General features: G+C 69.8%; 53 protein-coding genes (2 of these 53 only partly in view). 24 read left to right on the forward strand and 29 right to left on the reverse strand.

Translation table 11 applies throughout. The annotated features are described in order from the left end of the window. Positions 1-757, forward strand: the 3' portion of a protein-coding gene (locus C8E87_RS30660; RefSeq protein WP_275409090.1) for a DNA polymerase IV. It extends 683 nt beyond the left edge of the window; the window shows 757 of its 1,440 coding nt (coding positions 684-1,440); its start codon lies off the left edge, out of view; it ends in the stop codon at positions 755-757. Positions 758-959: 202 nt separating this feature from the next. Here the strand turns inward: C8E87_RS30660 and C8E87_RS30665 are convergent, their stop codons facing one another. Then, the gene (locus tag C8E87_RS30665) at positions 960-1,679 is read right to left on the reverse strand and encodes a PP2C family protein-serine/threonine phosphatase (RefSeq protein WP_133876297.1); all 720 of its coding nucleotides are present in this window, start codon (positions 1,677-1,679) and stop codon (positions 960-962) included. 175 nt (positions 1,680-1,854) lie between these two features. Here C8E87_RS30665 and C8E87_RS30670 point away from each other — a divergent pair, with 175 nt between their 5' ends. After that, positions 1,855-4,194 (forward strand): Tex family protein, encoded by a 2,340-nt coding sequence (locus C8E87_RS30670; protein ID WP_239080314.1) that lies wholly within the window; start codon positions 1,855-1,857, stop codon positions 4,192-4,194. Between the two features lie 78 nt (positions 4,195-4,272). Here the strand turns inward: C8E87_RS30670 and C8E87_RS30675 are convergent, their stop codons facing one another. Continuing rightward, entirely contained in the window at positions 4,273-6,009 is a 1,737-nt protein-coding gene (locus C8E87_RS30675) for a serine/threonine protein kinase (protein ID WP_133876299.1), read from the reverse strand. Between the two features lie 117 nt (positions 6,010-6,126). Here C8E87_RS30675 and C8E87_RS30680 point away from each other — a divergent pair, with 117 nt between their 5' ends. The 3 genes from C8E87_RS30680 to C8E87_RS30690 are packed head-to-tail and all read left to right on the forward strand — an operon-like array spanning position 6,127 to position 7,665. Next, the gene (locus C8E87_RS30680) at positions 6,127-6,663 is read left to right on the forward strand and encodes a GNAT family N-acetyltransferase (RefSeq protein ID WP_133876300.1); all 537 of its coding nucleotides are present in this window, start codon (positions 6,127-6,129) and stop codon (positions 6,661-6,663) included. A gap of 35 nt (positions 6,664-6,698) precedes the next feature. Next, positions 6,699-7,271: a DUF4240 domain-containing protein gene (locus C8E87_RS30685; RefSeq protein WP_133876301.1), complete on the forward strand. Its 573-nt coding sequence runs from the start codon at positions 6,699-6,701 to the stop codon at positions 7,269-7,271. Positions 7,272-7,281: 10 nt separating this feature from the next. Next, a complete protein-coding gene (locus C8E87_RS30690; RefSeq protein ID WP_133876302.1) occupies positions 7,282-7,665 on the forward strand; it encodes a VOC family protein in 384 nt (127 codons plus the stop codon). A 68-nt stretch (positions 7,666-7,733) separates the two neighbouring features. Here the strand turns inward: C8E87_RS30690 and C8E87_RS30695 are convergent, their stop codons facing one another. Beyond that, the gene (locus tag C8E87_RS30695) at positions 7,734-8,231 is read right to left on the reverse strand and encodes an FBP domain-containing protein (protein ID WP_133876303.1); all 498 of its coding nucleotides are present in this window, start codon (positions 8,229-8,231) and stop codon (positions 7,734-7,736) included. A 10-nt stretch (positions 8,232-8,241) separates the two neighbouring features. Then, the gene (locus C8E87_RS30700) at positions 8,242-8,778 is read right to left on the reverse strand and encodes a GNAT family N-acetyltransferase (RefSeq protein ID WP_133876304.1); all 537 of its coding nucleotides are present in this window, start codon (positions 8,776-8,778) and stop codon (positions 8,242-8,244) included. Positions 8,779-9,131: 353 nt separating this feature from the next. Between C8E87_RS30700 and C8E87_RS30705 the strand changes: the two genes are divergently transcribed. The 3 genes from C8E87_RS30705 to C8E87_RS46835 are packed head-to-tail and all read left to right on the forward strand — an operon-like array spanning position 9,132 to position 10,815. Beyond that, positions 9,132-9,611, forward strand: coding sequence for a hypothetical protein (locus C8E87_RS30705; protein WP_133876305.1), 480 nt, complete (start codon positions 9,132-9,134; stop codon positions 9,609-9,611). A gap of 18 nt (positions 9,612-9,629) precedes the next feature. Beyond that, positions 9,630-10,526 carry a hypothetical protein gene (locus tag C8E87_RS30710; RefSeq protein WP_133876306.1) on the forward strand — a complete coding sequence of 299 codons (897 nt, stop codon included), beginning with the start codon at positions 9,630-9,632 and terminating at the stop codon, positions 10,524-10,526. Continuing rightward, positions 10,438-10,815: a DUF397 domain-containing protein gene (locus tag C8E87_RS46835; RefSeq protein WP_133876307.1), complete on the forward strand. Its 378-nt coding sequence runs from the start codon at positions 10,438-10,440 to the stop codon at positions 10,813-10,815. Before C8E87_RS30710 ends, C8E87_RS46835 begins: the two co-directional genes overlap by 89 nt. Here C8E87_RS46835 and C8E87_RS30720 read toward each other — a convergent pair. From C8E87_RS30720 to C8E87_RS43905, 6 genes are all read right to left on the reverse strand, one after another. Next, on the reverse strand, positions 10,761-11,507 hold the full coding sequence (locus C8E87_RS30720) for a DUF6082 family protein (protein ID WP_133876308.1): 747 nt from the start codon (positions 11,505-11,507) through the stop codon (positions 10,761-10,763). The genes C8E87_RS46835 and C8E87_RS30720 overlap by 55 nt on opposite strands. Positions 11,508-11,633: 126 nt before the next feature. Further along, positions 11,634-12,287, reverse strand: a complete 654-nt coding sequence (locus tag C8E87_RS30725) for a tetratricopeptide repeat protein (protein WP_133876309.1) — start codon at positions 12,285-12,287, stop codon at positions 11,634-11,636. A gap of 13 nt (positions 12,288-12,300) precedes the next feature. Next, on the reverse strand, positions 12,301-13,545 hold the full coding sequence (locus C8E87_RS30730; RefSeq protein ID WP_166661292.1) for an MFS transporter: 1,245 nt from the start codon (positions 13,543-13,545) through the stop codon (positions 12,301-12,303). Further along, positions 13,530-15,299 (reverse strand): HEXXH motif domain-containing protein, encoded by a 1,770-nt coding sequence (locus C8E87_RS30735; protein ID WP_166661293.1) that lies wholly within the window; start codon positions 15,297-15,299, stop codon positions 13,530-13,532. Before C8E87_RS30735 ends, C8E87_RS30730 begins: the two co-directional genes overlap by 16 nt. Then, positions 15,289-16,503: an FxsB family cyclophane-forming radical SAM/SPASM peptide maturase gene (locus C8E87_RS30740; protein ID WP_133876312.1), complete on the reverse strand. Its 1,215-nt coding sequence runs from the start codon at positions 16,501-16,503 to the stop codon at positions 15,289-15,291. The genes C8E87_RS30735 and C8E87_RS30740 overlap by 11 nt, the downstream gene beginning before the upstream one ends. A gap of 36 nt (positions 16,504-16,539) precedes the next feature. Next, a complete protein-coding gene (locus C8E87_RS43905; RefSeq protein ID WP_166661294.1) occupies positions 16,540-16,710 on the reverse strand; it encodes a hypothetical protein in 171 nt (56 codons plus the stop codon). 1,210 nt (positions 16,711-17,920) lie between these two features. Between C8E87_RS43905 and C8E87_RS30750 the strand changes: the two genes are divergently transcribed. Then, positions 17,921-18,244, forward strand: a complete 324-nt coding sequence (locus C8E87_RS30750; RefSeq protein ID WP_133876314.1) for a hypothetical protein — start codon at positions 17,921-17,923, stop codon at positions 18,242-18,244. A gap of 126 nt (positions 18,245-18,370) precedes the next feature. Here the strand turns inward: C8E87_RS30750 and C8E87_RS30755 are convergent, their stop codons facing one another. From C8E87_RS30755 to C8E87_RS30780, 6 genes are all read right to left on the reverse strand, one after another. Further along, positions 18,371-18,571 (reverse strand): hypothetical protein, encoded by a 201-nt coding sequence (locus C8E87_RS30755; protein WP_133876315.1) that lies wholly within the window; start codon positions 18,569-18,571, stop codon positions 18,371-18,373. Between the two features lie 168 nt (positions 18,572-18,739). After that, complete coding sequence (locus C8E87_RS30760) at positions 18,740-18,967, reverse strand: hypothetical protein (RefSeq protein ID WP_133876316.1); 228 nt, start codon at positions 18,965-18,967, stop codon at positions 18,740-18,742. A 133-nt stretch (positions 18,968-19,100) separates the two neighbouring features. Continuing rightward, positions 19,101-21,215, reverse strand: a complete 2,115-nt coding sequence (gene glgB / locus C8E87_RS30765) for a 1,4-alpha-glucan branching protein GlgB (RefSeq protein WP_133877180.1) — start codon at positions 21,213-21,215, stop codon at positions 19,101-19,103. A gap of 78 nt (positions 21,216-21,293) precedes the next feature. After that, positions 21,294-22,604, reverse strand: a complete 1,311-nt coding sequence (locus C8E87_RS30770; protein WP_133876317.1) for a maltokinase N-terminal cap-like domain-containing protein — start codon at positions 22,602-22,604, stop codon at positions 21,294-21,296. After that, positions 22,601-24,379: a maltose alpha-D-glucosyltransferase gene (gene treS, locus C8E87_RS30775; RefSeq protein WP_133876318.1), complete on the reverse strand. Its 1,779-nt coding sequence runs from the start codon at positions 24,377-24,379 to the stop codon at positions 22,601-22,603. Before treS ends, C8E87_RS30770 begins: the two co-directional genes overlap by 4 nt. A 38-nt stretch (positions 24,380-24,417) precedes the next feature. Next, positions 24,418-26,382: an alpha-1,4-glucan--maltose-1-phosphate maltosyltransferase gene (locus tag C8E87_RS30780; RefSeq protein WP_133876319.1), complete on the reverse strand. Its 1,965-nt coding sequence runs from the start codon at positions 26,380-26,382 to the stop codon at positions 24,418-24,420. 412 nt (positions 26,383-26,794) lie between these two features. Between C8E87_RS30780 and C8E87_RS30785 the strand changes: the two genes are divergently transcribed. The 3 genes from C8E87_RS30785 to C8E87_RS30795 all read left to right on the forward strand — a co-directional run bounded on the left by C8E87_RS30785 (position 26,795) and on the right by C8E87_RS30795 (position 29,198). Beyond that, positions 26,795-27,421 carry a hypothetical protein gene (locus C8E87_RS30785; RefSeq protein WP_133876320.1) on the forward strand — a complete coding sequence of 209 codons (627 nt, stop codon included), beginning with the start codon at positions 26,795-26,797 and terminating at the stop codon, positions 27,419-27,421. 378 nt (positions 27,422-27,799) lie between these two features. After that, positions 27,800-28,309 (forward strand): SigE family RNA polymerase sigma factor, encoded by a 510-nt coding sequence (locus C8E87_RS30790; protein WP_133876321.1) that lies wholly within the window; start codon positions 27,800-27,802, stop codon positions 28,307-28,309. Then, on the forward strand, positions 28,296-29,198 hold the full coding sequence (locus C8E87_RS30795) for a hypothetical protein (protein ID WP_133876322.1): 903 nt from the start codon (positions 28,296-28,298) through the stop codon (positions 29,196-29,198). The genes C8E87_RS30790 and C8E87_RS30795 overlap by 14 nt, the downstream gene beginning before the upstream one ends. 1 nt (position 29,199) lies before the next feature. Here C8E87_RS30795 and C8E87_RS30800 read toward each other — a convergent pair whose 3' ends face one another. Together C8E87_RS30800 and ppgK are read right to left on the reverse strand one after the other, a co-directional pair. Continuing rightward, positions 29,200-29,667 (reverse strand): PPOX class F420-dependent oxidoreductase, encoded by a 468-nt coding sequence (locus C8E87_RS30800; RefSeq protein WP_133876323.1) that lies wholly within the window; start codon positions 29,665-29,667, stop codon positions 29,200-29,202. Then, the gene (gene ppgK / locus C8E87_RS30805; RefSeq protein WP_133876324.1) at positions 29,667-30,464 is read right to left on the reverse strand and encodes a polyphosphate--glucose phosphotransferase; all 798 of its coding nucleotides are present in this window, start codon (positions 30,462-30,464) and stop codon (positions 29,667-29,669) included. Before ppgK ends, C8E87_RS30800 begins: the two co-directional genes overlap by 1 nt. Positions 30,465-30,665: 201 nt before the next feature. Between ppgK and C8E87_RS30810 the strand changes: the two genes are divergently transcribed. Then, positions 30,666-31,466, forward strand: a complete 801-nt coding sequence (locus C8E87_RS30810) for an RNA polymerase sigma factor SigF (protein ID WP_133876325.1) — start codon at positions 30,666-30,668, stop codon at positions 31,464-31,466. A gap of 148 nt (positions 31,467-31,614) precedes the next feature. On the opposite strand, the gene C8E87_RS30815 is transcribed toward C8E87_RS30810, so the two are convergent. Together C8E87_RS30815 and C8E87_RS30820 are read right to left on the reverse strand one after the other, a co-directional pair. Continuing rightward, on the reverse strand, positions 31,615-32,178 hold the full coding sequence (locus C8E87_RS30815; RefSeq protein ID WP_133876326.1) for a YflT domain-containing protein: 564 nt from the start codon (positions 32,176-32,178) through the stop codon (positions 31,615-31,617). Further along, positions 32,175-33,182 carry a phosphatase PAP2 family protein gene (locus C8E87_RS30820; RefSeq protein ID WP_133876327.1) on the reverse strand — a complete coding sequence of 336 codons (1,008 nt, stop codon included), beginning with the start codon at positions 33,180-33,182 and terminating at the stop codon, positions 32,175-32,177. Before C8E87_RS30820 ends, C8E87_RS30815 begins: the two co-directional genes overlap by 4 nt. Before the next feature lie 203 nt (positions 33,183-33,385). Here C8E87_RS30820 and gsmA point away from each other — a divergent pair, with 203 nt between their 5' ends. The 7 genes from gsmA to C8E87_RS30855 all read left to right on the forward strand — a co-directional run bounded on the left by gsmA (position 33,386) and on the right by C8E87_RS30855 (position 43,656). Continuing rightward, positions 33,386-34,558, forward strand: a complete 1,173-nt coding sequence (gene gsmA / locus C8E87_RS30825) for a sporangiospore maturation cell wall hydrolase GsmA (RefSeq protein ID WP_133876328.1) — start codon at positions 33,386-33,388, stop codon at positions 34,556-34,558. Positions 34,559-34,627: 69 nt separating this feature from the next. Next, the gene (locus C8E87_RS30830) at positions 34,628-37,027 is read left to right on the forward strand and encodes an ATP-binding protein (RefSeq protein WP_239080315.1); all 2,400 of its coding nucleotides are present in this window, start codon (positions 34,628-34,630) and stop codon (positions 37,025-37,027) included. Between the two features lie 22 nt (positions 37,028-37,049). Next, entirely contained in the window at positions 37,050-37,829 is a 780-nt protein-coding gene (locus C8E87_RS30835; protein WP_239080316.1) for an aldo/keto reductase, read from the forward strand. 79 nt (positions 37,830-37,908) lie between these two features. After that, on the forward strand, positions 37,909-41,802 hold the full coding sequence (hrpA, locus tag C8E87_RS30840; protein WP_133876330.1) for an ATP-dependent RNA helicase HrpA: 3,894 nt from the start codon (positions 37,909-37,911) through the stop codon (positions 41,800-41,802). Positions 41,803-41,877: 75 nt separating this feature from the next. Further along, complete coding sequence (locus C8E87_RS30845) at positions 41,878-42,258, forward strand: DUF6401 family natural product biosynthesis protein (protein WP_133876331.1); 381 nt, start codon at positions 41,878-41,880, stop codon at positions 42,256-42,258. A gap of 167 nt (positions 42,259-42,425) precedes the next feature. Further along, positions 42,426-43,187, forward strand: a complete 762-nt coding sequence (locus C8E87_RS30850; RefSeq protein WP_133876332.1) for a LamG-like jellyroll fold domain-containing protein — start codon at positions 42,426-42,428, stop codon at positions 43,185-43,187. Positions 43,188-43,269: 82 nt separating this feature from the next. Next, complete coding sequence (locus C8E87_RS30855) at positions 43,270-43,656, forward strand: RidA family protein (protein WP_133876333.1); 387 nt, start codon at positions 43,270-43,272, stop codon at positions 43,654-43,656. Here the strand turns inward: C8E87_RS30855 and C8E87_RS30860 are convergent. Next, positions 43,653-44,042: a winged helix-turn-helix transcriptional regulator gene (locus tag C8E87_RS30860; RefSeq protein ID WP_133876334.1), complete on the reverse strand. Its 390-nt coding sequence runs from the start codon at positions 44,040-44,042 to the stop codon at positions 43,653-43,655. The genes C8E87_RS30855 and C8E87_RS30860 overlap by 4 nt on opposite strands. A 169-nt stretch (positions 44,043-44,211) precedes the next feature. Between C8E87_RS30860 and C8E87_RS46495 the strand changes: the two genes are divergently transcribed. After that, positions 44,212-44,997 carry a collagen-like domain-containing protein gene (locus tag C8E87_RS46495; protein ID WP_275409092.1) on the forward strand — a complete coding sequence of 262 codons (786 nt, stop codon included), beginning with the start codon at positions 44,212-44,214 and terminating at the stop codon, positions 44,995-44,997. A gap of 271 nt (positions 44,998-45,268) precedes the next feature. On the opposite strand, the gene C8E87_RS30870 is transcribed toward C8E87_RS46495, so the two are convergent. The 5 genes from C8E87_RS30870 to C8E87_RS30890 form a co-directional block, all read right to left on the reverse strand. After that, complete coding sequence (locus tag C8E87_RS30870) at positions 45,269-45,487, reverse strand: hypothetical protein (RefSeq protein ID WP_133876336.1); 219 nt, start codon at positions 45,485-45,487, stop codon at positions 45,269-45,271. Positions 45,488-45,677: 190 nt separating this feature from the next. Next, positions 45,678-46,721, reverse strand: coding sequence for a cobalamin B12-binding domain-containing protein (locus C8E87_RS30875; RefSeq protein WP_239080317.1), 1,044 nt, complete (start codon positions 46,719-46,721; stop codon positions 45,678-45,680). After that, positions 46,718-48,418, reverse strand: coding sequence for a PP2C family protein-serine/threonine phosphatase (locus C8E87_RS30880; protein ID WP_133876337.1), 1,701 nt, complete (start codon positions 48,416-48,418; stop codon positions 46,718-46,720). Before C8E87_RS30880 ends, C8E87_RS30875 begins: the two co-directional genes overlap by 4 nt. Positions 48,419-48,511: 93 nt before the next feature. Next, positions 48,512-49,285, reverse strand: a complete 774-nt coding sequence (locus C8E87_RS30885; RefSeq protein WP_133876338.1) for an exodeoxyribonuclease III — start codon at positions 49,283-49,285, stop codon at positions 48,512-48,514. A 335-nt stretch (positions 49,286-49,620) separates the two neighbouring features. Continuing rightward, positions 49,621-50,496 carry a universal stress protein gene (locus tag C8E87_RS30890; RefSeq protein WP_133876339.1) on the reverse strand — a complete coding sequence of 292 codons (876 nt, stop codon included), beginning with the start codon at positions 50,494-50,496 and terminating at the stop codon, positions 49,621-49,623. Between the two features lie 163 nt (positions 50,497-50,659). Here C8E87_RS30890 and C8E87_RS30895 point away from each other — a divergent pair, with 163 nt between their 5' ends. Further along, positions 50,660-51,943: a citrate synthase gene (locus C8E87_RS30895; RefSeq protein WP_133876340.1), complete on the forward strand. Its 1,284-nt coding sequence runs from the start codon at positions 50,660-50,662 to the stop codon at positions 51,941-51,943. 95 nt (positions 51,944-52,038) lie between these two features. Beyond that, the gene (gene htpG, locus C8E87_RS30900) at positions 52,039-53,868 is read left to right on the forward strand and encodes a molecular chaperone HtpG (protein ID WP_133876341.1); all 1,830 of its coding nucleotides are present in this window, start codon (positions 52,039-52,041) and stop codon (positions 53,866-53,868) included. Here the strand turns inward: htpG and C8E87_RS30905 are convergent. The 3 genes from C8E87_RS30905 to C8E87_RS30910 all read right to left on the reverse strand — a co-directional run bounded on the left by C8E87_RS30905 (position 53,865) and on the right by C8E87_RS30910 (position 55,748). Then, a complete protein-coding gene (locus tag C8E87_RS30905) occupies positions 53,865-54,662 on the reverse strand; it encodes a PfkB family carbohydrate kinase (protein WP_133876342.1) in 798 nt (265 codons plus the stop codon). The two genes, htpG and C8E87_RS30905, sit on opposite strands and share 4 nt — an antisense overlap. Before the next feature lie 12 nt (positions 54,663-54,674). Continuing rightward, complete coding sequence (locus C8E87_RS43910) at positions 54,675-54,830, reverse strand: hypothetical protein (RefSeq protein WP_166661295.1); 156 nt, start codon at positions 54,828-54,830, stop codon at positions 54,675-54,677. 75 nt (positions 54,831-54,905) lie between these two features. Next, complete coding sequence (locus tag C8E87_RS30910) at positions 54,906-55,748, reverse strand: amidohydrolase family protein (protein ID WP_239080318.1); 843 nt, start codon at positions 55,746-55,748, stop codon at positions 54,906-54,908. A 53-nt stretch (positions 55,749-55,801) separates the two neighbouring features. Here C8E87_RS30910 and C8E87_RS30915 point away from each other — a divergent pair, with 53 nt between their 5' ends. After that, on the forward strand, positions 55,802-55,835 hold the start of the coding sequence (locus C8E87_RS30915; protein ID WP_133876343.1) for an MFS transporter. The gene runs 1,478 nt beyond the window's last position; only the first 34 of its 1,512 coding nucleotides appear in the window; it begins with the start codon at positions 55,802-55,804; its stop codon lies beyond the right edge, outside the window.

A 55,835-nucleotide genomic window follows, 5' to 3' on the forward strand; every position in this document is an offset into this window, starting at 1 on the left:
GGCCCACGGTACAGGGCTCTATCGGCTGGCCCGCGCGGACGACGACCGGCCGATCGTGGGGGAGCGGGAGGCCAAGTCGGTGTCGGCGGAGGAGACGTTCGACGTGGACCTCACCGACCGGGCCCGCCTCGGCGCCGAGATCGATCTGCTCGCGGCTCGGGTGGGCGGGCGGCTGCGCAACGGTGGTCTGTCGGGCCGCACGATCACGATCAAGGTGCGGCACCACGACTTCACAACGATCACCCGCTCGGTGACCCGGCCTCAGCCCACCGACGACCCGCGTCTGGTCGCCCAGGTCGCCCGGCGTCTGCTGGCCGAGGTCGACACGTCCGCGGGGATCCGGTTGATCGGGGTGGGGGTCAGCACGCTGAGCGATTTCGTCCAGGATGACCTGTTCGGCGAGGATGCCGGTGATCTGTTCGGTTCACTGGCATCGACGGGATCCGGCTCCGAGGACGGCCACGAGGCGACCGACCCGCCTCAGGTGCTCCCCGCCGAGCAGGGGGAGGCGGCGAACCGGGACGGGACGACGCGGGCCGATTGGCGGCCGGGCCAGGACGTACGCCACGACGAGCACGGGGCCGGGTGGGTGTGGGGGAGTGGCCGGGGCCGGGTCACGGTTCGGTTCGAGGGCCCGAACACGCCGCCGGGGCCGGTACGGGACTTCGCCGCCGACGACCCGGAGTTGCACCCGTCCGACCCGCCCGACTGGCGACTCGACCAGCCCCCGAAACAAGACGACGCCCGGCGGTTGTGAGGCGAGCGGCGCTCGGTGGTCGGCCATGTTCATGAGCCGGCGGCTCGGGACGGCCGTGAGGGACGCCTGGCCGGCCGCTGCCGAGACTCCGGTTCGGGGTGGTGCGGTTGCCGGGGATGACGAGGCGTACGGAATGAGGATGCCCGGCCATGTTCATGAGCCGGCGGCGGGGACGGCCGTGACGAGACGGGGTGAGATGCCGCTATTCGGGGGTTATGTCGGCGACGATGACTGTGACGTTGTCGGGGGCGCCGTTCTCGAGGGTTCGGTGGACGAGTTCGGCGGCGGCTGTCTTACGGTCGGCGTTGGTGAGCAGGGTTTCGGCGATGACCGCGTCTTCTACGTAATCGGACAGGCCGTCGCTGCAGAGGAGGAAACGGTCACCCTCCTGGATGCTGATCATGCGGCCCGCGGGGCGGTAAGGGCCGCCCTGGACGGCCTGCGTCACCAGGGCGCGCTGGGGGTGGCGGCGGGCGTCGGCGGGGGTGAGCACGCCCTGGTCGACCAGGGCCTGCACGTACGTGTCGTCGCGGGTCAGCTGGGTCATCTCGCCGTCGCGGACCAGATAGCAGCGGGAATCGCCGACGTTGAGCGCGGCCACGCGGTCGCCCGAGAGCAGGATCGCGGTGACCGTGGTGCCCATGCCGTCGCGGGCGTCGTCGTCGGCAACGGCGGCCTCGATGCGACCGTTGGCCGTCTCGAGCGCGGCGATCAGATCCTGCAGCGGCTCACCGGTGTCGGGGCTCGTGTCGACGACGCTGAGCGCCTGCACGAGGATGTCGCTGGCCAGCTCGCCGGCGGGCAGGCCGCCCATGCCGTCCGCGACCACGAGCAGCCGGTTCCCGACGAAAACCGAGTCCTCGTTGTTGGACCGCACCAGGCCCTGATCGGTGGCGGCGACCGCCCGGACAACAAGCGTCATGTGACAAGACTGCCAAAGCCCCGATCAGATGTCTCTAGTACCTCCTACGTAGTGGGGGGACGAGTTTGTGTTAAGGGCGATGAACTGGTCGTTCCCGGCAGCTCAACCACACCGGAGAGCTACCTCGCGCGGGGCGGCGGGACAACGGGTGCGGCCGTGGTTGACAATCGTCGTCGTGACGACACCCATCCATCAGCGCATTGCCACCGAACTCGGCGTCCGGGAGGGCCAGGTCACCGCGGCGGTCGATCTGCTCGACGGCGGGGCCACGGTGCCGTTCATCGCCCGGTATCGCAAGGAGGTGACCGGCGCCCTCGACGACACCCAGCTCCGTACGCTCGAGGAACGGCTGGGCTACCTGCGGGAACTGGAGGACCGGCGCGCCGCGGTGCTGGAGTCGATCCGTTCGCAGGGCAAGCTCGACGACGCGCTGGAACAGGCGATCCTGGCCGCCGAGTCGAAGGCCCGGCTCGAGGACATCTACCTGCCGTACAAGCCGAAGCGGCGTACGCGGGCCCAGATCGCTCGCGAGGCGGGGCTGGAACCGCTGGCCGACAAGCTGCTGGCCGACCCGAACCTCGACCCGCGGGCCGAGGCCGCCGCGTTCACCAACGAGCAGGTCGCCGACGAGCAGGCCGCCCTCGACGGGGCACGGGCCATCCTGATCGAGCGGTTCGCCGAGGACGCCGACCTGATCGGTGAGCTGCGGGAACGCATGTGGACGCGAGGCCGGCTGGTCGCCAAGGTGCGCGACGGCAAGCAGACCGAGGGCGCCAAGTTCGCCGACTACTTCGACTTCGCCGAGCCGTACGCGAAACTCCCGTCGCACCGCATCCTGGCCATGTTCCGCGGCGAGAAGGAGGACGTCCTCGACCTCACCATGGAACCGGAACCCGAGGACGAGTCGACGTTCGAGCCGCGCATCGCCGCCAGGTTCGGCGTCTCCGACCAGGGCCGCCCGGGCGACAAGTGGCTTTCCGACACCGTACGGTGGGCGTGGCGCACCCGGATCCTCATCCACCTCGGCGCCGACCTGCGGGTACGGCTCTGGCAGGCCGCCGAGGACGAGGCCGTACGCGTGTTCGCCGCCAACCTGCGGGACCTGCTGCTCGCCGCGCCGGCCGGGACGCGCGCCACCATGGGGCTCGACCCGGGATTCCGTACGGGTGTGAAGGTGGCCGTGGTCGACCCGACGGGCAAGGTCGTGGCCACCGACGTGATCTACCCGCACGTGCCGCAGAACCGCTGGGACGAGTCGATCCACCGGCTCGCCGCGCTGGCCGGCAAGCACAACGTCGACCTGATCGCGATCGGCAACGGCACCGCCTCCCGCGAGACCGACAAGCTCGCCGGGGAGCTGATCAAGCGACACCCCGAGGCCAAGCTCACCAAGGTCATGGTCAGCGAGGCCGGGGCGTCGGTCTACTCCGCTTCCGCGTACGCCGCCCAGGAGCTCCCTGGCATGGACGTGTCGCTGCGCGGGGCGGTGTCGATCGCCCGCCGTCTGCAGGACCCTCTCGCCGAACTGGTGAAGATCGACCCGCGTTCGATCGGCGTCGGGCAGTACCAGCACGACCTGTCCGAGTCCAAGCTGTCCAAGTCGCTCGACGCGGTGGTCGAGGACTGTGTGAACGCGGTCGGCGTCGACATCAACACGGCCTCGGCGCCGCTGCTCTCGCGGGTCTCGGGCATCACGGCCGGTCTGGCCGAGAACATCGTGCTGCACCGCGACTCGAACGGCCCGTTCAAGAACCGCAACGAGATCAAGAAGGTGGCCCGGCTCGGCCCCAAGGCGTTCGAGCAGTGCGCCGGCTTCCTGCGCATCCCGGACGGCGACGACCCGCTCGACTCGTCGGCGGTGCACCCCGAGTCGTACCCGGTGGTCCGCACGATCCTGGCCTCGGCGAAAACCGACATCAAGTCGCTGATCGGCAACAGCCCGCTGCTGCGCGCGCTGCGGCCCGAGCAGTTCGTCACCGACACCGTGGGCGTGCTGACCGTCACCGACATCCTGCGGGAGCTGGACAAACCGGGCCGGGACCCGCGGCCCGGGTTCACGACGGCCACGTTCGCCGAGGGCGTCGAAAAGATCGCCGACCTGAAGCCGGGCATGGTGCTCGAGGGCGTCGTGACCAACGTGGCGGCCTTCGGGGCGTTCGTCGACATCGGCGTTCACCAGGACGGGCTGGTGCATGTGTCGGCGCTGTCAAACACGTTCGTGAAGGACCCGCGCGAGGTCGTGAAGTCGGGCGACGTCGTGAAGGTGCGGGTCGTCGAGGTCGACGAGCAGCGCAAGCGGATCTCGCTGACGATGCGGTTGCAGGACGAGCCCGTACGCAAGCCGCGCGAGCCCCGTGAGTCCCGTGACGACCGGCCGCGTCAGGGCGGCCAGCGACAGGGCGGCCAGCGGCAGGCTGGTCAGCGGCAAGGCGGTCAGCGGCAGCAGCCTCAGACCAGCTTCAACGGCGGTGCGATGGCCGACGCTTTGCGCCGCGCCGGCCTGACCAAGGACTGACGTGTCCCCCGGGGCCGGGCGTGTCGCTCAGTGCTCGGCCCCGGGCGTGTCGGCGTTCTCGAACCCGTGCCTCTTCGATCAGCGCGCGCTCGGTCCCCGCAGCTCGATCCGGTCGAACGCGACCTCGGCCGCCTCCGCCTCGGGCATGTCCCGGTCGAGAATGACGCCCAGCAGCACCCGGTTCCCGCTGATCTCGGCCTTGCCCAGCGGCGCGTTCCCGATTTCGACGCCGTCCCGGGTCACCGTCACCGTCTCGCCGGCGACGTGCAGCCCGATCCGCGTCGCCGGGCCGCCCACCACGATCGGCTGGTCGAGCGGCAGGGTGCGGGACACGGTGACATCGGTGCCCTGGTGCGCCCCGACGAAGACGTTGCCCTGACAGACCCGTACGAGGTGACCACCCCGCGGAAGCTTGAAGTGGAACCAGATCGCCGCGCAGGCGTTGCCGGTCAGCAGGCGCACGCCGACGTCGATGCTGAGGTCGTCGGGCAGTGCGTCCTGCGGGCCGCGGCACTTGTAGAGCGACTTGGTGTCGATGCGGACGCGTAGCTCGCCCTCGACGAAGACGCACGACGACTTGCCGTCGGGTTCGGTCTTGGCCAGCCACAGCCGCTCGCGGTCGAGCTCGTCGGCGAGCAGCAGCGGGCCGGGCGGGACGGCCGGGGCTGACGATGCCGGCGGCTCGGTCTGGGGTGTCGCGGGGGCAGCCGCCGACTCGATCATGGGGCGGAAGACCAGCATCATCGCGCCGGTGATCACCGTCAGCACAAGCAGGGCGACCGCAGCGGGCAGAAACCAGCGACGCTTCCGCTCACCGGTGTCGGCACGTTCCTCTTCAGGCACTTCTGAAATGTCGTAAAGGAGAGGGGGTGGCGGCACGGCAACGGTCGGCTCCTCGCGCGGCGGGTTCGGCATCAGACCGGTCACGGACTGCGCCTGGTTGGCGGCGGCGCGCAGGACGGGTTGGCCCTCGAGGGCCGAGGCGGCCGGCCGGGACGGGCTCGAGACCAGCAGGTCGAGCAGTTCCCGGGCGGAGGGCCGCTCGGCCGGATCCTTGCGCAGCGCCAAGGCCACGAGCTCGCGCAGGGGGCCGCTCAAGCCGGACAGGTCGGGTTCGCGGGTGAGGATGCGGCCCGCGGTGGCCGGTGGGGACTCGCCGCCGAACGGGGTGCGGCCGGTGCCCGCGTACGTCACCACGCCACCCCACGCGAAGACGTCGGCCGCGGCGGTCAGCGGCACGTCGTCGTCGCCGAAGCGTTCGGGCGCCATGTACGCCACCGTGCCCATCATGAACTCGGGGGACGTGTTCGCCGTGTGCGCGCCGTCGATGTCGCGGGCGATCCCGAAGTCGATCACCTTGGGGGTGCCCGGGGCGAGCAGCACGTTGCGCGGCTTGAGATCGCGATGGATGATGCCGGCGCCGTGAATAGCGGTCAGCGCCGTGGCCACGCCGATCGCGACACTGTGGAGATTCGCCGCGGTGAGCGGGCCCTTCTCGTCGACGACCTGTTGCAGGGTGGGACCCTCGACGTACTCCACCACCAGGTAGGGGTGATCGGCGTCGGGGTCGGCGTCGAGCACCTCGGCGGTGCAGAACGGCGGCACCTGCCGGGCGCGGGCCACCTCGCTGCGGAACCGGCGGCGGAACTCGTCGTCGGGCGCCAGGTCAGCCCGTACGACCTTGACCGCCACCTGCGTGCCCGCCGGCGTCGTCGCCAAGAAGACGGTGCCCATGCCGCCCTCGCCGAGCCGGCCGACGAGCTCGTACGAGCCCAGCCGAGCCGGATCAGTCGGACGCAACGGCTCCGGACGCATGACCGCCCCCAGTCCCGGAGAAAATCAGAAGGTGTCACTGTAACGGGTGACGTCCGCCTCCTGCTGTCGGCCGCGCGCCATGGCACGGTCCCGGGAGGAGCGGCCTATCCTCGGCAAATGCTGATCGCGACCGAACGGCTCGTCCTGCGGCGCTTCCGCCCGGGTGACGCGCCCGTGCTCGCCGCCTACCGGTCGGATCCGGACGTCGCCCGCTACCAGTCGTGGGACGCGCCGTTCCCGTTGCTGCGGGCCGAGACCGCCGTGGCCAACTTCATCGCCTCCGATCCCGACAGGCCGGGCTGGTTCCAGTACGCCGTGGAGCGCACCGCCGACCGCGTGCTCGTCGGCGACGTCGCGGTCCACCTGCACGACAACCTCCAGCAGGCCGAGATCGGATTCACCGTGGCCAAGGAGCACCAGCGGCACGGGTACGCCCGCGAGGCCGTGAGCGCCGTGCTCGACCGCCTGTTCCGGCTGCAGGGGCTGCACAAGGTGGCGGGGGAGTGCGACTCCCGCAACGTCGCGTCGGCCTCGCTGATGGAACGGCTCGGGTTCATCCGCGAGGGACTGCTGCGGCAGCAGACCTATATCAAGGGCGAGTGGACCGACGACCTCATTTACGGGCTTCTCTCCGACGAGTGGCTGCTCCGCTGACTTTCTTGTCGTACGGGTGTGGTTAGGTTCCCGGCGTGGATCTCGACGGATTCTGGGCGCTGATCGAGCGCAGCGCGCGCCAGAGAAATCAGGACGAGCGGGCCGACTGGCTGACCGGGCAGCTGACCAGGCTGTCCCCGGCCGAGATCGAGGAATTCGAGATCCTGCACTACGGCCTGCGTGACCGCGCCGACACGTGGCACCTGTGGGGCGCCGCGGTCCTGGTCTGTGACGGCGCGTCCGACGACGGGTTCTGGTATTTCCAGGCGTGGCTGATCGGGCAGGGCCGCGAGGTCTTCGAGGCAGCCGTGGCCGATCCCGACTCACTGGCCGAGGCGCCGGCGATCCGCGCGCTGGCCGGCCGCGACCCCGACGACTGGGCCGAGGACGAGTGGCCCGACTGGGAGCTGCTCGACTACGTCGCCTCCGAGGCGTATGAGGAGGTCACCGACGGCGACGACCTCGACGACGCGCTCGAGGCCCGCGGCTTGCTCTTCCGCTCGTCGCCCGAGCCGAGCGACCCCCGGTTCGACCTCGGCGACCCGTCCGAGCGCCGCCGTCGCTACCCGCGGCTGAGCGCGCTGTTCGACCCCGTCCCGTCCCTGTGAGGAGACTCCCATGGCGCACCGCAGCCGCTTGTCCACCATCCTGATCGACGTGCCCGCCGCCGAGACCGACGCCGCTGTCTCGTTCTGGTCGCGAGCGCTGGGCGTCGAGACCCGCCAGCCGCCGGGCGAACCCCAGTTCACCGGTCTGCGCGGGGCCCTGCCCGGGCTGACGCTCGCGATCCAGGCGATCGACGGGGACGCGCGCTACCACGTCGATTTCGAGACCGACGACGTCGAGGCCGAGACGGCCCGGTTGATCGCGCTCGGCGCCGAGCAGGTCGACCAGTGGCTCGAGTGCCGCATCCTTCGCCTCCCGGGCGGGCAGCTGGCCTGTGTGATCCCGCGGCACAGCGACGACGAGACCTTCATGCGCCTGTCGAAGCTCTGGAACTGACGAGGCCCCGCCGGGTGGGCGGGGCCTCGATCTTGTACGGGGTGCCTTGGTCCCGGTCGGTGCGGGCATCAGCCGGCCCTGACCCGGTCGGTGAAGGCGCTCAGGTTGGTCATCGCGCGGTCGACCCGCTCGTCCAGGCTGAGCGTCTCCTCGCGGCTGACCAGGCGCATCTTCGGCTTGCGCTTGCCCCGCAGATAGAGCGAGCAGGCCAGATCCGAGCAGATGTACTGCCCGACGGTGTTGCCGTTGCGGCCCGAGGCGCCGGCGAGAGGCGCCACGAACAACGCCACCCCCGTCGCCGCGTGCTCGGTCAGGCAGACCTGACACATGCTCGACCGGAGCGAGTTGGCCTTGCCCGGCTCGGGCCGGCGCAGCACAACGCCGGTCGGCCCGTCCGGCCCCGGCACGACCAGCAGCGCCCGCAACGGCGCGGCCGGGTCGGTCCAGCCCAGAAAGTCCAGGTCATGCCAGGGCACCGGGCCGGCCGGCAGCTTGATCCGCCCGGCCTCGCCCTTGCTGCAGTTGACGAAGGAGCCCCGGATCTCCTTCTCGTCGAGTGGTTCCATGGTCGCGAAGCTAACCGGCCCCACGACCTCGGTCATCCGGTTTACGCCTGCTGATGTGATGAACAATTCCCTCGAAGTCGGGCTCCGGATCGTCCGGCCGGAACCGGGCGGCCTCCGCACACCGCACACTGGCCACGTTCTCCGGTTCGATCCCCGCGGCGAAGAGCACGACGTCCGCGGTCTCGGGCGCCGCCGTCACAGCGAGCAGCGCAGCCGTCCCGTACCCCTGTCGTCGCCGCCCCGGATCGACCACGTAGGCGAGCCCCATCGACGGCCCCATTTCCACCCCCCACCGGTCGTAGACGTCACCGCCGATGTAGGCGACCGGCCGCCCTTCGTCGTCGAGCGCGACCCACGTGTGCTCCCGCAGCACGATCCGCCCGCGGAACTCCTCACCGATGCCGTGCCCCCGCATGCGCAGCCCCTGAGCCGGCCACTCCGGACCACCCAGCCACCGTTGCACCTCCGGATCGGCGAACCACACCTGCACCGCCGGCAACAACTCCCCGGTGAACGGCACAAGCGTGACCCCGGGCAGCCCTCTCATGGCCCGATTGTCGCGTCGCTGCTCGATGACCTCCACTGAGCTCGACGTTGTACTGAGAGCGTCGGTACTCGCGCGTCGGCAGGAGGTTCGCCGCCCCGGCGGTCCAGGAGTGTGGAACCCCGTCACCCATCGGCACTAGCAGCGTTGATTGTGCGGAACAGTCGTGCGCCCAGAAGGTTTCAGCATGGTTTGCCCGTCTAGCACGCCTATGCTAGCTTTGCACCGCCGCTGATGGGTGGACCTTGATGCCTCAGCGTCTGCACGCCGATACCTACCTGATCCGTTCACGCATCCGCACCAGGCCCTGGCTCTTGAGCCAGGGCCTTCTTTATTGACTTCAGGAGGTAACCTCCATGACGACGCCACTTTCAGAGCGCGAAAAAGTGCAAGTGCGCAGCCTGCTGTATCTTGCATTGTGCGACAAGATTCCAGTGCGCACGCCGCCTGGAAGCGACCCTTCGGAACTCATCGTCAAGCTGGCCAAGGCATTCGAACCGCCGGATTTCGCCGAGGAACGTGACAGTGCGATCAATGCCGCGCTTCTCGCGGCCTGCAAATACCTGGTTCCCTGGTGGCGTGCGGCGTTCATTGACCCGAAGCGGCACGGCAAGGCCTTGGACCACCTTATGCAACGCCACGAGATGACGTGTCCGAAGATTCATCCAGCAGTGGTCGCACTTCCTTCAGATATGCACCGGTGGGTCTATCTCCTCTTTCGATTTCAGCGGTTCAACGAGGCAGATGCGCGAGAAGTTACCGGGATCGGTCGCGACGAGTTCAAGCGCCACTATCTCGAGGCCAGGGCGATGATCGGATCGCAATTTCGTCGTTGATGTGATGTTAGGAGCGACATGGTGAATTTGCGACAGCGCCACCCAAGGAAGATCACCGAAAACCAGTTTCGGATTCTCCGTCTCGAAGCAGCCGAGGAATTACACGTTATCGGCCATCGGCTGTGGTTCGAAGGTGAACGGCTCATCGCCCCGGAATGCCTGCACATCGCCGCTCGGTGTGGGTTGCCCGAGGCCGAGGCGGATGTCCTTGTCTGGCAGTCCACGGAGGAAAACGAAATTGACGACTGCTGTGATGCGCCGGTCGGGAAGCGGAGGGAACCGTCGAGGACAGGTCGGCGACTCGCGGCCGCAGCGATGGCCGGCGTCGCAGCCTTCAGCGGAGTGTTCGCATTTCACCAGGTGAACAACGGACGACTGGTGTGGGGGGCGACTCCCGCGCCGCCGTTCAAGGAGTCTCTCGCGTTGCGCGAACCTCGCATATTTCCGCCGATCGACGCGCAGTTCTCCGCCGGCGCGTCATTGGAGGCGGCGTCCTCTGTATCGCCAGAACTCGAGGTCGACCTGAGCGTGTCGGACGAATGGGAGTACGTGGTCGCGCTCCAGTCGACGGACGGCAAACAGACGTGCAGCTGGCGAATCATCGGGACGGCGGCCGATGGGCGGCCGGGGGCAATGCGCGTTCGGCTACGACCGGGCGAGCTGCAGAAGCAGGTCAACGTTCCGTCCGAGGGGTGGTCGAGCCTCTCGGTCTTCGCGGAGGTGCCCAGCTCGGCTCGTGAGTGTCAGGTTGTCGGCGGAAAATTCCTGCCGGTGGACCGGCCGCCAACAGCAAGCGCCCCTCCGCCGGCACAACTCAACGCGGTGGATGCCTTCACCGATCCGAGTCCGCCGCCTGATCGTCCACCCGGCGCGGCCGCGCCCTCGACGGCCATCCCCAGTCCCATGCCTTCCTGATCACTGGTCCCTGCTTCTCCAGGGCGGTGCACGGAGTTCCACTCCGGACACCGCCCTTTTCGTGTTCTACGAAAGGTGTTTGTCCGTGTCTGAGGAATTCAGCGGTTCAACGCGGTGGCGACGCAGTTCTCGTTGTATTTCGGATCATCACTGCGTGGAGGTGGCCAGGGTGGAGAGCGGGGTTCTCCTGCGCAACTCGCAGAAACCCGATGAAGTGCTTCGGTTGACCCCGGATCAGTGGCGCGACTTCCTGCGTATGGTGCGGTCGTTGCCGGGCGGGGGAAGGTAAGGTCGCGCGCCGCGGCGGCGGCAGCAGGGTGCCAGGCACGCAGTGCTGCTGCCGCGCGCCGGTTCTACCGCACGTGAAGGTGGTCCGGCTGCCTCCGCCGATCTGAACTCCGCATCCACCATTGCGAGGAAGCGGCGCCGTGTGCCGTGAGCGGCGCGCAATCGCCAGGTCCCGTACTGCCGCCAGTATGCTCGCGGAATTTCGCTGTCCGCCATGGAGCGGACATAGGCGCGCACGGCGCCGTCGCTGAGCTCCCCGCACTCCCATGCATAGAGCCATGTGGATATCACCATGTTGGTGTAGTAGAAGAGCCTCTCTTCCACGCCCTCCGGCGTAACCCGGGATCCCCAGCACTGCCCGTACACCGGGTCGTCCATGGCGGTCCGTAGGGCGTCGGCATGCATCTCTCGGGCCATGCGAATGCGCTCCTGCCGGATCTGCCGCCGCTGCACCAGCACCGCCACGCACAGCGCCAACGCCGAGAACAGAGCCGCCGCCGGCCCGTACGACTGTCCAATATCGCCCAGCCGATTCCAGTCCGAGCCGCCGTCGTCGATGAGCCGCAGCAGCACCGGTGAAATCAGGACGGCTCCGGCGAGCAGCCCCACCAGAACGGTTGAAAGGAGCAACCGGGCGGTGCGCCCCAGCAGCGCGTATGTCATGTGCCCCTTGTTGACGGCCGGCAACTCCATGAATCCCTCCAAGTAATCTCACGGATACTCAGAGTGTCGGCAGTGTGCGCCACCCGACATGTCCCTGCGCCCGCTCAGAGACCCCTCCCGTACGGCCGGACGGTGGTTGGACGAATGGCGGCACGTCTAGCGGCAGGCCTTCATCCGGGAGCGGGCGTGACGGGTGTACGGCGCGCCCAGTTCGGCGGCGACGGCGAAGACCTCGTACGCCTGATCGGGCCGCCCGGTGCGCAGCAGGTGGTCGCCCAGGGTGATGCGGGTCTGCGGGTCGTCGGGGTCCAGCTCGATGGCGCGGCGATAGTAGTGCTCCGCCGCCGACCGGTCACGGGCCGCGCGTCCTCTGGTCTGGTAGAGCAGGCGCAGGTTCTCGACGGCGATGAGGTGCTCGCCCGCGCCGAGGGCGGCCAGCGCGAGCCGTTCGGCCTCGTCGAGCAATTCCCGTACGGCGGTGTGGTCGTTGCGGTAGTACGGCAGGAAGCTGATCGACCGCCACGCCGCGCTGGCCAGGACGGGGCCGGGCGCGCCGGATTCCAGGAGGCGGACGGCCAGGGCGGCCCAGGGGGCGATCTCGTCCGGCGAGCGGTCGTGGCGTCCGTGATGGGCCGCCAGGTTGACGGCCGCGCTGATGCGTTCGGTGAGCGGCGCGCCGGTGTCGTGGGCGGTGGCGGCGTAGATCTCGTACATGGTAGGCGGGACGGGGAAGTCGTCCTCGCCGCGGGCCTTGAGGGCGGCGGTACGCCGCAGCCGGGTGTCGCGCGGTCCGTACGGGGCCGGAAGCACGTGCGAAGGGGCCTCATCGGGACGGCGAGAGCTGGGAACGCGAGTCGACCGGGGCCGGGCGCAGCAGCCGGGTGCAGACCAGGGCCGCGGCCAGCATGGCGGCCAGCAGGATCCAGGCCGTGGTCTCGGCGCCCGCCGAGGCGAGCAGGTAGCCGCCCAGCACCGCGCCGATCGGGACGGCCCCGTCGGTGATGACCGAGGCCGCGCTGACGATGCGGCCCAGCGCCGAATCGGGCACGGCCCGGGCCCGGTTCACGGTCAACGTCACCGCGACGACGGTGCCGACCGCGCCCACGCCGGCCCACGCGACCACCAGCACGACCGTGTGCGTGCTGACCGCGATCATCGCCAGCAGCACCGTCCACACCCAGACACAGCCCAGGAACAGGGCCCGCGGCGAGAACCGGCGTTCCAGGCGGGGCGCGGCGAGCGAGCCGAGGATGCCACCCACCCCGGCCGCGGCCAGGATCGCGCCGACCGTCCATGCCGGGCGGCCCTCGCGGGTGCCGATGACCAGGATCATCAGGATCACGCACTGGAACAGCATGTTCGTGAAGCCGGTGACGATCGCGGTCAGCCGCAGGTACGGGATGCGCCACATCCAGACCAGCCCTTCGCCCATGCGCCGCCAGAAGCGCCTGACGCCGGGCGCGGACGGCGACGAGGGCCGCGGGTCGAACAGTTTCCGGGGCATGACGGCCAAGGTCAGCAGGCAGAACACGTACGAGAAAGCATTGAAGAGGAACGGCGCCCAGCGGGACAGGTCGAAGAGCGCACCCCCGACCGCGCGCCCGGCCAGGATGCCGATCGGCTGCTCGGCCTCCAGGAACGAGAAGGCCACCGTACGTTCGCGCTCGTCGACTACGTCGCGGACCGCACCCACCTCGGCGATGCCGAAGACCACGAACGCGGAGCCCTCGAGCACGGCCGCCACCACCAGGATGACGGCGAGCCCGCGCAGGTCGAGCACCGACGCCAGCAGCACGGCGGTCGTGGCCGCCAGACCCACCGCCTGCGCTGCCAGCATGAGCAACCGCCGGTTGACGGTGTCGGCGAGCAGCCCGGCCGGCACCTGCAGGATCAGCGTGGGGATGGTGGCGGCGAACGCTACCCAGCCCGCCAGTTCGGGCGAGTCGAACAGGGCCAGAGCGAGCAGCGGGTACGCGAGGCGGACACCGGCCGTGCCGACGAGCGAGAGCGCGTTGCCGCTCCACAACGCCAGGAACCGCCGATTCTGCAGGATCACGACGACAGCCACGCCGTCAGCTGGACGATGTCGCCCGGCGCAGCCCGGTGCACCGCGGCGACCACCTCGGGCCGGCGGAACAGGGCGGAAACCGACGCCTCCTCCGTGAGGTGCCGCATGCTGAGCGCCAGCCCGGCCCACGCCTCGGGCGTGTCGTCCGTGGCCACCTCTTCGGTGTAGAGCGCGAGCGCCCGCTCGTAGTCGCCGTCCACGTACGCCTGGTCGGAGGCGGGCACCTCACCCGCAGCGACGCCCATCTTGAGCAGGCCCACCGGCAGCCGGGAACGCGGCGGCACGTCCGACGGCGCGACGCTCGACTCCGGCAGCTCGCCCGGCGAGAGCCCGGCCCGCCACCGCTCGACCAGACCGGTGACGTCGACGGTCATGTTCCGCACCCGCCAGGCCACCAGGTGCCCGGCCGACGACTCGCGGGCCAGCGACTCGAGCCGGGCGGGCAAGAGCTCGCTCGACCAGCGGGCCGCCGCCGCGCTCATCTCCGCGACGAACGCCGTGCCGGCCTCGGTGAGCAGCGGCGACGCACCCGCCACGAGCAGCGCCTGCCGCACCTGGGTGCGCCACCGCGCGAACTCCACCTCCGCCTTTCCGGAGGCGTCGGTCCTGCGGAACGTACGCCAGAAATCCGTCACGCCCAGGTGCGCGTAAATGCCTTGCAGCAGCCCCGACAGCGGCCGCGGGTCGTCGCGCCACGGGGCGTACAGGTCCTTGACTGCCGACGGTTTCTGCAGCTCGACCTGGTCGGTCAGGGCGGCCAGCTTGGCGTGCTGACACTCGTGGATCAGGGTCAGCGCGAACTGGTGCGGCCCGCCGGCGGCGCTCATGTTCACACCCCCGTACGCGTGCAAACTGGTGTTGCTGACCCCGTTGGGCACCGGTTCCGCCGTCAACGGCACAACCGCGCGCAGCACCTCGTCGATCCCGGTCGAATACTCCTCGAACTGCTGCCGCAGGATCTCGAGGGCGCCGTGGAAGATCCTCGACCAGCTCGCCGCCTGAGCCGCCGTCAGCCGCGGGGGCGGGCCGGTCAACTGCGCTTTCGTGTACGGGTCGGACATGTCGCGAAACGGGTCGATGTCGTCGAGATACACCGTTCGCAGTGTCGAGTACGTGGTTCCCAGCCGGCGCAGCGGCAACCACCGCTCGTCGGCCTCGCTGCCCAGGTCACGCAGCACGAGCCGGGTGTCCTCGTGCACGATCTCGACCCGCCCCGGCGCCACCGTCACCGTCGCCCGCCCGTGCACCCCCGGCGGGGCGAGCCGCGCCAGCCCCAGCCCCGGCAACATCACCGCCCCGTCCCGGACGACCACGTCGACGCTGCTCTCACGGCTGTCCTCGCGGCTGTTCTCACGGCTGCCCGTGTGGCTGCTTGTGTGGCTGCCCGTGTGGCTGCTCTTGTGGCTGCTTGTGTGGCTGCTTGTGTGGCTGCTCTTGTGGCGCGACGTGATCGCGTACGCGGTGCTCAGCCAGCCGAGATAGCCGAGGTCGGCCTCCAGCGGCACCTCGTCGCCGGTCTGATGGGCCAGCCGCCGGATGCAGTGGACCAGCCACGCGCCGACGTTCGGGTAGTCGAGCAGCTCGTCGGGGATGTCGGGTTCCAGCGTGTGCCCGGCCTTCGCGGCGTCGTTGACCAGCATGCGCAACAGCACCCGGCGTTTGCGGCGCTGACCGGTGGCGAGCGCGGCCAGGCTGTCCGGCGTGCCGAAGCCCGTGCCGAGGTCGCGGGCCAGGGTCTCGGGGTCAAACTCCACCGGGCCGCCTCCTCGTGCCGATCTTCGCCAGCTCGCCGGACACCCGCGCCCGGACATGGTCGATGAGAAACTTCAGGTCAGGGCAGTAGACCGACGGGTTGAGGAACCCTTCGCCGGCGCGGAAGCGGTGGGTGTAGTTGCCGCCGCCGCAGATCTCGTGGATCGAGCAGGCCCGGCAGGTGGCGCTCAGGGCGTCCCGGCCGAGCTGCCGGGCCACGATCTGCGGAGCCAACAGCGCGGCGTCGAACGGGTTGCTGCCACCGGCCGTACGCACCTGGGTGGCGCCCGCGAACGCGGTCTTCAACGTGTCGACCTGCTCGACAGTCCCGTCGGTCTCGATCACGGCCACCCGGATCGGCTGCAACCCGACCGACTCCGACGTGCCCGTGCCACCCAGCGTCAACGCGAGCAGATCGTCGAACAGCCGTACTTTTGTTTCCTGTCCCGGCCCGGTTGCTTCTTCTGCCGGTGCGTCGAACCATCTGTCGAAGACCAAAGACAGCCATTCCCCGTACGCCGGAGGGCCGCCCTCGACGCGCCCCGGCGGGGGAGTGCTCCAGTTGCCGTGAGGCAGCAGAAAGTCCACGGTCGGCGGTCCGAGTTCGACCAGGGCCTCGTACGTGGTGATCGGGTCGTTCCGCAGATCCACGGTGCACAGCAGACCGGCGTACAGGCGCTGATGTCCTCGCAACACGTGCAGGCCGCGCAGAACATCGGCGTGGCTGCCGCGCCCGTCCCTGAACACCCGGTGGCGGTCATGCCCCGCCTGGTCACCGTCGACGCTGACGGCCACCCGGATGTTCCAGCGCTCACAAACCTCGGCGACCGGCTCGTCGAACAGCAGCCCGTTCGTCTGCATGCCGAGCCGCAGTCTCTCGGATCCGATGATCGTGGTGGCTCTTTCTGCCAGCCTGTTGAGGTGCTCGGCGCCGGCCAGCAGGGGTTCGCCACCGTGGAAGACCAGGCTGACCGTCTCACCGGTGTGCTCAGCGATCCGGTGGCACGCCGTCGTGAACACGGCCTCACTCATCACCCGCGGCTGGGCCCGCCACCCCTGATCAGCCGACTCGTAGACGTAGCAGTACCCACACGCCAAATTGCACCGGCTGTGAACCTTCACGACGAACTGGTTGAACCTTTTCGGCACCCAGCCACGGGCCGTCAGCGCCGTCACGTCGAGGCCGTCGGGCCAGGACACGTTCATCAGCCGGCCCCCTGAGCCGCCGTACGGATGGCTGGTCTACAGGTCGGCGTCCACGAACGAGTTGAAACCCCCCGGCCCCTCCAGCGCATCGGGCGAGTAAACCCGCTCGATCGCCGCCCGCAGGGCCGGACTGAGCTCGGCCAGCAGATCGTCATTCAGGTCCTGGAGGTCTCGCAGGTCGACGCCCTCGGGTTCGTTTGCTTCCACGCTGTTCCTCCGATCGCCCCGGACCCGCAAGACGGCCAGCCGCCCAACGAGCCGAAAGGAGTTTCCCCGAACCTATTGATAAGGGTCTAACAGGCATACCCGCCTGTCCACTTGGGGACACACCCACAACCCGCGGCGACTGGCCGAGGTAGTGTGCTGCGCCGCCCGTCATTCCCTTGCACCCACTCCGCCGGAATGAGTGCACCCCCCTATCACCGCCTGACTGGCGTAGACCCTGATGTGCCGATGCGAAAACATTGCCGGGCTCGGCCTCGCAGGGCAGGTGACCTTTCTCGGCGCCCTGTTCGGACGCACGTGCGGGGTGTCCGCGCGCGTGTTGTCCGCGCGTGTTGTCCGCGCGTGTTGTCCGCGCGTGTTGTCCGCGCGTGTTGTCCGCGCGTGTTGTCCGCGCACGTGTTGTTCGCGCACGTGTTGTTCGCGCACGTGTTGTCCCCCGCGCGTTGTCCGCGCGCGTGTTGTCCCCCGCGCGTGGTCCGCGCACGTGTTGTCCCCCGCACGTGGTCCGCGCACGCAGTGCCCCCACGCAGCGCCACCCTGTACGCCCACCCAGGCGGTCCCACTCGAACGCCCATCAGGATTACTCAAAGCGCCTGAAATATCGTGATTTAACCGGTCTTGCATGTAGAGCTGCCGCCGCCTCCCCCACCCGCCCCGGGACGAGGGGGCAGAACCTACACCGCTGTCAAACTGATCAAGGCTGTTTGTCCACAGGGGCTTCGCCTGCGGTGTCCCGCCTCCGCCAGTTGTCCACAGGCGGTAGCGGGGGATCCGTAACGCGAACGGCTCTGTCTCACTTGCGGTGGTGACGGTGGGTGAGGTTATCCGAGCAGGATGCGGTGGCGGAGAAGAGTGAATCCTGCTTATCCATACATTTGGCGCTTCAGCAGTTTGGTTTTGGTGTTAACACCTTCGGTTGTGCACGAGCAGGTCACCCGGGTCGCCCCTGGCGGTGGGTTGCTGTTGGTTGAAGTCGCGGATGTCGCGACGCCAGACCCAGGCGAACCGCCGACCGGATGCCCGGCAGACAGTTCGTATGCAAAGCCGAAGTCGGCCGGGCGTTGCACCATGCGAAGCTAATTTCCCTGGTCCGAGCCCCGAGGTGAATAGGGGTGTGTTCAGGGGTCCCGGTCGCGCCGGGTGGCTACACCATGGACGGTGTTCGCTAGTGCTCCCCTTTTGGAGGTTCACCATGCGCCACCGGATCCTCGCGCTCGCCGCCGCCACCGCCGCCGTGGCTGCCCTCGTCGCCGTCCCCACCGCGGCCCAGGCGGCCACCGCCGCCGACACCATTCCCCTGTGGCAGTGTGTCCAGGGTGGCGGCGTCGGGCTGCCCAGTTCCGTCAACGGCACCATCACGAGCATTCTCTGCTTCGGCGGCTCGTCCAACACCAACAATGTGACCAACGATCCGGCCACTGGCTGCCTGGCGCCGACCGTCTGGACCGAGAAGGTCACCGTCATCCACGCGGTGCCGTACGGCACCTTCCGTATCCCGTACCTCACCTGCGTCTGAGGTAACGATTTCGGACGCGGCGGGATCGCGTCAGGTGTCGTAACGGCCCGCCGCGCCAGGACGAGCGCGTCCACCTGCTCCGGCCCGGTTCGACGGCCCCCCTCGGCCGCCGAGCCGGGCCGGGGGTCAGCTGGTGGCCGACTCCAGCGTGAGGCGCCGGTGCAGGTAGCTTCCCCGCTTGCCGGTGGCTCCGTTGACCCGTAGCCACGGTTGGATCGTGGTGGTCCCGGCCGGCACGACGATCAGGGCGAACGTCGCCCGGCTGCCGAGCCGCATCTCAGCGCCCGCGTCGACGGCCGCGTCCGCGACAACCTCCGCTTTCACCATGGTGGCGGTGGACACCGAGACGCTGCGGGCCGGCAGCAGCGGGACGAAGCCGTTGGCGGGTGCGATGGTGATGCCGTTGACGTCGCACAGGGCTGGGGCGGGCGGTATGGCAGCTGCGGGGCCTCCGGCGGCGACAACGCCCAGGCGCGACCCAGCCGGACGTGCCTACTACAACACGCTGGGCTGCCTGTTGGTCGCCGTGGCGAGGTGGGTACGTTGTTTTTGAGTGAGCTGGTCGCGGCGCTGAGCGTGATCGAACAGCCGGCCGGTCATGATGGTGATGCCGTCGGTGATCGAGGCGTCGAGGTGCCGACCGGTCGCGGTGTTTGCGGTCTTGTTGTGGTTGCGGTGAATTCGCAGGCCGTTGTCCGGTTGCGGGTGGGTGCAACTCGTCATGCTGTGGTCAAGGCCGTGAATCGAACCAAGAAAACACCGTCGGCCCGTTCGGGAAACGGGCCGACGGCGGGAAGATTGGGCCGGCGGCGGGAAGGAGCCCACAGTGGGGGAGGGGCCCACCGTGCGAAGAGGGTTACTCCTCCAGGCGGAGCCAGATGGCGCCCAGGGGTGGCACGCGCAGGGAGACTGAGTGGTCGAAGCCGTGCCAGGGGAGGGGGTCGGTGTCGACGCCGCCCAGGTTTCCTACGCCGGAGCCGCCGTAGAGGTCGCTGTCGGTGTTGATGACCTCTGTCCAGCGGCCGGGGCGGGGCAGGCCGATGCGGTAGCCCTCGTGCGGGATCGCGGCGAAGTTGACGATGCAGGCCAGCGGGGCGCCGTTCGGGGGGAAGCGGACGAACGAGAACGTGTTGTGCTGGGAGTCCTCGCTGGTGATCCAGCGGAAGCCGCTCGCCGACGTGTCCTGGGTCCAGATGGCGGGGGTTTCCTTGTAGACCCGGTTGAGGTCTTTCACCAAGGATTGGACGCCGCTGAACTGGGGGTCGGACAGCAGGTCCCAGTCGAGGCCGCGTTCCTCGCTCCATTCGCGCAGGTCGCCCAGTTCGGCGCCCATGAACAGCAGCTGTTTGCCGGTGAAGGCCCACATGAAGCCCAGCAGCGCCCGCGTGTTGGCCAGTTTCTGCCACAGGTCGCCGGGCATCTTGCCGGTCAGCGAGCCCTTGCCGTGCACGACCTCGTCGTGGCTGATCGGCAGGATGTAGTTCTCGCTCCAGGCGTACACCGTCGCGAAGGTCATCTGGTGGTGGTGCCACTGGCGGTAGATGGGCTCCTTCTCGATGTACGACAGGGTGTCGTTCATCCAGCCCATGTTCCATTTGAAGCCGAACCCGAGTCCGCCCAGGTGGGTGGGGCGGGTGACGCCGGGCCACGCCGTCGACTCCTCGGCCACCGTGATGACGCCGGGGTAGTTCTTGTAGACGGTCGCGTTCATCTCCTGCAGGAAACTGATCGCGTCGAGGTTTTCGCGGCCCCCGTACTGGTTGGGAGACCACTCGCCGTCCTTGCGGGAGTAGTCCAGGTACAGCATCGAGGCCACCGCGTCGACCCGCAGGCCGTCGGCGTGGAACTCCTCGCACCAGTAGAGCGCGTTCGCGACCAGGAAGTTGCGCACCTCTTTGCGGCCGAAGTCGAACACGTACGTACCCCAGTCGGGGTGTTCGCCGCGGCGCCAGTCGCCGTGTTCGTACAGCGGGGTGCCGTCGAAACGGGCGAGGGCCCATTCGTCCTTGGGGAAGTGGGCCGGCACCCAGTCGAGGATCACGCCGATGCCGGCCTGGTGCAGCTTGTCGACCAGGTGGCGGAACTCGTCGGGGGTGCCGAACCGCGACGTGGGGGCGAAGTAGCCGGTGACCTGGTAACCCCAGGAGCCGCCGAACGGGTGCTCCATCACGGGCATCAGCTCGACGTGCGTGAAGCCGGCCTCCACCACGTACTCCACGAGCTGGTCGGCCAGCTCGGTGTAGGACAGACCCGGCCGCCACGAGCCCAGATGCACCTCGTACGCGCTCATCGGCTCCTCGTGCCACTGCTTCGTGGCGCGCCGAGCCATCCAGTCGTCGTCGGCCCACTCGTACGCGGTCTCGTAGACGACCGAAGCCGTGGCGGGCGGCACCTCGGTGTGCTGGGCGAGCGGGTCGGCGTGTTCGCGCCACTGCCCGTCCCGTCCGAGGATCTTGAACTTGTACTTGTTGCCGATGCGCGCCTCCGGCAGGTAGATCTCCCACACACCGCTCGAGCCCAGCGAGCGCATCGGCCACCCGTCGTACGGACCCCAGCCGGTGAAGTCGCCGATCACCTGCACGCCCTGGGCGCCCGGGGCCCACACGGCGAACCCGACACCCTGACCGGCGGCGCCTCGGGGCTGCGCGCCCAGCACCTTCCACAGTTTCTCGTGCCGGCCCTCGCCGATCAGGTGCAGGTCGAGCTCGCCCAGCGTGGGCAGGTGACGGTACGGGTCGTCGGTCACCTCGCCGTCGACGTCGAGCCGGTAGTCGAGGACCGTGCCGGGCAGTTCGGCGGCGAAGATGCCGTCCGGGTGCACCTTGGTCATCTCGACGCGTTCGCCCTCGTGCACCACGGCCACCGCCTTGGCGCCCTTGCGCAGCGTGCGGATCACCGTGCTCCCGCCGCCGGGGTGGGCGCCGAGGACCGAGTGCGGGTCATGGGTGTCGCCGGCCACCACGCTGTTCATGGCGCGCTGGTCGGCGGCGAGCGAGGAAGCGGAATGGCCGATCACTAGGGGTTCTCCTCCAACAGTTCTTCGGGAAGGTCAGGCGACGAGCCGGGCGATGGACCGCAGCGGGATCCGCAGCCAGCCGGGCCGGTGCCGGGATTCGTACGCGGCCTCGTAGACCGCCTTGTCCAGCTCGTACGCCGCCAGCAGCGCGCCCTGCTCGCGCGGGTCGGAGCCGGAGACGTTGGCGTAGCCGTCGCAGAACGCGGCCCGGTTGCGGTCGACCCATTCGCGGGCCCGCGCGGCCAGGTGCTCGTTGTCGTCCTGGTCGACCAGCAGCTGATAGGCCGCGTACTCGTAGGAGCGCAGCACCCCGGCCACGTCCCGCAGCGGGGAGTCGGGCAGCCGGCGCTCGTCGAGCGGGGCGCCCGGCTCACCCTCGAAGTCGATCAGCAGCCACGCCTCGGGCACCCGTAGCACCTGACCCAGGTGCAGGTCGCCGTGCACGCGCTGCACCTGGACCTCGATGCCGTCGAGCGCCCGGAACTGCGCCTCGATCGTCGGCACGTACTGCTGGATCTCGGCGACCGCCTGGGCCGCCTCGCGCAGCCGGGCCAGCATGGCGTCGACCGGGAACGTGGACGGGCCGGAGCCCAGCGCTTCGGCCAGGTCGGCGTGCACCGACGCGACCGCCTCACCCAGCCGGTACGACTCGCCTTGGAAGTCGCCGCCCACCTCGTCGGCGCCCAGCTCGGCGTCGGCGAACAGGTCACGCGCCGAGGCCGTGGCCATCGCCCAGCCCTCGGCCGAGTTCGCCGCGTACTGCGTCACCATGCCGAGCGGGCTGGGCTCCCCGCTCTCGGCGGTCTGGAACGAGCCGAGCAGCCGGGCCACGTGCGGGTTGCCGCGCCGGCCCAGCACCCGGTTGAGCTCGATGTCGGGGTTGATGCCCGCCGACACCCGGCGGAACACCTTGAGGATGGCGTCCTGCTCGAAGATCACGCTGGTGTTGCTCTGCTCGGCGTCGAACACCCGCGGCCACGACTCGACCGGGAACTCGGCCCCCGGCTCGGGTTCGAAGATGACGTCACCGACCGTGCCGCCGGCCGCGATCAACGCGAGCAGCTTGCGGGCCGCGCCCGGGTCGTAGAGCGCGTCGTAACCGATGCGCTCGCCGTCCGCGCCGATCGTCGCGACCTCGCTGTACTCCACGATCGGCCCGGAACCCCAGGCCACGACGATCTGATACCGCTCGGAGCTGCCGTCGGTGTACTCGACGTCCACCAGCACCAGGTCGAGGTTCTCGTCGAGCGTCGTCGTCGAGGCCTGCTTGACCGACGACACGGTGCGGGAACGTCCCGCGTACCAGCGCTGCTGGGGCAGCCATTCGGCGAAAGGCAACGTCATTGCTTCTCCTCGGACCCGCACAGCTGGAACCAGTAGAAACCGTGCCCGGGAAGCGTCAGAAGGTACGGCAGCTGTCCGATGCGCGGGAAGTTCACGTGCCCGGTCAGTTCGACGGGGGTGTACCCGTTCCAGTGCTGCAGGTTCAGCTCGATCGGTTGCGGGAAGCGCGACAGGTTGTTGACGCAGAGCACGACGTCGTCGCCGTCCTCGCGCAGGTACGCCAGCACCGACGGGTTCGATCCGCCCAGTTCGCGGAACGTGCCGACGGCGAACGCTTCGTGGCGGCGTCGCACCGCAAGCATGGTACGCGTCCAGTTGAGCAGCGAGGTGGAACTGTCCCGCTGCGCCTCCACGTTGACGGCCTGATAGCCGTACACCGGGTCCTGGTTGGCGGGCAGATAAAGACGTCCCGGATGCGCCGTGGAGAAGCCGGCGTTGCGGTCGGGGGTCCACTGCATCGGCGTACGCACACCGTCGCGGTCGCCGAGCCAGATGTTGTCGCCCATGCCGATCTCGTCGCCGTAGTACAGCACCGGCGAACCCGGCAGCGACAACAGCAGCGCGGTGAACAGCTCTATCTGGTTGCGGTCGTTCTCGAGCAGCGGGGCCAGGCGCCGCCGGATGCCGACGTTGGCCTTCATCCGCGGGTCCTTGGCGTACTCCGAGTACATGTAGTCGCGTTCCTCGTCGGTCACCATCTCGAGGGTCAGCTCGTCGTGGTTCCGCAGGAAGATGCCCCACTGGCAGTTGTCCGGAATGGCCGGCGTCTGGGCCAGGATCTCGGAGATCGGGAAGCGGGACTCACGCCGTACGGCCATGAAGATGCGCGGCATGAGCGGGAAGTGGAACGCCATGTGGCACTCGTCGCCACCCGCCTTGGGATCGCCGAAGTACTCGACCACATCGGCCGGCCACTGATTGGCCTCGGCCAGCAACACCCGGCCCGGGAACTCGTCGTCGATGACCTTGCGGCAGTGCTTGAGGAACGCGTGGGTCTCGGGCAGGTTCTCGCCGTTGGTGCCCTCCCGCTCGTACAGGTAGGGCACGGCGTCCAGCCGGAAACCGTCGATGCCCAGGTCGAGCCAGAAACGCAGGACGTCGAGCATCGCCTCCTGCACGGCCGGGTTGTCGTAGTTGAGGTCGGGCTGGTGCGAGAAGAACCGGTGCCAGAAGAACTGCCGGCGCACCGGGTCGAACGTCCAGTTCGATTCCTCGGTGTCGACGAAGATGACCCGGGCCTCGGAGTACTTGTCGCTGGTGTCGCTCCAGACGTAGAAATCGCCGTACGGGCCGTCGGGGTCGCGCCGCGACTCCTGGAACCACATGTGCTGGTCGGAGGTGTGGTTCATGACCAGGTCGGTGATGACCCGGATGCCCCGCTTGTGCGCCGCGTCGAGCAGGGCGACGAAGTCCTCGACCGTGCCGAACTCGGGCAGCACGCGGTAGAAGTCGCTGATGTCGTACCCGCCGTCGCGCAGCGGCGACTGGTAGAACGGCGGCAGCCAGAGGCAGTCGACGCCGAGCCACTGCAGGTAGTCCAGGCGCTCGATCAGTCCGCGCAGGTCACCCGAGCCGTCGCTGCTCGAGTCGTAGAAGGCCCGGACGAGCACCTCGTAGAAGACGGCGCGCTGGAACCACGTACGGTCGGCCGGCAGAGCCCGGGCGTGACCGAAGTCGTCCGCGGAAGGGTGTTCCACCACCCCGTCCTCGACGTGGCTGCCCTCGGCCGGGTCGTGCCCGGCCGCCGGATCGAGGCTGAGATCGTTCTGGTCCATCAGGTTCCCCACCTACCCACCCGCAGGTACTTGAATCGTTACTTCGGCTCGATCACGAAGATGTGCGCCGGTTCGACGTACGGATCGATCCGTACGGCGTTGTGCTGCCCCCACTCGTACGTGGCCCCGGTGATCTGGTCGGTCACCGTGAACCGGTCGTGCCAGTCAAGCCCCAGCGCCGGCATGTCCAGCACCGTGTTGCCCCACTGCACCGTCGTCGAGTCGAAGGTGACGACGACGAGAACCGTGTTTCCGGTGTCGGGGTCACGCTTGGAGAAGCAGAGCAGCGCGCCGTTGTCGATGTCGTGGAACTTCAGGTTGCGCAGCCAGTGCAGAGCGGGGTTCTCGTCGCGGATCCGGTTGAGCCGGGTGATGTACGGCGCCAGCGACCGGCCGGACCGCTCGGCAGCCGCCCAGTCCCGCGGCTTGAGTTCGAACTTCTCGTTGTCGATGTACTCCTCGGCGCCCGGCCTCGGCACGTGCTCGAAGAGCTCGTAACCGGAATACATGCCCCAGCTCGGCGTGAGCATGCTTGCCAGGACGGCCCGGATCTTGAACATCGGCGGGCCGCCGTGCTGCAGCGACTCGTGCAGGATGTCGGGGGTGTTGGGCCAGAAGTTCGGGCGCATCCAGTCGATCGTGGTGAGCAGCTGCTCCATGTACTGCCGCATCTCCCACGCCGTCGTGCGCCACGTGAAGTAGGTGTACGACTGCGTGAAGCCGACCTTGCCCAGCCCGTTCATCATCGCGGGGCGGGTGAAGGCCTCGGCCAGGAACAGCACCTCGGGGTGGGTCTCCTTGACCTTGGCGATCAGCCACTGCCAGAAGTTCAGCGCCTTGGTGTGCGGGTTGTCGACGCGGAACACCTTGACCCCGGTGTTCACCCAGTGCATGACGACGCGATAGACCTCTTCGCGCAGGGCCTTGTAGTCGTTGTCCCAGTTGATCGGGTAGATGTCCTGGTATTTCTTGGGCGGGTTCTCGGCGTACGCGATGGAGCCGTCGGCGCGCCGGGTGAAGAACTCGGGGTGCGACTTGACCCACGGGTGGTCGGGCGCGGCCTGCAACGCCAGGTCCATCGCGATCTCGAGGCCGTGTTCCTCGGCCTTGGCGATGAACGCCTTGAAGTCGTCCAGGGTGCCCAGTTCGGGGTGGATGGCGTCGTGGCCGCCCTCGTCGGAGCCGATGGCCCAGGGCGAGCCGACGTCTTCCGGGCGGGCCACCAGCGTGTTGTTACGGCCCTTCCGGTTGATCTTGCCGATCGGGTGGATCGGCGGCAGGTAGAGGATGTTGAAGCCCATCGCCGCGACGGCCGGGATCCGCTCGGCCGCGGTGGCGAACGTGCCGTGCTTGATCGGAGTCGCGTCCGGACCGATCACGGCGCCCTCGGAACGCGGGAAGAACTCGTACCACGCCGAGTACAGCGCCCGCTTGCGATCGACCCAGATCGCGTACGACCGGGTGGTCGTCACCAGCTGGCGCACCGGGTTGTGCCAGAGCAGCTCCTCGAGGTCGAGAGCGGGGGAGACCCGGGCGAACAGCGAACGCTGCTCGTCGCGCAGGGCCGCCGCGGCGTCGCGGACCCGTTCCTCGTCGTGGTGCGGCACGATCTTGGTCGCGAGGTCGAGCACGTCGGCGCCCTCGGCCAGGTCGTTGGCGAGGTCCTCGAGGCCCTGACCGGCGCCGATCTTCTTCACGACGGCGTCGCGCCAAGTGCGGTACGGGTCGTCGAAGGCCTCGATGGTGAACGTCCACCGGCCCACCCGGTCGGGCCGGATGGCGCCGTGCCACTGGTCGAGGCCGGGCTCGCCGGGACGCATGCGGGTGAACGGCTCGGACTCGCCGTCGGGTCCACGCCATACCACGTTGACCCCGAGGGCGTTGTGGCCTTCGCGATAGGACACAGCGGAAACCGGCACGAGTTCACCGACAACCGCCTTCGCCGGGTAGCGGCCACAGGACACCGAGGGCGTCACGTCTTCGATGGGAAAGCGACCGGTCATGATCTCCACCGTAATCTTCAAGGGCGCGGGCGGGTTCGGCGAAACCAGACCGCCGTCAGGGCATACTTCTCCGCGGTGGAGGCGCCGCAAACGGTGGCGTGCCGATGCGCTCAACCTACCGGAGTCCGGTCACGCGGGCTCATCGAGGCGCGCACTTGCACCGCCGATGAATTCCGCCAAATCGGCCGCACGGATCATCCGTTCATGCTTACCGAGTCTGATCATCGGAACGTTACCGGCCGGCAAAATTGCGTTCCCCGCCCGGCGGCCGCGCGGACAGTCCGCGGGGACGGGAGCGCGTCGGTTGCCGTGCGGTCCCATCCCGGTAACCCTGCTCAGATGCTGCTCCGCCGCCGCCGAGAGGTATTCCGTGACGCGGACCGACCGGGACGCGCCGAGCGGAGGAGACCACGTGGCTGGACCGTCTGTCGAGCTGTCGCCCGTCATCGCGGCCAGCACCCACTGGCTTTCCCGCGCCTACCCGGCCGGTAGCGCCGACACGATCGCCCACACCCTGTCGGAGCTGCAGGCGCGGCAGGCCGTGACAGTCGCCGCGTGGCTGCGTTACCCGACCGAGGTCGACGCCGCGCTGGTCGCGATCGCCGGTCCGGGCGGCTCGGCCGTGCTCGACTGGCGGGCCGGCAGCGAGCCCGAGGACGAGGACGCCGAGGACGAGGGCTGGCGCACCTGGGTCGACGAGGTCGTGGTGAGCTGGGCTGCCTGCCTGCTGGCCGACCCGGCGCTGGCCCGCAAGGCCGTCGACGCGGTCATCGCCGCGGTGCCCTCGCCGGATGGCCGGCCGCTGCCGTACCCGCGCAAGAAGGACACGCCGCCCGCGGAGTTCCGCCGCCTGCTCGACCCCGACCCGCGCGACCGCGACGCGGCCGTTCTGCTCCGCCACCCCGACCTGCTCGAGCCCATCGCCGAAATGCACCGCAGCACCCTGCTCTACCTGCTCGACGCCGAGGGTGAGCCGGTCGGTCTCGCCTCCCACGGAGCCACCGACACCGACGCCGACAAGGGCCTCGGCTTCGCCTGACCTTCGTCGGCGCCCGCGACATCGACGGGCGCGATCCCGGCCGACTCGCGCCCAGATCCAAACCCGGCACGCCTTTGAGGGCGGGCCGGGTTTTTGGGTTTGGGGCGCAACCCCTCACGCAGATCGGAGCGAAGCGACCCTCGGCGGGAGCTGCGGTCTGTACCCACCACTCCGCTGCGACATCTGCAGTTGACTTTGACGTTGCGGGAGCGGCGGCTACCCACCACCCTGCTGGGACATCCGGCTCTTGATCCGATGTTTCTGATCTTCGATGCGGCGGGGTGGCGTGAAAGCGGGAAGCAATCCCCTCACTCTTGCAGCATGCTTGCGGCGCCGGGCGTTTACCGGTGGAGAAACAGGACGAGGGAGTATTCGCGGATGCCGGATGCGGACAGCTTCGACGAGTTCTACCGGGACACGTCCGCGCGCATGGTGCGCTACGGATACGCGCTGACCGGGGATCTGGCCGAGGCTCAGGATGTGGTGCAGGAGGCGTACACGCGTGCGTGGCGTCACTGGCGGACGGTGGCCGCGCACCCGACGCCGGAGGGCTGGCTGCGGCTGACCGTGGCCCGTCTGTCGACCGATCGGTGGCGGCGCCTCAGTGGCTGGCGGGCCGCCGTGCGCCGGGCCGGGCCGCCGGAACCGGTCGGGCCGCCGAACGAGGACGCCGTGGTGCTCACGACGGCCCTGCGGAGGCTCGCCGCGCCCACCCGGCAGGTTGTCGCCCTGCACTACCTGTTCGACATGCCGGTGGCCGACATCGCCGCCGAGATCGGGGCGCCCGTCGGCACCGTCACGTCGCGGCTGAGCCGTGGGCGGGCCGAGCTCGCCGCCATCCTCGCCCCCGCCACCCGGACGCCGGAGGTCACCGATGCCGAACACTGAACTGGACAACGCGTTCGCCGCGCTCTCGTCGGACGCCGAGCGGGGGCTGCTGCTCACCGGCCCCGAGCTGCGCCGTCAGGCCGGGCGGCGACGGCAGCGGGGCCTGGCCCTCACCGCCGCGGCGACCTCCGTGCTGGTTGTCGGCGCGATCGGCGCGGGCTGGACGCTGGCCGGCGACAACCGGCAGCAGCAGACCACCCTGCGGCCGGCGACCGGTTTCTCACCCAGTCCCACCCCCAGTCCCAGTCCCACCTCCACCCCCACGACGGCCGCCCCCTCGGTGGCCCCTTCGACGCCGCCCACCAGCAAAGCCCCGGCGTTGCCGAAGTCGATCCCGGCCCGTGCGCTGCTCAGCGCGAACGACAAGGGCATCAGCGACCACCAGCGCCTCGAGGACCCGGAGCCGCTGCCCGAGTTCTGCGCCAGGGCCAAGTTCCCGAGCCGCGACAAGGCCGGCCCCCGCGCCTCGGCCCGCATGTTCTACCGGAGCCCGGACAGCCCGCCCGGCAGCGTCCCCAGCGACACGCTCGTCAACACCGTCACCGTCTATCGGGGTTCGGGCGCCGAGGAGTTCATGAGCGAGCTCATCGCGGCCGTGCGCAGCTGCCCCACCGGCAAACTGGGTGACCTCGACGCGCAGTACGACTCGCTGGGCTCGCTCGGGCTGGGCGACTCGTCGCTGCTGATCGACCGCTCGTACGCGGCGACCGGCGACGACGGCGAGCCCTTGGAGAACGGCGCGCGGCAGCACACGTACGTCGCCGCGGTCCGGGTCGGCGACGCGATCACGCTGATCGACACCCGCGGCTGGGAGAGCGGATCGTCGGACCGGGCGTGGGCGGAGTCGCTGACCAAGACCGCGGCGAGGCGGCTGGCGGACTGGCGCTGACTCAGCCGTCGGCCAGGCGCGCGGGGAAGCCGCCCGTGGCGATCGGACCCCAGCGGTCGATCGTGATGCGGATCAGCGACTTGCCCTGGTCGCGCATGGCCTGGCGGTACTCGTCCCAGTTCGGGTGCTCGCCCGAGATGCAGCGGAAATACTCCACCAGGGGTTCGAGCGCCTCGGGCAGGTCGAGCACCTCGGCCGTGCCGTCGACCTGCACCCACGGGCCGCCGAAGTCGTCGGAGAGCACACAGACCGAGACCTGCGGGTTGCGCCGCAGGTTGTAGACCTTGGCCCGCTCGGGGTAGGTCGAGATGACCATGCGCCCCTCGGGGTCGACGCCGCACGTGTTGGGTGAGGCCTGCGGCCGGCCGTCGCGGCGCGTGGTCATGAGGATGGCCTTGTGCCGCGGGCGCAGGAACTCGAGCAGCTGCTCGCGCTCGACCGCGGTGTTGGTCGCCACGGTGCGGGCCATCAGCCGGCCACCCTTTCCCCGGCCTCGTGCGGGGTCACGCCGTCACGCTCGGCGGCCCGGCCGTCGATCTCGGCGATCCGCGCGGCCCCGATGATGCCCGCGTTGTTGAGCAGCGCGGCCGGCACCATCGGGGTGCGGATCTCGACCAGCGGCAGCCATCGGTCGGCCTTCTTGCTGACGCCGCCGCCGATGACGAACAGGCGCGGCGAGAGCAGCATCTCGACGTGCGACAGGTAACGCCGGACCCGGCCCGCCCACTTCTCCCAGCTCAGGTCCTCGGCCTCGCGCGCGCGGTCGGCGGCGCGGGACTCGGCGTCGTGCCCGTCGAGCTCGAGGTGCCCGAACTCGGTGTTCGGGATCAGGGTGCCGTCGAGGAACAGCGCGCTGCCGATGCCCGTACCGAATGTGAGCATCATGATCAGGCCGGTCTGGTCGCGGCCGGCGCCGTAGGCCACCTCGGCCACACCAGCGGCGTCGGCGTCGTTGAGCACCGAGACCGGCAGGCCCAGCCGGTCGCTGAACAGCCGCGCGGCCGGGGCGTCGATCCAGGACTTGTCGACGTTGGCCGCCGTACGCGTGACGCCGTCGACCACCACGCCGGGGAAGGTGATGCCGACCCGGTCGAAGCCGCCCTCGAACTGCGTCGCGACCTCGGCGACGGCGTCGATGACGCTGGTGACGTCGGACGGCTGGGGGGTCGGCACCCGGTGCCGCTCGGCGAGCAGCTCGCCGGTGGCGGTGTCGACCGGGGCGCCCTTGACGCCGGAGCCGCCGATGTCGATGCCGAGAATGGCCATCTTGTTTCCCGTCTTGAGGTGCCAGGTTGTGCTCCGCTGTTTACCACGGAGCTCCGACCTTAAATCCCGGATGCGCCCGGAGCCCGGGTGACCCCCCTCCGACCAGCTGGGCAAGCCTCACCTTCTCAGTTAGCGTTAATTCATCTGAACGGTCGCCGCAAGCGGGCACGGCTCTCTGCCCGCTCTCTGGAGGACCCGACCATGACCGTGCACACGAAAGTGCCGGAAACCGCCGCTGAGCTGCTGATCACCCTGGCCGGAGTGTCCGCTGCGCACCCCGCCCGTCCGCGTCTGCGGGCCCAGGCCATCGAGGCCTGGCTACCTCTCGCCCGTCACCTCGCCCACCGTTACGCGGGCCGCGGCGAGCCCACCGACGACCTCGTCCAGACCGCCACGGTCGGACTGATCAAGGCGGTCGACAAGTTCGACCCGTCCGTCGGCAACGACTTCGCGGGTTACGCGATCCCCACCATCATCGGCGAGATCAAGCGCCACTTCCGTGACCGGACGTGGTCGGTCCGGGTGCCGCGCCGGCTGCAGGAACTGCGTCTGGCCATCACCGCCGCCAACGCGACGCTCACCCATTCGCTGGGCCGTTCCCCGACGGTCGCCGACGTCGCCGCCCACCTGGGCATCGGCGAGGAAGATGTGCTGGAAGGCCTGGAGGGCGCGCGGGCCTACAACACGACCTCGCTTTCCATGCCGGTGAACGCCGACGGCACCAAGGAACTGGGCGACACCCTGGGCGGGGAGGATTCCGAGTTCGAGCTGGCCGAGACCCGGGTGGCGCTGGGGCCGGCGCTGGCCACCCTCGGCGAACGCGAGCAGAGGATCCTGGTGCTGCGTTTCTACGGCAACCTGACGCAGGCCCAGATCGCCGATCAGGTCGGTGTCTCCCAGATGCACGTGTCGCGGCTGCTGACCAAGGCTCTGGTCAAGTTGCGCGACGAACTCGGCGAGAGCTGGCATGACCCACAAGGGCGAGAGCCGGCACAACCCTAAGATCAAACTCAAGATGTCGTAGCGGGGTGGTGGGTGCGGACCGTCGCTCACGCCGAGGTCGCTTCGCTCCGATGTGCGTGCGTGGTTGCGCCCGAAAGCCAAAAACCGAAGCCCGGACCCCAGCGGTCCGGGCTTCGGTGGGGGTGGGTCACTGGGCGCCGCTGGCCTGCCAGTTGAGCTGGACCAGGAGCTGGCGGGCCTGGTCGGCGACGTCGGCGTCGGTGACGACCGCGTACTGGCCGGCCTGGATCGACGAGCGGGAGGCGAAGTCGCGGCGGCCGCCGGTGGCGGCGTGGGCGATCGCGCCGAAGATCGCGCCCCAGGCCGCGCCGATCAGCAGGCAGACCAGGATCACGCCGAACCAGCCGGAGTCGCTGAACAGGCCGAACAGCAGGCCGACGAAGAGGCCGAACCAGGCCCCGCTGGCCGCGCCCGCCAGCGCCGCCCGGCCCGTGGTGAGCCGGCCCAGCACATTCTCGACCAGGCGCAGGTCGGTGCCGATGATGGCGGTCCGCTCGACCGGGAACTTGTTGTCCGACAGCGTGTCGACGGCCTTCTGCGCCTGCGCATAGTCGGGGTAGGCGCCGACCACGACGGTCGGCGCGCCGCCGGAGCCCTGGGTCTGTGCGGGCAGGCTGGGCACTCCGGCGGGGCCGGGCGGGACGCCGCCCGCGGTAGTCGGGTTGTCGGCGGGGTTATGGGGTGTGGTCATCTCGTGCCTCCCTTGACTCGGCGGCCGGCGGTTGCCGGAACGCCGGACTTCTTCGGCGCGGCGGTCCTTTTCGGCGCCGTACGTCGCACGGGCGGGGCCGCGGGCTGCTCGACGGCGTCCAGCGCGACCAGCCGGTCACCGGCGGCCAGCCGCACCCAGATCAGGAAGGCCCCGGACGCCGCCGCGGCGATCGAGGCCGTGCCGGTCAGGAACGCGAACCGGCCGGAGACGAGGTCGGGCATCGAACGCTCGGACAGCGTCACCGCGGCCAGGCCGACCAGCGCCGCCACCCCGGTCACACCGCCGATCACGAGCAGCGGCACCGTCACCAGGCGGCTGGGCGGCTGGGTGCCACCGGGGGCGTTCCACCGGCGTACGCGAACCAGGAAAGCGGCCAGGGCGGCCCACGCCATCGCGACGGCGAGCGCGGCCACGGTGTCGCTCGGCCGGTGCCACTCGGCCCAGACCGTGGCGACCGCGATCACCGTGACGTACGCGAAGCCGGCCAGGGCGACCGTGCCGCGCAGGGCCTGCGGCAGCACCAGGACGACCGCGAACGCCACCGAGGCCGCGGCCGTGGTGTGCCCGGACGGGAACGAGTTCGGCATCGCGAAACCGTCGAGGTCGGGCCGGGGCAGGTGGGTCTTCATCAGCTGCGTCGTGAGGTTCGCGCCGATCACCAGCAGCGCCGCGCCGAGCGCCAGGTCGAGCCGGCGGCGCAGTACGCCGAAGACGGCGGCGAACAGGCAGACGAGCACCAGACTGGCCAGGCTGGTGCCGTTGAGCGTGCGCTCGAGCACCTCGACCACCCGGGCGTGGTCGACGTCGGCCCCGCGCATCGCCACCGTGTCGACCCGCTGGCCGAGGGTGGTGCGCACGAAGACTTGGTAGAGCGCGCCGGTCGCGGTCGCGGCAAGCAGCGCGACGGCGATCGGCATGAGCAGGTGACGGGCGCCGCGGGGACGCGCGGGGGTCGCCTGCTGGGGGGACGCCAGGACCGTCATGGGCGGTGTCCTTCTCCTGCGGGTGGGACGAGGCGCATGCGGATTGCCCAGCCGGCCGCTTTTCTAAGCCCCTGAATCATAAGCCACCTCCGTCCCACCGGCGTACGGGCGCAACTGTTCCGCACCCTGATGCGATCTGACCTCGCAACGGCCCGCCCCGACCTTCGTAACTGACGCCCCCGTTACGAAGGAGACGTTTTCTGATGAGGCAGTACGCCCGCCGGTTCGCCGGCCCTCTGCTGGTGTTCGCCGTCGGCGCCGGTCTCGTGACCGCGCCTGCCGCGGCGTACGCGGCCGGGGTCACCGCCACGGTCGATGTGCGCAGCACGCTCAAGGTGCGTTCCGCGCCGTCCCTGGCCGCCAAGGTGGTGGGCTCGCTGCGGGACAACCAGCGGGTCACCGCGCTCTGTTCGGTCACCGGCCAGAAGGTCCGGGGTTCAGTGCGCACCACGACCCAGTGGGACAAGCTGAGCAACGGCAAGTACGTCACCCACGCGTACGTGCGCACCAGCACGAGCCTGCCGTGCTGCGCGACCAAGTCGCCGCAGGCCCAGGCGGTCAAGGCCAAGCCCGGCACGACGGTCAAGAAGCCCGCTGCCGCGGCGAAGCACAAGGTCGGCACGGTCAAGAGCTCCGACGGCAAGGTCAACATCCGGACCGGCCCGTGGACCAGCTCGCCGGTCAAGCGCGCGGTCGCCAGCGGTGTCAAGGTCAACGGGGTCTGCTACGTGCAGGGCACCCGGATCGTCGGCACGGTCCGCACGACCACCCAGTGGAACCGCCTGTCCGACGGCACCTACATCTCCCACGCGTACGTCGTGACCCCGGCCCTGTCGGTCTGCCCCGGCGCCCCGGTCAGCAAGCCGGCGACCCCGGCCCCGGCCCCGGCCGCGACGCTGACCCCGGAGCAGTTCATCAGGGCCGCCGTGCCGGGCGCGCAGCAGGGCTGGCGTGAGTACGGCGTGCCCGCGTCGGTCACCATCGCCCAGGCGATCCTCGAGTCGGGCTGGGGCCGCAGCAGCCTGTCGACCGTCGACCGCAACTACTTCGGCATCAAGTGCCAGAACGGCAAGTACGGCACGCTGGCCAACGGCTGCCACAACTACGTCACCCAGGAGTGCACGAAGGCGGGCTCCTGCTTCTCGACGACGGCCAGTTTCCGCACGTACGCGACGATGGCGCACTCGTTCCGCGACCACGGCAACTTCCTGCGGGTGAACTCCCGGTACGCCGGCGCGTTCAACTACACCAAGCAGGCCAACAGCTTCATCTGGAAGGTGTGGAAGGCCGGGTACGCCACCGACCCCAACTACTACACCAAGATCACCACGCTGATGGCGCAGCGGAACCTCTATCAGTACGACGTCTGGAAGTAAGCGAGATCCTCTCGCCCCCGTCGGCCGAACCGGGCCGACGGGGGCGTTTTGGGTTTTATGCTCGTTTTGGTGAAGCGACGGGAGCACTCTGCCGGACGCCTCAGCGGTCTCCTGGTCGCCGGGGTTGTCTTCGTCGTCGGCCTCACCGTCGTGATCGCCGTCCACGCCGGGTTGCGCTCGACGCAGCGCGACAACGCCGAGCGGGTCATGGACCAGCGCACCGCCGTGGCCCAGGCCGCGGTGCGCACCGAGACGGAGCGCTACCGGTCGCTGGTCGAGGCCACGGCCGCCGGGTTCCGCACCGACGACGCGTTGACCTGGGACGACTTCGACACCGCGACCGCGCCGCTGGCCTCGGCCAACCTGATCGGCGCGGCCTCGCTGGGCTTCGTCGTTCCCGCCACCGACGAGCAGATCCCCGCCGTGCAGCGGCTCTGGCGCTCGCGGGGGGCCGAAGGCCTGACGCTACGGGCCACCGAGCCGCGCGACGAGCACTTCTTCACGATCTTCACCCGCCCGCTGCACAACGCCGGGCAGGCGAGGAACGGGCTCGACGTCTCGGCCGCGCCCGAGGCGGCGGCGGCTCTGGAGGAGTCCCGCCGCGTCGGCCGGCCCACCGTCTCCGACACGTACGTGCTGCTGCGCGACCGCCGTCTGCCGCCCGAGCAGCAGCAGCTTTCGTTTGTCTTCGCCGCGCCGGTCTGGACGCCGGCCAGCCGGCCCGAGTTCCGCGGCTGGGTCGTCCTGGGCCTGCGCGGGCAGGACTTCCTCTCCGGCGTGCTGGCCACCGTCGGCCAGGGAAAGCTCGACGGCCGGCTGCTGGCCACCGGGCGCGACGGCGGCCGGCCCGTGGTCGCCGAGCACACCGTGCCCGGCACGCCCGACCTGCGCCGCAGCGTCGACCTGCCGGTCGCGGACCGGGTCTGGACGCTGCTGACGCAGGCCGACGCGGCACGACTGCCCGGTGCGTCCAGCACCCTGCCGCTGACCCTGCTGCTCACCGGCATCGCCATGACCGTGCTGCTGGCCGGCCTGGTCTACGTGCTGGCCACCGGCCGGGCCCGCGCGGTGGCGCGTGTGCAGGAGGCGACGGCCGAGCTGCGCGCGGCCGAGGAGGAGAGCCGCCGCCAGGCCGTGCTGCTCGGCGCAATCATGGCGAGCATCACCGACGCCGTGGGCGTCGTCGACGAGAACGGGGCCTTCCTGCTGCACAACCCGGCCGCGCGGGCCCTGCTCGGGGTCACGGAGGACACCGACGACCCGAACGCCTGGCAGCAGCACTACGGCCTGTACGAGCCGGACGGCCGCACCCCGTTCCCGGTCGAGGACATGCCGCTGATGCGTGCCCTGCGCGGAGAGCCCTGCGACGGCGTCGAGATGGTGCTGCGCAACGCCCAACGGCCCGAGGGCATCCTCGTCAGCGTCGACGGCCGCCCCCTGGACACCAGCGCCGGGCGGCACGGCGCGGTGGCGGTCTTCCGCGACATCACCGAGCTGCGCCGCTACGAGAACGACCTGGCCGTCTTCGCGGGCGTGGTGGCGCACGACCTCAAGGCCCCGCTGGCCGTGATCCGCGGGCACTGCGAGGCCGCCCGTGACGACCTCGACGAGTCGCCGGGCGAGGTGCGGGGCAGCCTCGACCGGATCATCCTGGCCGTCGACCGGATGGCGGCCCTCATCGACACGCTGCTGGCGTACACGACCGCCCGTGACGCCCCGCTGCGCACCCGCCGGGTCGACCTCGAGGCGCTGGTGGCCGAGGTGGTCCAGGACCATACGGCCCACCTGCCTCCGGACGGCCGGCCACGGATCCACGTGGCGGCGCTGCCGGTCGTCGAGGCCGACCCGGCGATGCTGCGGCACGTGCTGGACAACCTGATCGGCAACGCCCTGAAGTACGTGCGGCCCGGCACCGCCCCGCGGGTCGAGGTCACGGGCCACCCGTCCGGTGGGACGTGGGCCCGGATCGAGGTCGCGGACCGGGGGATCGGCATCCCGGACAGCGACAAGCCCGACATCTTCACCAGCTTCCACCGGGCCCACGCCGAGGCCGGTTACTCCGGCACCGGGCTGGGCCTGGCCATCTGCAAACGGATCGTCGAACGGCACGGCGGCGAGATCGACGTGGCCGACAACCCGGGCGGCGGCACCCGGTTCGGCTTCACCCTGCCGGTGCCCGTCGGGGACGGCTCCACTCCGCCCGCGCCTGCCGCCGCCCGGACGGCGCCCGCCCAGCCACGTGATGACGGCTTCACCGAGAACGAGGAGGAGACCATGGACGAGACCGATGAGGCGGCCGCCCGCGCGGCCCTGGAACGCGCGTTGGCCCAGCGTGCCGCGATGGAGAACGCCCGGCTGCCCGGCCTGAGCGCCCTGCCCGCCGCAGACCCCTCCGGGCACGACCCGGCGGCGGCCCCGCTGCGCGCGCCTGTGCCCGACCGCCATTCGACGTCGGCCGGGGCGGAGTGACCGCGGTGGCAGGATGGGAGTCATGACGATTCCCGCCCTGCCGCTGGCCGGCTCCTCCCTGCGGATGCCGCTGCTCGGCTTCGGCACGTGGCAGTTGCGCGGCGACGCGGCCTACCAGGCTGTCCGGGACGCGCTCGAGGCCGGTTACCGCTACCTCGACACCGCGACCATGTACGGCAACGAGGCCGAGGTCGGCCGGGCCCTGCGCGACTCCGGCGTGCCCCGCGACGAGGTCTTCGTGACCACGAAGTTGCCGCCCGAGCGGGCCGGCAAGGAACGCGCCACGATCGACGCCTCGCTGCGCGCCCTCGGCCTCGACGCGGTCGACCTGTGGCTGATCCACTGGCCGCCGAGCCGGGGCCGCTCGGTCCGGGTGTGGCGCGAATTCCTCAAGGCCCGCGACGAGGGCCTGGTCCGCGCCGTCGGCGTCAGCAACTACGACTCCGGCGAGATCGACGAGCTCTTCGACGAGACCGGCGAGCGTCCCGCGGTCAACCAGATCCGCTTCGGCCCGTCCCTCTACGACCCGGCGATCGTGGCCGCCCACCGCGAACGCGACGTGGTGCTCGAGGGCTACTCCCCGTTCAAGACGACCAACCTGCACGACCCGGCCCTGACCCGCATAGCCGCCGCCCACGGCGTCGACCCGGCCCGCGTCGTGCTGCGCTGGCACATTCAGCACGAAATCGTCGTCATCCCCAAGTCGGCCACCCCGGAACGCATAGCCCGCAACGCCGACCTCGACGGCTTCGTCCTCACTCCCGACGAGATGACCACCATCAACAACCTGGGGCACCGGTGACCAACGGCTGATTCCCGGGTGGGTGGGCGGTGTTAATCACCAGGCGTTTCTGGTGGGATCCGCCTATTCTTGCTGCGCGATGTCGACAACACCCGAACTCCGTGACCGGCTGGCCGACCTTCTTCCGCGTGACAGTCACCGCCTGGGGCGGCGGCTGGAGGGCACCCGGCGCATCAAGGACGAGACCGCCCGCGCCGCGGCGCTGAGTGAGATCTCGGCCGAGATCGACCGGGCCGCGGAACGCCTGGCCGCCCGGGTGGCGAGCGTGCCCCCGATCAGCTATCCCGAGTCGCTACCGGTCAGTCAGCGCAAGGACGACATCGCCGCCGCGATCCGGGATCACCAGGTGGTGGTGGTCGCGGGCGAGACCGGCTCGGGCAAGACGACCCAGATCCCCAAGATCTGCATGGAGCTGGGGCGGGGCGTACGCGGGCAGATCGGGCACACCCAGCCCCGGCGCATCGCCGCCCGCACGGTCGCCGAGCGCATCGCTGAGGAGGTCGGGCGCCCGCTCGGCACCACGGTCGGTTACAAGGTGCGTTTCACCGACCAGGCCGGCGACGACACCATGGTCAAGGTGATGACGGACGGCATCCTGCTGGCCGAGATCCAGAACGACCGCAATCTGTACCGGTACGACACGCTGATCATCGACGAGGCCCACGAGCGCAGCCTCAACATCGACTTCATCCTCGGCTACCTGCGCGAGCTGCTGCCCCGCCGCCCCGACCTCAAGCTGATCATCACGTCGGCCACGATCGAGACGCAGCGCTTCGCCGAGCACTTCGCCGACAAGGACGGCAAACCCGCGCCGGTCATCGAGGTCTCGGGCCGGACGTTCCCGGTCGAGGTGCGCTACCGGCCCCTCGTGGCGCTCAACGAGGACGACGAGACCGAAGAGCCCATGGACCAGGTCGACGGCATCGCCGAGGCGGTCGACGAGCTGGGCCGCGAGGGCGACGGCGACATCCTGGTGTTCCTCTCCGGTGAGCGCGAGATCCGCGACACCGCCGACGCGCTGGCCAAACGGAACCTCAGAAACACCGACATCGTTCCCCTGTACGGGCGTCTGTCCGCGGCCGAGCAGCACAGGGTGTTCGAGCGGCACTCCCAGCGCCGCGTCGTGCTCGCCACCAACGTCGCCGAGACCTCGCTCACCGTCCCGGGCATCCGGTACGTCATCGACCCCGGCACGGCGCGGATCAGCCGGTACTCGCACCGGCTGAAGGTGCAGCGCCTGCCCATCGAACCGGTGTCGCAGGCCAGCGCCAACCAGCGCAAGGGCCGCTGCGGCCGGGTCGCCGACGGCATCTGCATCCGGCTGTACTCCGAGGAGGACTTCGAGGGCCGCCCGGAGTTCACCGAGCCCGAGATCCTGCGCACCAACCTGGCCAGCGTCATCCTGCAGATGACCAACCTGGGGCTGGGTGACCTGGCCCGGTTCCCCTTCATCGACCCGCCGGACCGCCGCAACATCACCGACGGCATCAAACTGCTCGAGGAGCTGGGCGCGCTCGACCAGCGCAAGCTCACCCCGCTCGGCCGCCAGCTGGCGCAGCTCCCGGTCGACCCGCGGCTGGCGCGCATGGTCATCGAGGCCGACCGGCAGGAGTGCGTGGCCGAGGTCATGGTGATCGCGGCCGCGCTGTCCATCCAGGATCCGCGCGAGCGCCCGGCCGAGAAACAGCAGCAGGCCGACGAGAAACACGCCCGGTTCACCGACAAGGAATCGGACTTCTTCAGCTATCTCAACCTGTGGCGTTACTTGCGCGAGAAACAGCAGGAGCTGAGCGGCAACCAGTTCCGCCGGCTGTGCCGCAGCGAATTCCTCAACTACCTGCGCGTACGGGAATGGCAGGACATCTACGCCCAGCTCAAACAGGTTTCCCGTACGCTCGGACTGTCGCTCGTCGAGGATCGCGAGGACGTCGCCGCCGGGCAGAACGTACACACCGCACTGCTTTCCGGCCTGCTCTCGCACATCGGGTTGAAGGACACCGACAAGCGCGAATACCTGGGCGCACGCGGGGCCAAGTTCGCCATTTTCCCGGGCTCGGCGCTGTTCAAGAAGCAGCCGCGCTGGGTGATGTCGGCCGAGCTCGTCGAGACCAGCCGCCTGTGGGGCCGGGTCAACGCCCGCATCGAACCCGAATGGGCCGAGAAACTCGCCCCGCACCTGGTGAAACGCTCCTACTCGGAGCCGCACTGGGAAAAGAAGCAGGGCGCCGTGATGGCGTACGAGAAAGTGACTTTGTACGGGCTGCCGATCGTGCCCCGGCGCAAAGTGGGTTACTCCAAGGTCGACCCGGTGGTGTCGCGGGAACTGTTCATCCGGCACGCGCTGGTCGAGGGCGACTGGGACACCCACCACAGGTTCTTCACCGACAACGCGAAACTGCTGGCCCAGATCGAGGAGATCGAGAACAGGGCCCGCCGGCGCGACATCGCGGTCGACGACGAGACCGTGTACGCGCTGTACGACGCCCGCATTCCGGCCGACGTGGTCTCGGCGCGGCATTTCGACGCGTGGTGGAAGAAGGCCCGGCGCGACGATCCCGAACTGCTCACGTTCACCCGCGAGCTGCTGGTCAACAGCGGGCGCGACTCGGTCGACCCCAACGCGTACCCGGACGCCTGGCTCGCCAACGGGGTACGGCTGCCCCTCTCGTACGAGTTCGAGCCCAACTCGACGGCCGACGGCGTCACCGTGACCGTGCCGCTGCCGCTGCTCAACAAGCTCGACCCGGAGGACTTCGTCTGGTCGGTGCCCGGTTTCCGCAAGGACGTCGTGATCGCCCTGATCCGGGCCCTGCCCAAGGCGTTGCGCACCAACTTCGTGCCCGTGCCGGACTGGGCCGAGGCCGTGCTCGACAGGGTGCCGCCCCGCCGCGGCCCGCTGCCCGACGCGATCGCGGGCGAGCTGCGCCGCCTGACCGGCACGATCGTCCCGCGTGACGCCTGGCGGCCCGACCAGGTGCCCGAGCATCTGCGGGTCAACTTCCGGGTGGTCGACGAGCACGACAAGGTGCTGGGGGAGGGCCGCGACCTCGAGGTGCTGCGCCGCTCGCTGGCCCCCAAGGTGCAGCAGACGATCTCGAAGGCCGCCGGTGACATCGAACGCCGCGGGATCACCACCAACGACTTCGGGCAGCTGCCGCGCCGGGTCGCCCAGATGCGCGGCGGCTACGAGGTCAACGTCTTCCCGGCGCTCGTCGACGAGGGCGACAGCGTGGCGATCAAGGTCTTCGAGAGCGAGGCCGAGCAGCGTACGGCGATGGTGGCGGGCACACGCAAGCTGCTGTTGCTGACCCTGCCGCCGGCCGCGCGCTACCTGCAGGGACGGCTCGACAACAAGGCCAAGCTCGAGCTCTCGCGCGGGAACCCGTACCGGTCGATCGCGGATCTTCTCGACGACTGTGCCGGCGCGGCGGTCGACAAGCTGGTGACGGACGCGGGTGGCCCGGTGTGGTCGTCGATCGAGTTCGCCTCGCTGCGGGATGCCGTGCGGCAGGATCTGGTCGATGCCGTGGCGAACGTGGTCACCCAGGTGCGGCAGGTGCTGGCCACCGCGTACGACATCGACCAGCGCCTCAAGTCGCTGCGCGACCCGTCGATGCTGCCCGCCCTGGCCGACATCCGCCAGCAGCTCAAGGGCCTGGTGCACGCCGGGTTCGTGACCGAGACGGGCTGGCGGCAGCTGCACCACCTGCCGCGTTACCTGCGCGGCATCGTCTACCGCCTGGACCGCCTCGGCGGCACCCTGGCCCGCGACCGGCAGCTGATGGCCCAGATCCACGAGATCGAGGCGGAGTACCGCGAGCTGGCCGGGCTCGGCGCCCCGGCCGAGGGCTTACGGGAAATCCGCTGGATGATCGAGGAGCTGCGGATCAACTTCTTCGCCCAATCGTTGGGTACCGCCTATCCGATATCGGACAAACGGATCTTCAAGGCCATGGACCAGCTGCCCGTGTAGCGCCTGCGTAGACGCTCGGGTGCCGTTCGGTCACCCCCCTGTCATGCTGCTCCGGCAGGCCCTAGCGTTCTCGCCATGACCAACGAATTCCTGGCTTTCGCCCCGATTTCCGCGCTCGTTCCGGCCTCCCCGGCGACCGGCCTGCTCGACGAAATGATGGCGCGGGTCGGGGTCGACGGCATCGTCGCCGCCCTTGCCGACCCGGGCCTGCTGGCCCTGGTCGACCAGCACACCGCGGCCGTCCGCGACGCCCTGGAGTCGGCCGGGCGCGACGCCGACGCCGACGGTCTGGCGAGCTACGCCCGCGCGATCGTGGCCGGCGCCCGGCGGATGGGGGTGGCGCTGCCCGAGCCGGGTGAGGCGCCGTCCGCGCCGGCCGACTGGCAGGCGGCGAACTGGCACCTGCTGCGTCTTGTCGCGATCTGCGCTCTCGCCGAGGAGAACGCCATTCTCTGACCTGCTGCTCCGGAACGGCTCGCTTCGGCGGGCCGTTCTTGCGTCCTCGCTTGCCGCTTCTTCCGGGTGACCCCCGTCCGGGCTCGGTCGTTCGGAGGGGTGGAAAGCCCCGAAACGCCGAGAGCGGAGTTTTGCGACAAAAGGTGCGAGTAAGACATTGTGGCAGCATGAAGCTCGCTCTCGCGCTCGCCGCCGCGTCCGGACTCGTGTTCCCGGCGGCGCCCGCTCTGGCCGCTGCGGCCCCCGAACCCTCGCCGGTCGTCTCCGCCGCCCCGACAGGTCCTCAGCTCGTCGCCCGCTGGACGTTCGACGCGGGCGCCACCGACGGCCGGGTCGCCGACACCTCCGGCCGCGGTCCCGCGCTCAGCACCCGTACGGCGGACTCCGGCGCGATCCGCTACGACACCGCCACCCCCAGCGGCCGCTACGTGACGTTCCCGGCCGCCTGCGCGTCCGGCGCTGCCACCTGCCCGCGCGCCCTGTTCGAGACGGCCAGCGTGGCCAACCTGAACCCCGGCACCCGTCCGTTCCGGTGGTCGGCCCGCATCCAGCTGACCAAGAGCCAGATCGTCGGCTCGGCCAACATCATGCAGAAGGGCGTGGCCAACACGTCCAGCCAGTGGAAGATGCAGGTCGGCCGCACCAACGGCAAGGCACAGTGCGTGGTGGTCGGCGCGGGCTCGAACGTCGTGCACATCGCCCGCTCGTCGACCACTGTCGCCGACGGTCAGTGGCACAAGGTGCTCTGCCAGCGCAACGGCACGAACCTGTCGGTGTGGGTCGACAACGTGATGCGCGGCCAGACCACCGTCCCGTCCAACCTGTCGATCAGCAACCCGCTGCCGCTGCGCCTCGGCGGCCCCAACTTCAACACCCGGACCGACATGTACCACGGCCGGCTCGACGACGTGTACGCCGAGCTGGGCTGACCTGGGCGGTTACCTCGAGGTGCCCTGAGCTGGGAAAAGTGCTTTCTTCCGGCTCAGGGCGCCACCCCGTACGGTCGTCGGCATGACTGTCACGCTGATCGACCCGCCCGGCCTGCCCCAGATCCCGATCTACCGCCAGGTCTCCGTGGCCACCGGTTCCCGGATCGTCCACGTCGCCGGCCAGGTCGCCTGGGACGGGGGCGACTTCGCCACCCAGGTCGAGCAGGCGTACCTGAACGTGGGCACCGCGCTGGCCGGCGTCGGCGCCACCTTCGACGACGTGGTCAAGCTGACCGCGTACGTGGTCGACTGGAACCCCGACCTCATGCCGGCCCTGCTCGACGGCATAGCCCGTGCGTCCGCCGCCCTGGGCGTCACGATCGCCGCGCCGGCCTCCCTGTTCGGCATCGCTGCCCTCGACGTCCCGGAGCACCGCGTCGAGGTCGAGGCGGTGGCCGTGCTGGACTAACTGTCCTGCTGGAAGCGGGTGCGGGACGCCTCGATGTGCCCCAGGTACGTCTGCGTCCAGTCGCACATGCCGTCGACCACCTTGCGCAGGGCCTGGCCCGCCTCGGTGAGCGAATAGTCGACGCTGGGCGGGACGGTCGGGTGCACCGTCCGCTCGACGAGCCCGTTGCGTTCGAGGGTCCGCAGGTTCTGCGTCAGCACCTTGTGACTGATCCCGCCCACCTCGCGGCGCAACTCGTTGAACCGCATCGTCCGCAACCCGAGAAACTCGATGATCAGCAGCGACCATTTGCTGGCCACATCCGAAAAGATCTCTCTGGCCAGCGAATCGGCCCGCGCCAGATCAGCCTCGGGCGGCAATGCCTCAATTTCCCGCCTGCTTCCCACCGTCCCACTTTAGTCGACCTGCATTTGCGGGCCTTTCGGAGCGCACTGTGCCCGCAGGCGGGCCATCTCTGGCAAAGCGGCTGTTTGCCTTAAACGTGAGCGTTTCATACGTACGCTGCCGGGTGGGGCATCGGCCCGCAAATCAGCACCCGCCAAGATGGGACCATCAATGAGAAAGCGTGTTCTGCTCGCCTCGGCCGGCGTTGTTGCCGCCGCGCTCACCAATCCCACCGCCGCCTCCGCGGCCGGTTCCGCCGACTCGGCACGCGCCGCGGCCGCGGCGGTGATCAAGATGTGCGCGAACAACAGGACCGGGGCCCTGCGCTGGGTCAGCACGGCCACAACAAGCTGCCGCCAGGGGGAAACCCTGCTGGCGTGGAACTCCGCCGGTGTCAGGGGTCCCGCAGGACCTAAAGGCGACCAGGGCGAAGCCGGCCCCGCCGGCCCGCAAGGTGAAGCCGGCCCTCAGGGTCAGCGGGGTCCTACAGGTGCGCAGGGCGCGCCCGGTGCCACAGGTCTGCAGGGCGCCACCGGCCCCGCTGGCGCGACCGGACCGGCTGGCGCGACCGGGGCGACCGGCGCGACCGGGGCGACCGGCGCGACCGGGGCGACCGGCCTGCAAGGCGCTCCCGGCGCACCGGGTGCACAGGGGGTACAGGGCATCCAGGGGCTACAGGGCATCCAGGGGCTACAGGGTGATCCCGGACCGGGACTCGTCCTCGAGACCGAGGTTTACCCGATTCTCGCCGGTCAGGCCACCTACACAGTCAACTGCAACTATGTCGTCGGCAAGGCCATCGCGGGGTCGGTCAGTCGCGGCGTGGGCGAAACATCGATCCTGACCAACAGCTACCAGGACCCGGGCGACTCGAGAAACTGGGTGGTCACCTTCGACAACCCGCTCACCCAAGCAGCGACGGTGACCATCAACTGCGTCCGGGATGACGCCGCGTAACAGCGCCCGCGCCGCAGTCAGCACCAGCGGAGATCGGCACGCTGAACCAGCAAGTTGTGAGGGCCCCGCATGTCTCGGGGCCCTCACCCGAAACGGGTGACTCGGCGGCCACCCGTGGCGGATCCGCCCTGACCTGTTCCGCCGCCCCCACCCCCTCCCATCGAGGGTGGGACCACCCTACTTCGCGGGGAGGAGTGGCCCGGGGTTATCCACAGTGCGCAGCGAACAGGGCACCCGCCTTGCATCGGGCGCCCTGTTTCAGTGGTTAGGCCTAGCTGCGACGGAACGCGTACGAGCGCCCACCCGCTGCCCCAGCGGCACGCCCCGCACGCGCTTGCTCCGAGCGCTGCCGGGCGGCCTGCCGGCTGTCCGCAGAGCCGTGGTGCTTGGCGCCCGCGGCCGGCTTTCCGGTGTTCTCGGCGGATCCGCCCGCCAGCTGGGGAAGCGACGGCAGGTCGTCGAGCTGAACTTTGAAACGTTGACCAGGCATGAGGGCCTCCTGAAAACCCGAGGTGGAGCCAGGGGAGAAGATCGGAACAGCTCCGGGTGTCGGCACGAACGTGGCTCCACGGCGGACGAATCCCGCCGGAGCACCCGGAACCGAGCACGGTGAACGGCCCGAGCGGGCCGGAGCATCAGGAGATCATGCGGACGAGGCTAGTCGGCGCTCCGGAGCCGCGCTACTCATTTAACAGCTGGATCCCGGCGGCGAGCATCGCCCCGGCCGTGGGGTAGTCGTGGAGCTGGGCCCGGACAGTCTCCAGACCCACCCGCAGCGCCACCGGGGGTACGCCCCGGGCCTGCAGCACCTCGTCGGTCCAGGCGACGAAGTCGGTGAAGATCTGCGTCTCGTTGACGTAGAGGGCGGCCGCCAGGAAGTCGACGATGTGCGCCATGTCCTCGGCGGTCGAGTCGAGCTGGCGCTGGTTGTATTCGCGTACGGCGGGATACGTGTCGGTGAGCTGCCGCATCGCTGTGCTGATCAGCACGGGCCGGTGGCGCACCACGTACGTGTACTCCTCGTCGCCCAGATAGGCCGAGAGCTGCGGGTCCTGGTTGTGCGGGGGCCAGTTGCGGGCGAGCCGCCGTACGGCCTCCTCGGCGCCGGCGGCCCACGCGTCCGCGCCGAGGTGCTGGGCGTAGCGCCCGCCGGGGCCGAAGCCGCGGCCGCCCGCGATGACGGGGACGCCGGCCGCCTTGCAGGCCGTGATCGCCGCGTGTGCCCGGGGCAGCCGGGTGGCGATCATGCAGCTCAGCGCGACCACGTCGGGGCCGGTCTGGTGCAGGTGGGTGACCAGGTGCGGCCCGGGGACGTTGGCGCCCAGGAAGTCGACCCGCCAGCCGTCCAGGCGCAGCATCTCGGCCAGCATGCGGGTCGGCAACGCGTGCCACTCCCCGTCGACGCAGGCGATCGTCACCCGGCCCCGGTACGGGCGTACGTTCGTGCGGGCGGCCAGCGCGGCCAGGACCCGCTCGCTGATCGCCGTCGCCGCGTGCTCCCGCGCCACGGTCCACTCGTTGGCCGCCCACAGCTCGCCGACCCTGGTCTGCGCGCCGCCGATCAGGTCGATCATCAGGCGTTGCGGCGGCACACCCTCCTCGTACAGCTCGGTGACCATCTCGACGGCGCCGTATTCGTCGCCCTCGCCGAGCAGCTGCAGGAACTCGTCGATCAGGGCGGCGATGTCGTAGGAGCGCCGTGGGACGGCGCTGGGGACGCTCACGACATGGTCCGCACGCGCCGCTCACCACGCCGGGCGTCGATCGCGAACGGCGAGGCGTTACGGGCTCCGTTGCGCAGGCTGAGCTGGGGGCGGGCCGGGGCCCGGACGGCCAGCATGGCGATGTCGTCGCGGGCGCCGCCGTGCACCCAGTCGCTGACCAGCTGCCGTACGCGTTCGACGGTGGCCACGGCGGGCATGCCGCGGCACTCGCTCAGCGCCTCGTGCAGCCTTTCCTCGCCGAACTGCTCGTCGCCCGCCGGGCCGCCCCGCGCTTCGGTCAGGCCGTCGCTGTAGAGCAGGCACAGTTCGCCCGGCGCGAGCTCGACGTCGGCCGGATTGACCACCGTACGGGCGACCGCGCCGATCAGGGTGCCACGTGTCGGCACCTCCTCGACCCGGCCGTCGAGGCGTAGCACCAGCGGCGGCGGGTGCCCGCCGGTGGCCAGGGAGAGTCTGACCCGGCCGTGGTCGGTGCGGCTGACCGACCCGACCACCATCGTGACGAACCGGTGGTGGCGGCCCGAGTCGAGCAGGGCCTTGTTGAGCACGCGCAACATCTCGTCGGGCCGGGTCTCGACCAGCCGCAAGGCGCGCAGGGTCTGGCGCACCTTGCCGGTCAGGACCGCCGCCTCGGCGCCCTTGCCGCACACGTCGCCGAGCACGATCACCGTGTCGGGGCTGGTGTCGGTGGGGCCGAACACGTCGTAGAAGTCGCCGCCGATCCGCATCGCGTCGCGGGCGGCCTGGTAGGAGCCGGCCAGCTCGATGCCCTCGGGCTGCGGCAGTTCGGGCGGCAGCAGGTCGGCCTGCAGCACGGCGGTGGTGTCGACCTGCTCGCGATAGAGCTGGGCGGACGAGATGGCGGCGCCGGCGCGGGCTGCGAAGATGCGGGCGAGGATTTCGTCCTCCGGCCCGAACCGGGCGTCGGCGCCGCGGCGGGCCAGGATCAGCGCCCCGGCCGGTTCGGCGTTGCCCGGCAGGGGAGTGACCAGCAACGCCCCGATCGGCCCGAAGCCGGCCGGCAGCAGCCACTCGGGCGCCTGGGCCGCGTCGAGCCACCGGCTGGGGATGGGCGGGAAACCGCCGAGCGCCTCGATCAGCCCCGGCACCTGGTTGAGCACTTCCTCGCGGAGCGTGCCGTCCTCGGGCAGGCCCCCGGCAACCAGGCGGGTGAACTGGCTCTGCCGGCCGTCGACCGGCAGCACCACCACGGCCGCGTCGGCCAGGTGGGCCACCGCGAGCTCGGCGGTGATCCGCCGGCAGCGGCCCTGGTGCAGGGACGACGACAGGCGACGGCCGGCCTCTGCCAGGAACGCCGTCCGGGTTCGTTCGGCCCGCAACGCGTCGGCGCGGGTCACATCCTCGGTGCGGTCGCGCAGATACCATCCGTAGTGGTCGTCGCCCAGCGGGCGCCGCCGGCCCTGCAGGTGCCGCCCGGCGTGGACGTCGGTGAAGGAGTCGTCGCCCGCGGCGAGCGCGGCGGCCAGGCCGGGCAACGGCCCGTCGAGCGCCGTGCCGCCGGCGGCGAGTCCGGGCAACAGCGCCTGAGCAGCGGCGTTGACCATCACAATGGTGTCGTCGGCCGAGGCGCACAGCAGCACTGCTTCACCGGCGGCGTCGAGCGCGGCGCGGAGCAGAGCGGGCGCGGGCCCGTCGGCCAGCCGCTCGCCGGCCACTGCCGGCGATGGCACTGTCATTGTCCCTCCTGTCTCTCCCCGCCCTGCACGATCGCTCACCACAGTACGTGCATATCCGTGCGGGGGCCGTGCGCAGGTTCTCGATCACGGGCGTCAGTCGTGGAGGTCCACCACGATAGGAGCGTGGTCGCTGGGGCCTTTCCCCTTACGCGCCTCCCGGTCGACCACCGCATCCGTCACCCTGCCCGCGACCTGGTCGGTGGCATAGACGAGGTCGATACGCATCCCGAGGTTCTTGTGGAACATGCCGGCCCGGTAGTCCCAGTAGGTGAACGGGCGGTCCCCCTTGAGCGGCCGGGCGACGATGTCACGCAGACCGAGGTCCCGGAGGGCGGACAGGGCCGCCCGCTCGGGCGGCGTGACGTGGGTGGACGCGACGAACACGCTCGGGTCCCAGACGTCGTCGTCGGTGGGCGCGACGTTGAAGTCCCCGGCAACCACGAGCGGTCCGGCGTAGACCTCGGCGGCCAGGGCGGTGCGTAAGGCGGACAGCCAGGACAGTTTGTAGATGTAGTGCGGATCGTCGGGCGTGCGTCCGTTCGGCACGTAGATCGAACAGAACCGGATTCCCCCGGCGACGGCGCTGATCGCGCGCGCCTCCGGTCCGGGATAGCCCGGCTCACCGTCGAATCCCTTGCGTACGTCGTCCAGGCCGACCCGGGAGAGCACGGCGACCCCGTTCCACCGGCCTTGCCCGTACGCGGCGACGTCGTACCCGAGCTCGGCGACCTCGGCCGTGGGGAAACCGTCGTCGGGGACCTTGGTCTCCTGCAGGCACAGCACGTCGGGTTTGGTGGTGCCGAGCCATTCCAGCAGGCGCGGCAGGCGTGCCTTGACCGAGTTGACGTTCCACGTGGCGAAGCGCATCTGCCCAGCCTGCCGCATCGGACGGCCGTACGCTGCCTCAGCGCCCCGCGGGGGCTACCGGAACCGGCGCGTCGCGGCCAGCAGGGCCAGGCCCAGGCCGGCCATGAGAACGAGAAGCACCGCGACCAGCCAGACCACAGCCCCGTCGGAGCCGACCAGCGTCGCCATGCATGCTCCCTTCCAATACGTGCAAACGTACCCCGGATGTGATCCGCATTACGACGGATCCCGGTCAGGGAATAATGCCCGAGTCGCGCACACGATGCCAGTCGTCGGGGCACGTTTGTCAGCATGCGAGTGGACGTGATGCCGGAGCCTGAGTTGTTCCGTCGCGGTCAGCGCACGAGCTGAGCGCCTCCGTCCCACGCGCCCACCGGGTCCGACGCCGACTCCGGAGCGTGACGCGGACCGGGGACGGGGCGTCCGTGGGCGAACAGGGTCGGGCTGGCCGCCCGCCGCAGGACCGTGCGGGCCACCGAGCCCAGCAGACCGGCCTGGTGGCTGCCGCGCGGGCCCAGCACCGTCAGCCGGGCCCGGCTCGACGCCCGGACCAGGGTCGGGCCGGGTGCGCCGGTGAACAGCCGGGTCGTGTAATCGGTCAGTTCGGGCACGGCGGCCACCGCCCGGGACAGGATCTCGCGGCCTTCCTCCTCGGTGCCGGGCTGCTCGGCCACGTGGGCCACCAGCACGGGAACGTGGCGGCGCGCGCCTTCCAGGGCCGCCTGGCGCAGGGCCAGCAGGGCGGACTCGGAGCCGTCGACGGCGGCCAGGACGGGGCCGGCGTGCGGGCGGCCACCGCGGGCGACCAGCACCGGGCACCAGGCCCGCGCCACCGTCTGCACCAGCACCGAGCCGGTGGGCAGCCAGGGCAGGGTGGCCAGGTCGTCGTCGCCGAGCACCAGCATCTCGGCACTGCGCCCCAGGCGCAGCAGCACCTGGTCGGGCAGCCCGTCCACGAGTTGACCTGTCACCCGCACCCCGGGTGTGGAACGCTGGGCGGTAGCGACTGCCGCGTCCACGATCTGCGTGGCGTCGCGCCGGGCCCGGTCGTAATGCTGATCGAGGCGGGGGTGTGACCAGGTGAAAGCGTGCACGATTCGTAGCTCGCGGCCGCGCGAGACAGCTTCTCGGGCGGCGAGCCGCACTGCGGCGAGCCCGGCCGACGTGCCGGTCACGCCCACGACGACGGGATACGGACTCGGGCTCGGCATCGGTTCGCACCTCCGCGTTCGACTACAACCATTATCTATACCGTTACGCCACTCTTCGTGATCAATCCCTCAGCCGGGAGCCGCCTGATGCCCCATTCAGGTTGAGGGTTTACGGTGAACTACACAATTTTTGAGACATCTGCCGGTGAAGTGAGGGAAATACATGACGGATGTCAAGCTCGACCACCCCGGCGGCCAGCTGTCGATGCCGGTGCGTGAAGCGGTCGAGGGCCCAGGCGGCATCGACGTCAGTGCCCTCCTCAAGGAGACCGGCTTCGTCACCCTGGACCAGGGCTTCGTCAACACCGCCTCGACCACGTCGACGATCACCTACATCGACGGTGACGCCGGCATCCTTCGCTACCGTGGTTACCCGATCGAGCAGCTGGCCGAGAAGTCGTCGTTCCTCGAGGTGTCCTACCTTCTGATGCACGACGCTCTGCCGACCCGGCAGCAGCTCAAGGAGTTCGGCGACCGGATCCGGGTGCACACGCTGTTGCAGGAGGAGATGCGCACCTTCTTCTCCGGCTTCCCGCGTGACGCCCACCCGATGGCGGTGCTGTCCTCGGCGGTCACCGCGCTGTCGACCTTCTACCAGGACGCGCTCGACCCGCTCGACCCCGAGCAGGTCGAGATCTCCGGCATCCGTCTGATGGCGAAGCTTCCGACCATCGCGGCGTACGCCTACAAGAAGTCCATCGGCCACCCGCTGCCGTACCCGGACAACACGCTGGACTACGTCGACAACTTCCTGCGGATGACGTTCGGCCTGCCCACCGTGCAGTACGACGTCGACCCGAAGATCGCCAAGATCCTCGACATGCTGTTCATCCTGCACGCCGACCACGAGCAGAACTGCTCCACGTCGACCGTGCGGCTGGTCGGCTCGGCGCAGGCCAACCTGTTCGCCTCGGTCTCGGCCGGCATCAACGCGCTGTCCGGCCCGCTGCACGGCGGCGCCAACGCGGCGGTGCTCGACATGCTCGAGCAGATCCGCAAGGACGGCGGCGACGTCTCCTCGTTCGTCACGCGAGTGAAGAACAAGGAGAAGGGCGTCAAGCTGATGGGCTTCGGCCACCGGGTCTACAAGAACTACGACCCGCGGGCCGCGATCGTCAAGAAGGCCGCGAAGGAGATGCTGGCCACCCTCGACAAGCCCGACCCGCTGCTCGAGCTCGCGTTCCAGCTCGAGGAGATCGCGCTCAACGACGACTACTTCGTCTCGCGCAAGCTGTACCCGAACGTGGACTTCTACACGGGCCTCATCTACAAGGCGATGGGCTTCCCGACCAAGATGTTCACCGTTCTCTTCGCGCTCGGCCGCCTGCCCGGCTGGATCGCGCAGTGGACCGAGATGATGAACGACCCGGCCAACAAGATCGGCCGGCCGCGGCAGCTCTACACGGGCGCCCCGGAGCGCGAGTTCGTCGCCATCGACGAGCGCTGACTCGAACGATCGCAAAACGCCCCGTCCGGCATCTGCCGGGCGGGGCGTTCGTCATACGATCAGGGGTGGTCCGCGACAACGGGAGTAAGGAAACCATGGAGACGTTGGAGTTCCAGGCCGAAGCCCGGCAGCTGCTGCAGCTGATGGTCCACTCGATCTATTCGAACAAGGACATCTTCCTGCGCGAGCTGATCTCGAACGCCTCGGACGCGCTCGACAAGCTGCGCCTGGCCACCCTGCAGGACGGTCTCGAGGCCGACGCCTCCGACCTGCACATCGAGCTCACCGCCGACAAGGAGGCGCGCACGCTGACCGTGCGCGACAACGGCATCGGCATGACCCGCGACGAGGTCGTCGAGCTGATCGGCACCATCGCCAAGTCGGGCACGGCCGAGCTGCTGACCAAGCTGCGGGAGGCCAAGGAGAGCCCCGAGCTGATCGGCCAGTTCGGCGTCGGGTTCTACTCGACGTTCATGGTGGCCGAGAAGGTCGAGCTGGTCACGCGCAAGGCCGGCACCGAGGGGCACGGCACCCGCTGGGAGTCCAGCGGTGAGGGCACGTACTCGATCGACGACGCGCCGGACGCGCCGGTCGGCACGAGTGTCACCGTCCACCTTCGCCCCTCCGACGAGGAGGACGCGCTCTACGACTACACCGACGACTGGAAGATCCGCCAGATCGTCAAGAAGTACTCGGACTTCATCGCGTTCCCGATCAAGATGGGCGACGACACGCTCAACTCGATGAAGGCGCTGTGGGCGCGGCCGCGCTCCGAGGTGTCCGACGAGGAGTACCACGAGTTCTACCGGCACATCAGCCACGACTGGTCCGAGCCGCTCGAGATCATCAACATGAAGGCCGAGGGCACCTTCGAGTACGAGGCCCTGCTGTTCCTGCCCTCGCGCGCGCCGCACGACCTGTTCCAGCGCGATGCCGGCCGCGGTCTTCAGCTCTACGTCAAGCGCGTCTTCATCATGGAGGACAGCCGCGAGCTGATCCCCGACTACCTGCGCTTCGTCAAGGGCGTGGTGGACGCGGCCGACCTGTCGCTCAACATCTCCCGCGAGATCCTGCAGCAGGACAGGCACATCCAGATGATCCGCCGCCGGCTGGTCAAGAAGGTGCTGTCCACCATCAAGGACCTGCTGAACAACAACTCCGAGAAGTACGCCACGTTCTGGCGCGAGTTCGGCCGGGCCCTCAAGGAGGGTCTGCTCAACGACCAGGACAACCAGAAGGCGATCCTCGACGTCTCGACCTTCGCCTCCACGGCCGGCCCCGAGCCGACCACCCTGGCCGGCTACATCGAGCGGATGAAGGAGGGCCAGGAAGAGATCTACTACCTGACCGGCGAGAGCCGTTCCCAGGTCGAGAACTCTCCGCACATGGAGGCGTTCCAGAAGCAGGGGTACGAGGTTCTGATCCTCACCGACCCGGTCGACGAGATCTGGGTCGAGGCCGTCCCCGACTACGACGGCAAGAAGCTGCAGTCGATCGCGCGCGGGTCGGTCGACCTGCCCAAGGACGCCGAGGAACCGGAGCCCGAGGGCGACTTCGCGCCGCTGCTGACGTTCCTCAAGGAGCAGCTGTCCGAGCAGATCAAGGACGTGCGGTTGTCGCACCGCCTGATCAGCTCGCCCGCGTGCCTGGTCAGCGACACCGACGACATCACGCCCGCGCTCGAGAAGATGTACCGCGCGATGGGGCAGGAGGGCCCGCGGGTCAAGCGGATCCTCGAGCTGAACCCGGGCCACCCGCTGGTCAGCGGCCTGCGCACGGCACACGAGCAACGGGCCGACGACCCGGCGCTGCCCGAGACCGCCGAACTGCTCTACGGCACGGCGCTGCTGGCCGAGGGCGGCGACCTGGAAGACCCGGCCCGCTTCGCCAAGCTGCTGGCCGACCGCCTGGCCCGTACGGTCTAGAGCGCGTCCAGCCAGGTCCGAGGGCCGGGGTGCCGCACCCGCACCCCGGCCACCCGGATCGCCTCGGTGATCGCCGCCCGGACGGCCGCGCCGGAGTGCAGGGCCTGAGCCAGCGCCCCGTGGAAGGCGTCGCCGGCGCCCGCGGTGTCGACCGCGTCGACGGGCGGAACCGGGATCTCCTCGGTGCGGCCGTCGTGTGACCAGGTCACCGGGCCGGGTCCGTGGGTGACGATCACGTGCGGGGCGGTGAACCCCGCGGGGTGGCGGAACCCGGCCGAGCAGGCGATCACGTCGGCTTGCGGCAGGATGTCGGCGAAGACGGGCCGCCAGGTGCCCGCGTCGACGACCAGCCGCTCGGCCTCGCGGGCCGCGGCCACGGCGAGCACGGGGTGATGCCCGTCCACCAGTGTCAGCTCCGCGTCCGGAAGGCCCCTTCCCGGTACGCCGTACGTCAGGTCGCCGGCGTTGCGGCTGACGATCGTGCGCTCGCCCGTACGGCCGGCCACGATGACGGTGGAGATCGGCGGCAACCCCTCGGATCCCTCGGCCACGTCGATCAGGCGTACGTTGTGGGCTTCGAGATCCGACCGGATGAGCGCACCCAGCGGATGCGCGCCGACCGCGGTGACCAAGGTGACCGGCGCGCCCAGCCGGGCCGCCGTGACCGCCGCATTGGCGGCCGGTCCACCCGCCGCGACCTCGACCGACGACGCCTGCGCCTTCTCGTCCGCGCCCGGCACCCGGTCGACCCGATAGACCAGATCCAGGGTGGCCAGCCCGACACAGAGGATCATGCGGGCCGGCGGTCAGGTGGCGAGTTCGCGGACGAAGATGCCGACGTTGCGGAAGACCTCGGCTATGCCGTCGCCGATGCCGCGGGCGATGTCGGACGCCGGGCCCGGGTTGGTGCCGATGTAGAAGATGACGAGAATGAGCACGATCCAGCCGACGGCTTTCTTCATCAGATCGGCTCCTTCCGAGACCGGCCGTGTGCTTTACATGATCGTGGCACGTTTGCGCACGTGATTCGTGCAATTTCACCCGCGCGGCGCGAACAAGCGTTGCGCGTTCGACCAGCAGACCGCCCGCAGCCACTCGTCGCCCAGCTCCAGCCGGGCCAGTGCCTCGATCTGATGTTCGTACGGGTACGGGATGTTGGGGAAGTCGCTGCCCAGCAGAACCTTGCCGGTCAGGCCGAGCTCGCGCAGCCGCGGTCGTAGCTCGCGGGGGAACGGCGCCATCTGCTCGAAGAAGTCGGTGAACGCCATCGTGGTGTCGAGCCGTACCTGCTCGTAGTGCTCGGCGAGCTCGAGAAAGCCTTCGTATTCCGGCGCCCCGGCGTGCGCGACGATGACGGCGAGCCCCGGGTGCCGCCGCAGGACGTCGCCGATCGGCCCCGGCCCGGTGAACCTCGCGGGCAACGGCCCCGAACCGGCGTGCACCACCACCGGAGTTCCGGCCTCGGCCAGCAGCCCCCACACGGCGTCCAGCTCGGGCAGGCGAGGGTCGAACCCGCCGACCTGCAGGTGCACCTTCCAGATCCGCGCCCCGCGATCAAGAGCCTTCTGCGCGTACGCCTCCACGCCCGGCTCGGGATAGAAGGTGGCGCTGGGCAGGCAGCCGGGGGTGCGCGCGGCGAACGCGAGCGTCCAGTCGTTGAGGTCGTCGGCCATGCCGGGGCGGTGGGCGTAGGCGAGCGCGCTGAACATCTCGACGTTCAGCTTTCTCAGTGCCTCCACTCTTTCCTGCTCGGAGCCGCGGTACGTGATGGGCCACGGCCGCCCGATCGCCGGGCCCGCCCGGTCGAAGTACTCCCATACCCGCCGCATCATGCGCGGGGGCAGGAAATGCGTGTGCACGTCGGCATAGCGCTCGATCACACCTGCAGCATACGGCTTGACAGTCACTATGAAATGACAGCTACTCTCAAAACATGGTTACTTCCACCTCACGCTGGTACGCGCTCG

It is taken from the genome of Paractinoplanes brasiliensis (assembly GCF_004362215.1).
Taxonomy (GTDB): Bacteria; Actinomycetota; Actinomycetes; order Mycobacteriales; family Micromonosporaceae; genus Actinoplanes; species Actinoplanes brasiliensis.

What these genes read in the sequence shown, in the direction of transcription:
- C8E87_RS30665 (WP_133876297.1), bottom strand. Translation starts at nt 1,679, where the DNA reads ATGACGCTTGTTGTCCGGGCGGTCGCCGCCACCGATCAGGGCCTGGTG.
- C8E87_RS30675 (WP_133876299.1), bottom strand. Translation starts at nt 6,009, where the DNA reads ATGCGTCCGGAGCCGTTGCGTCCGACTGATCCGGCTCGGCTGGGCTCG.
- C8E87_RS30680 (WP_133876300.1), top strand. Translation starts at nt 6,127, where the DNA reads ATGCTGATCGCGACCGAACGGCTCGTCCTGCGGCGCTTCCGCCCGGGT.
- C8E87_RS30690 (WP_133876302.1), top strand. Translation starts at nt 7,282, where the DNA reads ATGGCGCACCGCAGCCGCTTGTCCACCATCCTGATCGACGTGCCCGCC.
- C8E87_RS30695 (WP_133876303.1), bottom strand. Translation starts at nt 8,231, where the DNA reads ATGGAACCACTCGACGAGAAGGAGATCCGGGGCTCCTTCGTCAACTGC.
- C8E87_RS30700 (WP_133876304.1), bottom strand. Translation starts at nt 8,778, where the DNA reads ATGAGAGGGCTGCCCGGGGTCACGCTTGTGCCGTTCACCGGGGAGTTG.
- C8E87_RS30705 (WP_133876305.1), top strand. Translation starts at nt 9,132, where the DNA reads ATGACGACGCCACTTTCAGAGCGCGAAAAAGTGCAAGTGCGCAGCCTG.
- C8E87_RS30710 (WP_133876306.1), top strand. Translation starts at nt 9,630, where the DNA reads ATGGTGAATTTGCGACAGCGCCACCCAAGGAAGATCACCGAAAACCAG.
- C8E87_RS46835 (WP_133876307.1), top strand. Translation starts at nt 10,438, where the DNA reads ATGCCTTCACCGATCCGAGTCCGCCGCCTGATCGTCCACCCGGCGCGG.
- C8E87_RS30720 (WP_133876308.1), bottom strand. Translation starts at nt 11,507, where the DNA reads ATGGAGTTGCCGGCCGTCAACAAGGGGCACATGACATACGCGCTGCTG.
- C8E87_RS30740 (WP_133876312.1), bottom strand. Translation starts at nt 16,503, where the DNA reads ATGAACGTGTCCTGGCCCGACGGCCTCGACGTGACGGCGCTGACGGCC.
- C8E87_RS30750 (WP_133876314.1), top strand. Translation starts at nt 17,921, where the DNA reads ATGCGCCACCGGATCCTCGCGCTCGCCGCCGCCACCGCCGCCGTGGCT.
- C8E87_RS30755 (WP_133876315.1), bottom strand. Translation starts at nt 18,571, where the DNA reads ATGGTGAAAGCGGAGGTTGTCGCGGACGCGGCCGTCGACGCGGGCGCT.
- C8E87_RS30760 (WP_133876316.1), bottom strand. Translation starts at nt 18,967, where the DNA reads ATGACGAGTTGCACCCACCCGCAACCGGACAACGGCCTGCGAATTCAC.
- glgB (WP_133877180.1), bottom strand. Translation starts at nt 21,215, where the DNA reads ATGAACAGCGTGGTGGCCGGCGACACCCATGACCCGCACTCGGTCCTC.
- C8E87_RS30770 (WP_133876317.1), bottom strand. Translation starts at nt 22,604, where the DNA reads ATGACGTTGCCTTTCGCCGAATGGCTGCCCCAGCAGCGCTGGTACGCG.
- treS (WP_133876318.1), bottom strand. Translation starts at nt 24,379, where the DNA reads ATGGACCAGAACGATCTCAGCCTCGATCCGGCGGCCGGGCACGACCCG.
- C8E87_RS30780 (WP_133876319.1), bottom strand. Translation starts at nt 26,382, where the DNA reads ATGACCGGTCGCTTTCCCATCGAAGACGTGACGCCCTCGGTGTCCTGT.
- C8E87_RS30790 (WP_133876321.1), top strand. Translation starts at nt 27,800, where the DNA reads ATGCCGGATGCGGACAGCTTCGACGAGTTCTACCGGGACACGTCCGCG.
- C8E87_RS30795 (WP_133876322.1), top strand. Translation starts at nt 28,296, where the DNA reads ATGCCGAACACTGAACTGGACAACGCGTTCGCCGCGCTCTCGTCGGAC.
- C8E87_RS30800 (WP_133876323.1), bottom strand. Translation starts at nt 29,667, where the DNA reads ATGGCCCGCACCGTGGCGACCAACACCGCGGTCGAGCGCGAGCAGCTG.
- ppgK (WP_133876324.1), bottom strand. Translation starts at nt 30,464, where the DNA reads ATGGCCATTCTCGGCATCGACATCGGCGGCTCCGGCGTCAAGGGCGCC.
- C8E87_RS30810 (WP_133876325.1), top strand. Translation starts at nt 30,666, where the DNA reads ATGACCGTGCACACGAAAGTGCCGGAAACCGCCGCTGAGCTGCTGATC.
- C8E87_RS30815 (WP_133876326.1), bottom strand. Translation starts at nt 32,178, where the DNA reads ATGACCACACCCCATAACCCCGCCGACAACCCGACTACCGCGGGCGGC.
- C8E87_RS30820 (WP_133876327.1), bottom strand. Translation starts at nt 33,182, where the DNA reads ATGACGGTCCTGGCGTCCCCCCAGCAGGCGACCCCCGCGCGTCCCCGC.
- gsmA (WP_133876328.1), top strand. Translation starts at nt 33,386, where the DNA reads ATGAGGCAGTACGCCCGCCGGTTCGCCGGCCCTCTGCTGGTGTTCGCC.
- C8E87_RS30835 (WP_239080316.1), top strand. Translation starts at nt 37,050, where the DNA reads ATGACGATTCCCGCCCTGCCGCTGGCCGGCTCCTCCCTGCGGATGCCG.
- hrpA (WP_133876330.1), top strand. Translation starts at nt 37,909, where the DNA reads ATGTCGACAACACCCGAACTCCGTGACCGGCTGGCCGACCTTCTTCCG.
- C8E87_RS30845 (WP_133876331.1), top strand. Translation starts at nt 41,878, where the DNA reads ATGACCAACGAATTCCTGGCTTTCGCCCCGATTTCCGCGCTCGTTCCG.
- C8E87_RS30850 (WP_133876332.1), top strand. Translation starts at nt 42,426, where the DNA reads ATGAAGCTCGCTCTCGCGCTCGCCGCCGCGTCCGGACTCGTGTTCCCG.
- C8E87_RS30855 (WP_133876333.1), top strand. Translation starts at nt 43,270, where the DNA reads ATGACTGTCACGCTGATCGACCCGCCCGGCCTGCCCCAGATCCCGATC.
- C8E87_RS46495 (WP_275409092.1), top strand. Translation starts at nt 44,212, where the DNA reads ATGAGAAAGCGTGTTCTGCTCGCCTCGGCCGGCGTTGTTGCCGCCGCG.
- C8E87_RS30870 (WP_133876336.1), bottom strand. Translation starts at nt 45,487, where the DNA reads ATGCCTGGTCAACGTTTCAAAGTTCAGCTCGACGACCTGCCGTCGCTT.
- C8E87_RS30880 (WP_133876337.1), bottom strand. Translation starts at nt 48,418, where the DNA reads ATGACAGTGCCATCGCCGGCAGTGGCCGGCGAGCGGCTGGCCGACGGG.
- C8E87_RS30885 (WP_133876338.1), bottom strand. Translation starts at nt 49,285, where the DNA reads ATGCGCTTCGCCACGTGGAACGTCAACTCGGTCAAGGCACGCCTGCCG.
- C8E87_RS30890 (WP_133876339.1), bottom strand. Translation starts at nt 50,496, where the DNA reads ATGCCGAGCCCGAGTCCGTATCCCGTCGTCGTGGGCGTGACCGGCACG.
- C8E87_RS30895 (WP_133876340.1), top strand. Translation starts at nt 50,660, where the DNA reads ATGACGGATGTCAAGCTCGACCACCCCGGCGGCCAGCTGTCGATGCCG.
- htpG (WP_133876341.1), top strand. Translation starts at nt 52,039, where the DNA reads ATGGAGACGTTGGAGTTCCAGGCCGAAGCCCGGCAGCTGCTGCAGCTG.
- C8E87_RS30905 (WP_133876342.1), bottom strand. Translation starts at nt 54,662, where the DNA reads ATGATCCTCTGTGTCGGGCTGGCCACCCTGGATCTGGTCTATCGGGTC.
- C8E87_RS43910 (WP_166661295.1), bottom strand. Translation starts at nt 54,830, where the DNA reads ATGAAGAAAGCCGTCGGCTGGATCGTGCTCATTCTCGTCATCTTCTAC.